This is a genomic window from Acidovorax sp. Root70 (assembly GCF_001428225.1).
GTDB lineage: Bacteria > Pseudomonadota > Gammaproteobacteria > Burkholderiales > Burkholderiaceae_C > Acidovorax.
Genome location: NZ_LMHQ01000030.1, coordinates 226020 through 283182, shown reverse-complemented (window position 1 = coordinate 283182; position 57163 = coordinate 226020). Strand labels below are relative to the sequence as shown.

General features: G+C 64.8%; 49 protein-coding genes (2 of these 49 only partly in view). 30 read left to right on the top strand and 19 right to left on the bottom strand.

Annotated features, from left to right (window positions below; genetic code table 11):
* From ASD94_RS19685 to ASD94_RS19655, 7 genes are all read left to right on the top strand, one after another.
* A protein-coding gene (locus tag ASD94_RS19685) for a DNA-deoxyinosine glycosylase (RefSeq protein ID WP_235510713.1) crosses the window boundary here: on the top strand, positions 1–187 show its final stretch. 443 nt of this gene lie to the left of the window's left edge; the window shows 187 of its 630 coding nt (coding positions 444–630); the start codon falls outside the window, past its left edge; it ends in the stop codon at positions 185–187.
* Positions 188–952 carry a hypothetical protein gene (locus ASD94_RS19680; RefSeq protein WP_056646571.1) on the top strand — a complete coding sequence of 255 codons (765 nt, stop codon included), beginning with the start codon at positions 188–190 and terminating at the stop codon, positions 950–952.
* 13 nt (positions 953–965) lie between these two features.
* Entirely contained in the window at positions 966–2759 is a 1794-nt protein-coding gene (locus ASD94_RS19675) for a GspE/PulE family protein (protein ID WP_056646569.1), read from the top strand.
* Between the two features lie 198 nt (positions 2760–2957).
* Positions 2958–3446 carry a tripartite tricarboxylate transporter TctB family protein gene (locus ASD94_RS19670; RefSeq protein WP_056646567.1) on the top strand — a complete coding sequence of 163 codons (489 nt, stop codon included), beginning with the start codon at positions 2958–2960 and terminating at the stop codon, positions 3444–3446.
* A 15-nt stretch (positions 3447–3461) separates the two neighbouring features.
* Complete coding sequence (locus ASD94_RS19665) at positions 3462–4973, top strand: tripartite tricarboxylate transporter permease (RefSeq protein ID WP_056646566.1); 1512 nt, start codon at positions 3462–3464, stop codon at positions 4971–4973.
* Between the two features lie 118 nt (positions 4974–5091).
* Positions 5092–6390 carry a DUF3422 family protein gene (locus tag ASD94_RS19660; protein WP_056646564.1) on the top strand — a complete coding sequence of 433 codons (1299 nt, stop codon included), beginning with the start codon at positions 5092–5094 and terminating at the stop codon, positions 6388–6390.
* Between the two features lie 190 nt (positions 6391–6580).
* A complete protein-coding gene (locus tag ASD94_RS19655; protein WP_056646561.1) occupies positions 6581–7480 on the top strand; it encodes a DMT family transporter in 900 nt (299 codons plus the stop codon).
* A 102-nt stretch (positions 7481–7582) separates the two neighbouring features.
* Here ASD94_RS19655 and ASD94_RS19650 read toward each other — a convergent pair whose 3' ends face one another.
* Together ASD94_RS19650 and ASD94_RS19645 are read right to left on the bottom strand one after the other, a co-directional pair.
* A complete protein-coding gene (locus tag ASD94_RS19650; RefSeq protein ID WP_056646560.1) occupies positions 7583–8620 on the bottom strand; it encodes a M48 family metalloprotease in 1038 nt (345 codons plus the stop codon).
* 12 nt (positions 8621–8632) lie between these two features.
* Positions 8633–9208, bottom strand: coding sequence for an SH3 domain-containing protein (locus ASD94_RS19645; protein ID WP_235510712.1), 576 nt, complete (start codon positions 9206–9208; stop codon positions 8633–8635).
* A 114-nt stretch (positions 9209–9322) separates the two neighbouring features.
* Between ASD94_RS19645 and ASD94_RS19640 the strand changes: the two genes are divergently transcribed.
* From ASD94_RS19640 to ASD94_RS19630, 3 genes are all read left to right on the top strand, one after another.
* Complete coding sequence (locus tag ASD94_RS19640) at positions 9323–10153, top strand: SDR family oxidoreductase (RefSeq protein WP_056646556.1); 831 nt, start codon at positions 9323–9325, stop codon at positions 10151–10153.
* Positions 10154–10305: 152 nt separating this feature from the next.
* On the top strand, positions 10306–11421 hold the full coding sequence (locus ASD94_RS19635; protein ID WP_056646554.1) for a TRAP transporter substrate-binding protein: 1116 nt from the start codon (positions 10306–10308) through the stop codon (positions 11419–11421).
* On the top strand, positions 11418–14087 hold the full coding sequence (locus ASD94_RS19630) for an EAL domain-containing protein (protein ID WP_056646552.1): 2670 nt from the start codon (positions 11418–11420) through the stop codon (positions 14085–14087). Before ASD94_RS19635 ends, ASD94_RS19630 begins: the two co-directional genes overlap by 4 nt.
* Positions 14088–14182: 95 nt before the next feature.
* On the opposite strand, the gene ASD94_RS19625 is transcribed toward ASD94_RS19630, so the two are convergent.
* Positions 14183–15082, bottom strand: coding sequence for a DMT family transporter (locus tag ASD94_RS19625; protein ID WP_056646550.1), 900 nt, complete (start codon positions 15080–15082; stop codon positions 14183–14185).
* Positions 15083–15243: 161 nt separating this feature from the next.
* Between ASD94_RS19625 and ASD94_RS19620 the strand changes: the two genes are divergently transcribed.
* A complete protein-coding gene (locus ASD94_RS19620; protein WP_056646548.1) occupies positions 15244–16227 on the top strand; it encodes a quinone oxidoreductase in 984 nt (327 codons plus the stop codon).
* On the top strand, positions 16224–17057 hold the full coding sequence (locus ASD94_RS19615; protein WP_056646546.1) for a DUF4743 domain-containing protein: 834 nt from the start codon (positions 16224–16226) through the stop codon (positions 17055–17057). Before ASD94_RS19620 ends, ASD94_RS19615 begins: the two co-directional genes overlap by 4 nt.
* Positions 17058–17148: 91 nt before the next feature.
* On the opposite strand, the gene ASD94_RS19610 is transcribed toward ASD94_RS19615, so the two are convergent.
* Entirely contained in the window at positions 17149–18069 is a 921-nt protein-coding gene (locus tag ASD94_RS19610; protein ID WP_056646544.1) for a LysR family transcriptional regulator, read from the bottom strand.
* A gap of 130 nt (positions 18070–18199) precedes the next feature.
* On the opposite strand from ASD94_RS19610, the gene ASD94_RS19605 reads away from it, so the two are divergent.
* On the top strand, positions 18200–19180 hold the full coding sequence (locus tag ASD94_RS19605; protein WP_056646543.1) for a bile acid:sodium symporter family protein: 981 nt from the start codon (positions 18200–18202) through the stop codon (positions 19178–19180).
* A 69-nt stretch (positions 19181–19249) separates the two neighbouring features.
* Here the strand turns inward: ASD94_RS19605 and ASD94_RS19600 are convergent, their stop codons facing one another.
* From ASD94_RS19600 to ASD94_RS19585, 4 genes are all read right to left on the bottom strand, one after another.
* Entirely contained in the window at positions 19250–20905 is a 1656-nt protein-coding gene (locus ASD94_RS19600) for a Na/Pi cotransporter family protein (RefSeq protein ID WP_056646541.1), read from the bottom strand.
* Between the two features lie 232 nt (positions 20906–21137).
* On the bottom strand, positions 21138–21650 hold the full coding sequence (lspA, locus tag ASD94_RS19595) for a signal peptidase II (protein ID WP_056646539.1): 513 nt from the start codon (positions 21648–21650) through the stop codon (positions 21138–21140).
* Positions 21650–24535, bottom strand: coding sequence for an isoleucine--tRNA ligase (gene ileS / locus ASD94_RS19590; RefSeq protein WP_056646537.1), 2886 nt, complete (start codon positions 24533–24535; stop codon positions 21650–21652). The genes lspA and ileS overlap by 1 nt, the downstream gene beginning before the upstream one ends.
* A gap of 110 nt (positions 24536–24645) precedes the next feature.
* Entirely contained in the window at positions 24646–25689 is a 1044-nt protein-coding gene (locus ASD94_RS19585; RefSeq protein WP_056646534.1) for a bifunctional riboflavin kinase/FAD synthetase, read from the bottom strand.
* A 168-nt stretch (positions 25690–25857) separates the two neighbouring features.
* Here ASD94_RS19585 and ASD94_RS19580 point away from each other — a divergent pair, with 168 nt between their 5' ends.
* A complete protein-coding gene (locus tag ASD94_RS19580; RefSeq protein WP_056646532.1) occupies positions 25858–26415 on the top strand; it encodes an HNH endonuclease in 558 nt (185 codons plus the stop codon).
* Positions 26416–26468: 53 nt separating this feature from the next.
* Here the strand turns inward: ASD94_RS19580 and ASD94_RS19575 are convergent, their stop codons facing one another.
* Together ASD94_RS19575 and ASD94_RS19570 are read right to left on the bottom strand one after the other, a co-directional pair.
* Positions 26469–27779 (bottom strand): tetratricopeptide repeat protein, encoded by a 1311-nt coding sequence (locus tag ASD94_RS19575; RefSeq protein WP_056646530.1) that lies wholly within the window; start codon positions 27777–27779, stop codon positions 26469–26471.
* Positions 27780–27915: 136 nt separating this feature from the next.
* Complete coding sequence (locus tag ASD94_RS19570; RefSeq protein ID WP_056646528.1) at positions 27916–29808, bottom strand: ATP-binding protein; 1893 nt, start codon at positions 29806–29808, stop codon at positions 27916–27918.
* A gap of 238 nt (positions 29809–30046) precedes the next feature.
* Here ASD94_RS19570 and ASD94_RS19565 point away from each other — a divergent pair, with 238 nt between their 5' ends.
* The 3 genes from ASD94_RS19565 to ASD94_RS24330 all read left to right on the top strand — a co-directional run bounded on the left by ASD94_RS19565 (position 30047) and on the right by ASD94_RS24330 (position 33956).
* On the top strand, positions 30047–30730 hold the full coding sequence (locus ASD94_RS19565; protein WP_056646526.1) for a response regulator transcription factor: 684 nt from the start codon (positions 30047–30049) through the stop codon (positions 30728–30730).
* 321 nt (positions 30731–31051) lie between these two features.
* Positions 31052–33316 (top strand): IPTL-CTERM sorting domain-containing protein, encoded by a 2265-nt coding sequence (locus ASD94_RS19560; protein WP_235510711.1) that lies wholly within the window; start codon positions 31052–31054, stop codon positions 33314–33316.
* Positions 33317–33395: 79 nt separating this feature from the next.
* A complete protein-coding gene (locus tag ASD94_RS24330) occupies positions 33396–33956 on the top strand; it encodes a DUF3617 family protein (RefSeq protein WP_056646522.1) in 561 nt (186 codons plus the stop codon).
* A 56-nt stretch (positions 33957–34012) separates the two neighbouring features.
* On the opposite strand, the gene ASD94_RS19550 is transcribed toward ASD94_RS24330, so the two are convergent.
* From ASD94_RS19550 to ASD94_RS19535, 4 genes are all read right to left on the bottom strand, one after another.
* Positions 34013–35410 (bottom strand): alpha/beta fold hydrolase, encoded by a 1398-nt coding sequence (locus ASD94_RS19550; protein ID WP_056646519.1) that lies wholly within the window; start codon positions 35408–35410, stop codon positions 34013–34015.
* A gap of 86 nt (positions 35411–35496) precedes the next feature.
* Positions 35497–36612: an acyl-CoA dehydrogenase family protein gene (locus ASD94_RS19545; protein WP_056646517.1), complete on the bottom strand. Its 1116-nt coding sequence runs from the start codon at positions 36610–36612 to the stop codon at positions 35497–35499.
* A 24-nt stretch (positions 36613–36636) separates the two neighbouring features.
* A complete protein-coding gene (locus ASD94_RS19540) occupies positions 36637–37818 on the bottom strand; it encodes an acyl-CoA dehydrogenase family protein (RefSeq protein ID WP_056646515.1) in 1182 nt (393 codons plus the stop codon).
* Between the two features lie 47 nt (positions 37819–37865).
* Positions 37866–38567 carry a YceH family protein gene (locus ASD94_RS19535; protein WP_056646513.1) on the bottom strand — a complete coding sequence of 234 codons (702 nt, stop codon included), beginning with the start codon at positions 38565–38567 and terminating at the stop codon, positions 37866–37868.
* Positions 38568–38588: 21 nt separating this feature from the next.
* Here ASD94_RS19535 and purN point away from each other — a divergent pair, with 21 nt between their 5' ends.
* On the top strand, positions 38589–39170 hold the full coding sequence (gene purN, locus ASD94_RS19530; RefSeq protein ID WP_056646511.1) for a phosphoribosylglycinamide formyltransferase: 582 nt from the start codon (positions 38589–38591) through the stop codon (positions 39168–39170).
* 260 nt (positions 39171–39430) lie between these two features.
* On the opposite strand, the gene xopAW is transcribed toward purN, so the two are convergent.
* Positions 39431–40438 carry a XopAW family type III secretion system calcium-binding effector gene (gene xopAW / locus ASD94_RS19525; protein ID WP_056646509.1) on the bottom strand — a complete coding sequence of 336 codons (1008 nt, stop codon included), beginning with the start codon at positions 40436–40438 and terminating at the stop codon, positions 39431–39433.
* A gap of 240 nt (positions 40439–40678) precedes the next feature.
* Here xopAW and ASD94_RS19520 point away from each other — a divergent pair, with 240 nt between their 5' ends.
* Together ASD94_RS19520 and ASD94_RS19515 are read left to right on the top strand one after the other, a co-directional pair.
* A complete protein-coding gene (locus tag ASD94_RS19520) occupies positions 40679–41407 on the top strand; it encodes a response regulator (protein WP_056646507.1) in 729 nt (242 codons plus the stop codon).
* The gene (locus tag ASD94_RS19515; RefSeq protein ID WP_056646505.1) at positions 41407–42510 is read left to right on the top strand and encodes an ATP-binding protein; all 1104 of its coding nucleotides are present in this window, start codon (positions 41407–41409) and stop codon (positions 42508–42510) included. Before ASD94_RS19520 ends, ASD94_RS19515 begins: the two co-directional genes overlap by 1 nt.
* 19 nt (positions 42511–42529) lie before the next feature.
* Here the strand turns inward: ASD94_RS19515 and ASD94_RS19510 are convergent, their stop codons facing one another.
* Positions 42530–42784 (bottom strand): DUF1653 domain-containing protein, encoded by a 255-nt coding sequence (locus ASD94_RS19510; protein ID WP_056646503.1) that lies wholly within the window; start codon positions 42782–42784, stop codon positions 42530–42532.
* 67 nt (positions 42785–42851) lie between these two features.
* On the opposite strand from ASD94_RS19510, the gene ASD94_RS19505 reads away from it, so the two are divergent.
* The 3 genes from ASD94_RS19505 to ASD94_RS19495 all read left to right on the top strand — a co-directional run bounded on the left by ASD94_RS19505 (position 42852) and on the right by ASD94_RS19495 (position 47475).
* Positions 42852–44705, top strand: a complete 1854-nt coding sequence (locus ASD94_RS19505) for a M48 family metalloprotease (protein ID WP_056646501.1) — start codon at positions 42852–42854, stop codon at positions 44703–44705.
* Between the two features lie 140 nt (positions 44706–44845).
* A complete protein-coding gene (locus ASD94_RS19500) occupies positions 44846–46120 on the top strand; it encodes an RsmB/NOP family class I SAM-dependent RNA methyltransferase (protein WP_056646499.1) in 1275 nt (424 codons plus the stop codon).
* Positions 46121–46260: 140 nt separating this feature from the next.
* The gene (locus ASD94_RS19495) at positions 46261–47475 is read left to right on the top strand and encodes a fatty acid desaturase (RefSeq protein WP_056646498.1); all 1215 of its coding nucleotides are present in this window, start codon (positions 46261–46263) and stop codon (positions 47473–47475) included.
* Positions 47476–47735: 260 nt separating this feature from the next.
* Here ASD94_RS19495 and rpmG read toward each other — a convergent pair whose 3' ends face one another.
* The 3 genes from rpmG to trxB all read right to left on the bottom strand — a co-directional run bounded on the left by rpmG (position 47736) and on the right by trxB (position 49291).
* A complete protein-coding gene (rpmG, locus tag ASD94_RS19490) occupies positions 47736–47906 on the bottom strand; it encodes a 50S ribosomal protein L33 (RefSeq protein WP_008904999.1) in 171 nt (56 codons plus the stop codon).
* 11 nt (positions 47907–47917) lie between these two features.
* Positions 47918–48151 carry a 50S ribosomal protein L28 gene (gene rpmB / locus ASD94_RS19485; protein WP_010463481.1) on the bottom strand — a complete coding sequence of 78 codons (234 nt, stop codon included), beginning with the start codon at positions 48149–48151 and terminating at the stop codon, positions 47918–47920.
* 186 nt (positions 48152–48337) lie between these two features.
* Positions 48338–49291, bottom strand: coding sequence for a thioredoxin-disulfide reductase (gene trxB, locus ASD94_RS19480; protein ID WP_056646496.1), 954 nt, complete (start codon positions 49289–49291; stop codon positions 48338–48340).
* Positions 49292–49477: 186 nt separating this feature from the next.
* Between trxB and ASD94_RS19475 the strand changes: the two genes are divergently transcribed.
* The 7 genes from ASD94_RS19475 to ASD94_RS19445 form a co-directional block, all read left to right on the top strand.
* Complete coding sequence (locus ASD94_RS19475) at positions 49478–50155, top strand: Crp/Fnr family transcriptional regulator (RefSeq protein ID WP_056646494.1); 678 nt, start codon at positions 49478–49480, stop codon at positions 50153–50155.
* 73 nt (positions 50156–50228) lie between these two features.
* On the top strand, positions 50229–52565 hold the full coding sequence (locus tag ASD94_RS19470) for a DNA translocase FtsK (RefSeq protein WP_056646492.1): 2337 nt from the start codon (positions 50229–50231) through the stop codon (positions 52563–52565).
* A 43-nt stretch (positions 52566–52608) separates the two neighbouring features.
* Positions 52609–53241: an outer membrane lipoprotein chaperone LolA gene (lolA, locus tag ASD94_RS19465; protein ID WP_056646490.1), complete on the top strand. Its 633-nt coding sequence runs from the start codon at positions 52609–52611 to the stop codon at positions 53239–53241.
* Between the two features lie 95 nt (positions 53242–53336).
* Positions 53337–54701 (top strand): replication-associated recombination protein A, encoded by a 1365-nt coding sequence (locus ASD94_RS19460; protein ID WP_056646488.1) that lies wholly within the window; start codon positions 53337–53339, stop codon positions 54699–54701.
* A gap of 356 nt (positions 54702–55057) precedes the next feature.
* On the top strand, positions 55058–55987 hold the full coding sequence (locus ASD94_RS19455; RefSeq protein ID WP_056646486.1) for a branched-chain amino acid ABC transporter permease: 930 nt from the start codon (positions 55058–55060) through the stop codon (positions 55985–55987).
* 13 nt (positions 55988–56000) lie between these two features.
* Positions 56001–57077, top strand: coding sequence for an ABC transporter ATP-binding protein (locus ASD94_RS19450; protein WP_056646484.1), 1077 nt, complete (start codon positions 56001–56003; stop codon positions 57075–57077).
* Between the two features lie 20 nt (positions 57078–57097).
* Positions 57098–57163, top strand: the beginning of a protein-coding gene (locus ASD94_RS19445; RefSeq protein WP_056646482.1) for an ABC transporter ATP-binding protein. It continues 729 nt past the right edge of the window; 66 of the gene's 795 nt are visible here — the first part of the coding sequence; the start codon lies at positions 57098–57100; its stop codon lies beyond the right edge, outside the window.

Sequence of the window (57163 nt, the reverse complement as noted above, 5' to 3'; positions counted from 1 at the left end):
GGCGGCGCTTGCCGCGCTGGGTGCCGCCGGGCAGCCGACGCTCTTGCCGCATGATGTGGGGAAGTCAGGCGCACGGCCCATCGAGGCTGTGCGGCTGCCATCGACCAGCCCGGCCAATGCCTCCTGGAGTTTTGAACGTAAATTGACTGCCTGGGCCGATGTGATGGCCCGGCACGGATTGCTGTGAATGGCCCGTAAAAAAGAAACCTTGCAAGAACTGCCCGAAGTCAGCGTGTCTGACGACGGCGAAGTGCGCCACCTGCACCTGGGTACACCCTGGATCCAGGGCTCCATGCGCATCGACGAGCCCTTTGCCCTGGAGCTGGAATACGTGCAGCGCATGATGGCCTGGCTGCTGTTCGCTGACCTGGCGCAGGTGTCCAAGGGCCATGCCATGCAGCTGGGCCTGGGGGCTGGTGCCATCACCAAGTTCTGCCACAAAAAGCTGCGCATCTGCACCACCGCCATTGAGTTGAACCCGCAGGTGCTGGCTGTGTGCCGCCAGTGGTTCAAGCTGCCGCCCGACGGCCCCAAACTGCGCGTGGTGCTGGCCGATGCGGCCAAGGAGATCCAGAACCCCATGTGGCTGGGCACGGTGGATGCGCTGGCCGTAGACCTGTACGACCACGAGGCTGCGGCCCCCGTGCTCGACAGTCCCGACTTTTATGCCGACTGCCGCGCGCTGCTCACGGAGACGGGCTGTATGACCGTGAACCTGTTTGGCCGCGCGTCGAGCTTTGACCGCAGCCTGCAGAGCATGGCGCAGGCGTTTGGCGACGATGCGCTGTGGGCGTTCAAGCCCACACGCGAAGGCAATACGGTGGTGCTGGCGCAGCGCACCCCCACGCGGCCCAAGCGCGCGGAGCTGGCCGAAAAGGCGGAGGCTATCCAGGCGCGCTGGGACCTGCCCACTTCCAAATGGCTGCGGGTGTTCAAGCCCGTGAAGCCCTGAAAGGAATCTTGCAATGAATGCTTCTGCCCTGACGCCTGACCGGCTGAAATCGGCTTCGCACGTCGGTCCGGTGGACTGGCGCCGCATGGTCCAGTGGCTCAGCGATGACAAGGTGATCTCGCGCGAGGAAGCGCAGCGCACCGTGGCCCGTTGTTCGCAGGCCGAGAGCTCCCAGCACGCCCTGGTGCGCCTGGCCAGTGTGGCCATGGAGCGTGCCAGCGACGGCAAGCCACTCGACATCGAGGCGCTGTCCGAGTATCTGGCGCAGCGGGCGGGCCTGGCCTACATGCGCATCGACCCGCTCAAGGTCGATGTGGGCCGCGTGGCCGACTCCATGAGCGCCACCTACGCGGAGCGCCACAAGGTGCTGCCTGTGCAGGTGACCAGCAAGGAGGTGGTGGTGGCCACCGCCGAGCCCTTCATCGACGACTGGGTGGCCGAGGTGGAACGGCAGTCCCGCCGCTCGGTGCGCAGGGTGGTGGCGAACCCGCAGGACATCCACCGCTTCACGGCCGAATTTTTTGCGCTCGCCAAGTCGGTGCGTGCGGCGCAGAAGGCCGGCGGCAGTTCGGGCGGCAACAGCTTTGAACAGCTGGTGGAGCTGGGCAAGAGCAACAAGCAGCTCGACGCCAACGACCAGGGCGTGGTCAAGGTGGTGGACTGGCTCTGGCAGTACGCGTTTGACCAGCGTGCCAGTGACATCCACCTGGAGCCGCGCCGCGACCAGGGTGTGATCCGTTTTCGCATCGATGGTGTGCTGCACCCGGTGTACCAGATGCCCATGGGCGTGCACAACGCGATGGTGGCGCGCATCAAACTGCTGGGCCGCATCGACGTGGTCGAAAAGCGCCGCCCGCAGGACGGTCGTATCAAGACCCGCAACCAGCGGGGTGAAGAGGTGGAAATGCGCCTGTCCACCTTGCCCACTGCGTTTGGCGAAAAGATGGTCATGCGCATCTTTGACCCCGACAACGCGGTCAAGGACCTGGACGCCCTGGGCTTTGCGCAGCACGATGCACAGCGCTGGGAGGCGCTGGTGCAGCGCCCGCACGGCATCATCCTGGTAACCGGGCCCACGGGCTCGGGCAAGACGACCACGCTGTATTCCACCCTGAAGCGCGTGGCGACCGAAGAGGTCAACGTGAGCACGGTGGAAGACCCGATCGAAATGATCGAGCCCAGCTTCAACCAGACCCAGGTACAGCCGCAGCTCGACTTCAACTTTGCCGAAGGCCTGCGCGCCCTGATGCGGCAGGACCCCGACATCATCATGGTGGGCGAAATCCGCGACCTGGAGACCGCCGAGATGGCCATCCAGGCCGCGCTGACGGGCCACCTGGTGTTCTCGACCCTGCACACCAACGATGCACCCAGCGCCATCACCCGCATGATGGAGCTGGGCGTGCCCTCGTACCTCCTCAACGCGACCTTGCTGGGCGTGCTCGCCCAGCGGCTGGTGCGCACGCTGTGCAAGCAGTGCAAGCAAAAGGACGAGACTGCGAGCCGCGATGCCCTGGCCGAGGTGGTCAAGCCCTGGAAGATCAATGGCAGTTATCACCCCTACAAGCCGGTCGGTTGCGTGGATTGCCGGATGGGCGGCTTTCGAGGCCGCATGGGGCTGTATGAACTGCTCACCGTCAGCGAGGCGCTGAAGGACAAGATCACACAGGCGCCTTCCATTGATGTGCTGCGCCGCCAGGCCGTGCAAGATGGCATGCGCCCCCTGCGCCTCGCAGGCGCGCTGCGAGTGGCCGAAGGTCTGACGACGATGGACGAGGTGATAGCGGCGACACCGCCGCTGGAGTGAGCGCAGCAGCGGGCGGGGTTGCGCTGGGAGCAACCTGCTTTTTTCATCCCTTTTTTGTTTCTGAGACGGTCTTCTGGGTGGCGTGCACCGCAGCCAGGCGGGGCGGGGCGTTACCGGATGTAGGTGGAATCCACATCGCGCTGCCCCCGCCTAGCCAGCACAATCGCGCAGTCGAGAATTCCGTCAAGGAGACAATTCGTGAAAATCAAGAGTAACAAAGACTTTGCGTCCGGGCTCATGTTCATGGGCGTCGGTATCGCATTTGCGTGGGGTGCCACCACCTACAACGTAGGGTCGGGTGCGCGCATGGGGCCCGGCTACTTCCCGCTGTTGCTGGGGATCTTGCTCGCCGTCATCGGCAGTGTGATCACCTTCAAGGCAATGACCGTGGAAACGGCCGATGGCGACAAGATCGGCAAATGGGCCTGGAAGCCCCTGTTCTTCATCCTCGCCGCCAACTTCGCCTTCGGCATTCTGCTGGGCGGCCTGCCAAGCCTGGGTATCCCGGCGATGGGGCTCATCGTGGGCATCTACGCACTGACCTTCATCTCCAGCCTGGCTGGCAATGAGTTCAATGCCAAGGCTGTATTCGTACTGGCCACCGTACTTGCCGCCGGCAGCTACGTGGCCTTCGTGTGGGCGCTCAAGCTGCAGTTCCCTGTGTGGCCGAGTTTCATCGCAGGTTAAGCAGGAGCACCGACCATGGATTTGATTAACAACTTGTCGTTGGGTTTTGGTGTTGCTTTCACCTTCCAGAACCTGATTTACTGCTTTGTGGGCTGCTTGCTCGGCACGCTGATTGGCGTGCTGCCCGGCATCGGCCCGGTGGCGACCATCGCCATGCTGCTGCCCGCCACGTACGCGCTGCCCCCTGTGGCTGCGCTGATCATGCTGGCCGGTATCTATTACGGTGCCCAGTACGGTGGCTCGACCACCGCCATTCTGGTGAACCTGCCGGGCGAGTCCTCGTCGGTGGTGACCGTGATTGACGGCTACCAGATGGCGCGCAAGGGGCGAGCGGGGCCTGCGCTGGCGGCTGCCGGCCTGGGGTCGTTCTTCGCCGGCTGCGTGGGTACGCTGATCCTGGCGGCCTTTGCACCTCCGTTGACCGAAGTGGCCTTCAAGTTCGGCCCTGCTGAATACTTCTCTCTGATGGTGCTGGGCCTGATCGGTGCCGTGGTGCTGGCCTCGGGTTCGCTGCTCAAGGCGGTGGCCATGATCGTGCTGGGTCTGCTGATGGGCTTGGTGGGTACGGACGTGAACTCGGGTGTGGCCCGTTTCAGCTTCGACATCCCCGAACTGACCGACGGCATTGGCTTCGTGACCATCGCCATGGGTGTGTTCGGCTACGGTGAAATCATTGCCAACCTGTCGCGCCCTGACGAAGACCGCGAGGTGTTCACTGCCAAGGTGCAGGGGCTGTTCCCCACCAAGGAAGACTTCAAGCGCATGATCCCTGCGGTGCTGCGCGGCACGGCCCTGGGTTCTGCCCTCGGCATCCTGCCCGGTGGCGGTGCACTGCTGGCAGCGTTCGCGGCCTACACGGTCGAGAAGAAGACCAAGCTGCAGCCTGGCGAAGTGCCTTTCGGCCAGGGCAACATCCGTGGCGTGGCGTCGCCTGAGTCGGCCAACAATGCCGGTTCGCAGACTTCGTTCATCCCGCTGCTGACGCTGGGCATTCCCCCCAACGCCGTGATGGCGCTGATGGTGGGTGCCATGACCATCCACAACATCCAGCCTGGTCCCCAGGTGATGACCAGCAACCCCGAACTGTTCTGGGGCCTGATCGCCTCGATGTGGATCGGCAATGCGATGCTGGTGATCCTGAACCTGCCGCTGATCGGCATCTGGATCAAGCTGCTCACCGTGCCTTACCGCTGGCTGTATCCGTCCATCGTGCTGTTCTGCGCGGTGGGTGTGTATTCCACCAACAACAACACCTTCGACATCTGGATGGTGGGCGCGTTCGGCCTGATTGGCTACATCTTCCACAAGCTGGGTACCGAACCTGCGCCTCTGCTTCTGGGCTTCATCCTGGGGCCGATGATGGAAGAAAACCTGCGCCGTGCGCTGCTGCTGTCGCGTGGCGACTGGAGCGTGTTCGTCACGCGTCCGCTGTCGGCAGGCCTGCTGGCGGCTGCAGCCCTGTTGCTCGTCATCGTGCTGTTGCCCGCCGTGAAGAGCAAGCGCGAAGAGGCGTTCGTGGAAGACTGATCGGCTCCGGCTGTTTTTCCACCCTGACCAACGGCACCTTCGGGTGCCGTTGTTTTTTGGGCAGTGGCGTCCACATGGCACTGCCGTCGCCAGTACACAATCGCGGGCAGAGGTCCGCATGTCCACACCCTTTCTCCCCACGCAGCACCCCCACCGGGTGATGCTGCACAACGAAATCCACGCCCGCCCTCCGGAGGCGATGAACGCCCCGCTGGCCATCGCCCACATCGTGATGTTGGCCGATGCCGCCGGGCGCGAGGCCAGCCGGGCCCATGTGACCGCACTGCTGCGTGACCACCACATGGCGCTGCCCGATGCACAGACCACCCACTTGCGGATGGACTTGGGCGCTTTTCGCCTGCGCTGGGAGCTACACACCGAGTTCGTCACCTGGACCTTCATGGTCCCGACGCCCGTGGAGGCGTTTGGCGAGCGCGAACCCGCGAGCGCCGTGGATTTTGTGCCCCACGACTGGCTGGCGACTTTGCCCGGCCAGTGCCTTTGCAGCCTGAACCTGTGGGTGTTGCCCACGCACACCTTCGGCTCGGGCTCTCTGGTCAAGCATGTGCTGCACGAAGACACGCTGGTGGCGTCCACCGTGGCGGATGGGCATGGCGAGGTGTACACCGACTTTGCGATCCATGCGGACGGTTTCTCGCGCATGGTGTTGCTGGCGGGGGGCATGACGCCGAGGCGCCTGGGGCGCTTGGTACAGCGGCTGCTGGAGATCGAGACCTACCGCATGGCGGCTTTGCTGGGACTGCCCGCCGCTCGCGAGGCCGCCAGCGTACTGGCCTTTGCCGAGCGAGAACTGGCGGCACTGGCAGAGGCCATTCGCACGGCCAACCGCGACGACGAACCTGCCTTGCTCGACCGGCTGACGCGCCTGGCGGGGCAGGTGGAAAGCCAATACGCAGCCACGCATTCGCGCTTTTCGGCCAGCAGCGCCTACTTTGAACTGCTGGACCGGCGCATTCAGGACGTTGCCGAATCGCGCCTGGCGGGCATGCAGACCATCCGGGAGTTCATGGACCGGCGCCTGACCCCCGCGCGCAGCACCTGCGAATGGGCCACCCGGCGGCAGGATGCGCTGTCGCAGCGCGTGTCGCGCATGAGCAACCTGTTGCGCACCCGGGTGGAGATCGAGCAGCAGCAAAGCAGCCAGGCGTTGCTGACGACCATGAACCACCGGCAGGACCTGCAGCTGCAAATGCAGTCCACGGTGGAGGGGCTGTCCGTGGCGGCCATCACCTATTACATCGTCGGGCTCGTCAGCTACCTGGCAAAGGGCGCGCAAAAGCTGGGGTGGCCGTTGTCCGCTGAGACCACGGCAGCCCTGGCGATTCCGGTGGTTGCGGCCGGGGTCTGGTGGTCGTTGCGACGTCTGCACCAGCGGGTGTTCCACAAACACCACTGAGGTTGTGCGTCTGGTGATTCGGCAGGCAGCACAGGAGCGGCTTCAGCCCGGCTGCCATCGCTGATGAAGGGGGCGCCCGCGCAGAGGTTCGATGGCCTGCGACGGCCCTGTCGTGCCACACTTGGTTCGAGCCTTCCGGCGGTACCGGGTGGGCAGACACTACCGCGGGCGCCTCGCGCCCCTCTCTAGCGTGACCACTGAAAAAAAGAGCATTGCCTCCGGCCTTGTGCTGGCATTCCTGGGCTCCATCGCATTCAGCGGCAAGGCCATCATCGTCAAGCTGGCCTACCGCCATGGGGTGGACGCGGTCACGCTCATCATGTACCGCATGCTGTTTGCGCTGCCCATCTTTGCCGTGATGGCATGGTGGGCCAGCCGGGGCAAGCCACCGCTCACACGCAAGGACTGGCTGGGCGTGCTGGGCCTGGGCGTCACCGGGTACTACCTGGCGAGTTTTCTGGACTTTGCCGGGCTGGCCTACATCAGCGCCAGCCTGGAGCGCCTCATCCTGTACCTCAACCCCACGCTCGTCGTGCTGCTGGGCTGGCTGCTGTATGGGCGGGGCATCCGCTGGGCACAGGCCGCAGGCATGCTGGTGAGCTACGGCGGGGTGGTGCTGGTGTTCGGGCACGAGGCCAACCTGCAGGGCGCCAACGCCGCCTGGGGTACGTTGCTGGTGTTTCTGAGCGCAGTCAGCTATGCCATTTACCTAGTCTACAGCGGCGAGATGGTGCAGCGCCTCGGTTCGCTGCGGTTGGTGGGGCTGGCGACCACAGTGGCGTGCCTGTGCTGCCTGCTGCAGTTTGTGGTGCTGCGCCCGTTGAGTGCTGCGGTGGTGGCCCCGGAGGTGGTCTGGTTGTCGGTGCTCAATGCGACCCTTTGCACGGCAGCGCCCGTGCTGATGGTGATGATGGCCATTGAGCGCATTGGCGCGGGCATGGCCGCACAGACGGGCATGGTGGGCCCGTTGTCCACCATCCTCATGGGCGTGTGGATTTTGGGCGAACCCTTCACGGTATGGGTGGCAGCGGGTACGGTGCTGGTGATGGCAGGCATTTTCATCTTCACCCGCATGGCGCGCAGGGCCTGAGCGTCGTCGCCCTCACCCGATAGCGGCCCATGCCAGGCCACGAGCCTCCATGCACCCAGTGGCCGTGTGCGCCAGCAGACGGGGGCAGACGCCTGGCGTGTTCTACGAGGTCTTTTTCCGGGGTGCTGCCTTGCGGGCCGGCGCCTCTGGCGGTGCTGCGGGAGACGGAGCCGCCGCCGCTGCAGGGGCAGCCTTGGGACTCATGCGCTGGGCGACTGTCACGGGGGCCGTCCCGGTGAAGCCATCGAGGTTTTTGCCCATGGCCAGTTCCAGCTGCTCCAGGCGTGCCTGTGCAGGGGGGTGCGTGGCCAGTGCCAGCGTGAAGGCCGGGTTGTCGGGCGTGGCGGTGCGCAGGTGCTGCAGCACCGACACCAGTCCGTAGGGGTCAAACCCCGCGCGGGTGGCCAGGGCCACGCCCGTGCGGTCGGCATCGTACTCATCGGTCTGGTCCAGGCCACGCGCATACAGGTTGCGTCCCAGTGCCAGGAACTGCGAGGCCACCACGTTGCCCACGGCGCTGGTCTTGATCTGCGAGGCCACCAACTGCGTGAGCATGCCCGACTGCGCCGTCTTGCGAATGGCCAGCAGGTGGTGCTTGGCGGTGACATGGGTGATTTCGTGGGCCAGGATGCCCGCCAGCTCGGCCTCGTCGGCGCAGCGGTCGATCAGACCCTTGGTCACGAACACATAACCACCCGGCGCCGCAAAGGCGTTGTAGCCCGGGTCGTCCAGCACCACAAAAGTCCATGGCAGGTTGGGGCGTGGTGACTGCAGGCTGATCCAACGCCCAAGCTGGTTCACGTACCGCTGCAGCGCCATGTCCGGGTGCAGCGGCTTGCTGCCCAGCAGCACGGCCGAGAGTTGGCGGCCTATCTCGATCTCGCGGGGCTCGTCGATGCTCTCGACCGAGCGGGTGAGCATGCTGATGAGGTCATCCCCCTGGCCTGCGGGAGCGCCCCCGCCGGTGATGGCGCCCAGCAGACCACCGCCCGTGCTGCTGGTGGTGCTGCCACCCCCCAAGGCGTTGAGCAGGTTCATGACCCCCTGACTCTGCCCCTGGCTGGGCAGCAGGGTCAGGGCCAGAGCGGTGCAGGCTGTTGCAAGCAGCCGGATGCGGGGGGTGGAATGGGGCAGGCGCATGGCGACTCTCGCTCAGTTGGGGCTGAAATTGGGATCAGAGGGGTTGTTGGACGAGCCTGTTGCCCCCGATCCGCCACTGGAGGAGGGGCGGGGCGGCTCGGCCAGCGGGGCCACGTTGCGTGGCTGCAGAGCTGCATTGCTGGCGAACTGGCGGGCCTGGTCGGCATTGACGCGCAGGCCCTCAGCCTGGCTCACGGCTGCGGGGTTGGGTTGGGCCTTGGCGATGTCTTCGGCGCCAAGACCCCGGATACCCACGGTAGAGGTGGCCGTGGTGGTGGAGCCGCTGTTGCCACCAAACAGGCTGCCCAGGCCGCGCATGCCGCTGGTGGCCGCATTGCCCGTGGCGGGCGCGGAGCCCGACTGGGGCCCGAGGTCGAACATGTGAACCCAGCCAGTGGCGCCTTGCGCAGTGCTGACCTTGGTCCAGGGGCCCTTGCGCTCGCTTGTGCGCGTGACCACGGCATTGGCCTCCAAGGGCGCCACGCTGGCGCCGCTTTCTGCGGGGGTGTCGCGCAGCTGGGTGGCGCGTTTGATCACGGCCGCTTCCTGCGCCTGTGCGGTGGTGGCAAACAGTGGCAGTAGGGCCATCGCGGCCGATGCCAGCCAAGGGGCCAGGGCTCTGCAGTGCAGCCGGATCATTTTGTATCTCTCCACTTATGATTTGTTGTGGCTGCAGCTCGCAGCGTGAAACCGGAGATTGTTATGGATTTGGGTATTGCAGGCAAATGGGCGCTGGTGTGCGGCGCGAGCAAGGGGCTGGGTTATGGCTGCGCGCAGGCGCTCGTGCGAGAGGGTGTCAATGTGGTCATCAACGCCCGCAACGCAGAGGCGCTGCATCAGGCTGCTACTCGTTTGATAGCTGACGGTGCAAGCAACACCGGCACTAGGGGCCAAAATGGCGTCCAGCCGCAGGTGCTGGCAGTGGCGGCCGACATCACCACCCCAGAGGGACGCGCAGCGGTGTTCTCGGTGGCGGGCGGCCCGGGGCGGGACTTTGACATCGTGGTCACCAACGCAGGCGGCCCTCCCACCGGCGACTTCCGCGACTGGAACCGCGATGCATGGATCAAGGCCGTGGACGCCAACATGCTGACTCCCATCGAGTTGATCCAGGCCACTGTGGATGGCATGGCTGCCCGTGGGTTTGGCCGCATCGTCAACATCACGTCGAGCGCCGTGAAGGCACCCATCGATATCCTGGGCCTGTCCAACGGCGCGCGCAGCGGTCTCACGGGGTTTGTGGCGGGCGTATCGCGCAGCAAGATTGCGGCGCGCGGGGTGACCATCAATAACCTGCTGCCCGGCAAGTTCGACACCGACCGCCTGGCCGCCACCGTGACTGCGGCGGCCACCAAGGTGGGCAAGAGTGTTGAGGACTTGCGTGCTGCCCAGCAGGCGCAGATTCCGGCGGGACGCTATGGCACGGCCGAAGAATTTGGCGCCATCTGCGCCTTCCTGTGCAGCCTGCAGGCAGGCTACATGACCGGCCAGAACGTGCTGGCCGACGGCGGTGCCTACCCTGGCACGTTCTGACGCCGGCCGGGCTGGGCGCGGCGCTGTGCGCTGCGCGGGCGCCGAGCCCCCGCAGGCCAGGGATGCACCCGTGGTGTTTTGCCGACAGCTTTACCGGCGCGCTGAATAATTGGTGGAATACTGCGGGCCAGCGCCCGCTACTGTCCGCCGCCATGTACCCTGCCCACACCCCCTTTCTGCTGCGCCTGAAACGCCACGCTGCACTGTTGTGCCTGGCGCTGGGGGCATGGGGTGCCGCGCAGGCTGCCGATCCGGTCAACACGCCCGGCGCGGGTGCCACTGCGGCGGTTCCTTACCGCTTGCGCATCGTGGGGGGGCTGGCGGGCATCAGCCAGTACAACCGGCAGGAAGAGCCCTTCTGGACCAAGGAGCTGGCGCGCCTGAGTGCAGGGCGCTTCCAGGCCGAGATCGTGCCCTTTGACCGGGCGGGCGTGCCCGGTGCCGAAATGCTGCGGCTGTTGCAACTGGGCGTGGTGCCTTTTGGCACGACCCTCATGAGTTCGTTCACCGCGCAATACCCCGAATACACCGCGCCCGACCTGGCCGGGCTGAACCCCGATATCGCCACCCTCAAGACCACGCTGGCTGCGTTTCGTCCCTATCTCGAAAAAGCGCTGCGCGAACAACACGGCGTCGAGGCGCTGGCCATCTACGTGTACCCCGCGCAAGTGGTTTTCTGCAAGAAGCCGCTGCGTGCATTGGCCGAACTGACCGGCCGGCGCGTGCGTGTGTCGTCGGCCACCCAGGCCGATTTTGTGGGGGCCCTGGGCGGGGTGCCGGTGCTGACCAGCTTTGCGCAGATCGTGCCGAGCTTGACGGCGGGCAATACCGAATGTGCGATCACCGGCACCATGTCGGGCAACATGCTTGGCCTGCCCGCGCTCACCACCCACGTGCACACCCTGCCGGTCACCTGGGGGCTCGCCGTGTTCGGTGCCAACCAGGCCGCCTGGGCTGCGCTGCCGGCCGATCTGCGTACGCTGCTCAAGCGCGAGCTGCCCCGCCTGGAGGCCGCCATCTGGGCCGAATCCGAACGCGAAACCGCGGACGGCCTGGCTTGCAACCGGGGCGCGCCCAGCTGCAGCGCCGGCACCAAGGGCAGCATGGTCGTGGTGTCCGCATCCTCCCAGGATGAGCGCAGCCGCCAGGAGATCCTTCAATCCACCGTGTTGCCGCGCTGGGTGCAGCGCTGCGGCGCCCGGTGCGCACAGGTCTGGAACCAGACCATCGGGCCGGCGCGTGGTCTGCAGGCAGCGCCTGCGAAATGACCGAGTCCGCTGCACCCTCGCGCATCAAGGCCTATGTCTGGGCGGGCGCCGCAGTGTTTGTGGCGGCTGTGGTGGTGGTGGCTGCCACCCTGGCATGGAACGCCCGCCAGGCCGCGCTGGCCGACAGCGAGGCGCAGGCCACGCGCTTCGTCGCTGGAGCAGAAGCCGCCCTCAACCGGTCGCTGCTGGCGGTGGATGTGCTGCTGGCCAGCATGGATGAGCTGCTGGGCCTGTCCCATGCCATGACCTCTTGGGTGGACCCCGAAACAGCCAGCCAGCGGCTGCGTGGGTCGGCCCGGCAGAACCTCATGGTGCGCTACGTGGCGGTGCTCGACGGCACAGGCAAGACCTTGGCATCGTCCGACCCGGCCGGCGGGGGCCTGCTGGTGCAGTTGCCCGCGGGTTTTCTAGAGGCCGTGCTGGAGCAACCGGTGTCCACGCTGATGGTCAGCGCGCCGGTGGTGAGCTTTGCCAGCTCCGAGCGGGTGCTGTACTTTGCGCGCCACCTGCGCATGGCCGACAGCTCGCGCGTGGTGGTGGTGGCCGAGCTGCCGGTGTCCGTGCTCAGCTCGGTGCTGGTGCAGGGCGTGGACATCAATGGCCTGCAGGTGACGCTGGAGCGAGCCAACGGGCTGCTGCTGCTCAGCGTGCCCAACCGCGAAGACGTGACCGCGCCCCTCCTCGCGCCGCCCATTGGTGACCTGGCGAACCAGGGCATGGCCTGGGAGGCACCCGCACGCCTGACGGGCGAACCTTCGCTCGTGGTGTTCCGGCCCATCCTGTACCAGGACCTGCGCATCGCGGCCAGCATTCCGCTGAGCGCGGCGCTGGCCAACTGGCGCGACCAGCGCGACGCCATTGCGCTGACCACCTTGCTGTTCATTGCCATGATCTTGGCCGCGGGGGTGCTGGCACTGCGGTATGTGGACCGGATGTCGCAGGCCCGCCTGGCGATTGCACAGTCCAAGGCCACGCTGGACCAGGCGCTGGAGTCCATGGTCAGCGGCTTCTTGCTGCTCGACAACCAGCAGCGCGTGGTGCAGTGGAACCTCCAGCTGGAGACCATTCTCCCGTGGCTGCGGGGCGTGATGAAGCCGCTGGTGCCGTTCAGGACGGTGCTGGAGGCCACGGTGGAGCACCATGTGCCCGGCCTGCAGGGCGACGAGCGCAAACGCTGGGTGAACCAGCGCCTGCAGCGGCAAAAGCACCAGCCCGAGCCACGCGAGCAGTCCTACGCCAACGGCAGCACCATCCAGATCACCGAACGCGCCACGCCCGATGGCGGGCTGGTCATCAGCTACCACGACGTGACCGCGCTGCGCAAGGCCAGCACCGAGATCGAGAGCCTGGCCTTCTACGACCCGCTGACCAACCTGCCCAACCGCCGCCTGCTGATGGACCGCATGCAGCAGGCCATCGCTGCCAGCGTGCGCAGCGGGCAGTACGGGGCCCTGCTGTTCCTGGACCTGGACCACTTCAAGACCCTGAACGACACGCGCGGCCACGAAGTGGGCGACATGCTGCTGCGCCAGGTGGCCCAGCGCCTGAAGACCTGCGTGCGGCGCGAGGACACGGTGGCGCGGCTGGGGGGCGACGAATTCGTGGTCATGCTCAGCGACCTGTCGGTCCATCGCGACGAGGCTGCGGCCCAGGCGCGGCGGGTGGGCGAGAAGATCCTGCGCAAGCTCAACGTGCCCTACACCCTGGGCGGCAACGCACACCACAGCACGCCCAGCATCGGCGCCACGCTGATGGGCGGCTCGCTGCAATCGTCGGTGGACCTGCTCAAGGAGGCCGACATTGCGATGTACCAGGTCAAGTCGCAGGGGCGCAACGCGCTGTGTTTTTTTGACCCGCAGATGCAGATCGTCATCAGCATGCGGGCGCAGCTGGAGAGCGACCTGCAGATGGCGCTCACGGCGCGGCAGTTCGTGCTGCACTACCAGCCCCAGTTCCACCTGGACGGCCGTGTGGTGGGCGCTGAGGCCCTGATCCGCTGGCAGCACCCCGAGCGCGGGCTGGTCGCGCCCGGCGAATTCATTGGCGTGGCCGAAGAGAGCGAACTCATCGTGCCCATGGGGCACTGGGTGCTGCGCACGGCCTGCGAGCAGCTGGCTGCCTGGCAGGGGGACGAGCGCTACCGGCACCTGCAGGTGTCCGTCAACGTGAGTGCGCGGCAGTTTCGCCAGCGCGACTTCGTGGCCCGCGTGGTGGAGGTGCTGCGCGAGACCGGGGCGCGGCCCCATTTGCTCAAGCTCGAACTGACCGAGTCGCTGGTGCTGGACAATGTGGACGACACCATCGCCAAGATCGGCCTGCTCAAGACCAAGGGGGTGCGCTTCTCGGTAGACGACTTCGGCACCGGCTATTCATCGCTGGCCTACCTCACACGGCTGCCGCTGGACCAGCTCAAGATCGACCAGTCCTTTGTGCACAACCTGGGCGTGCGGCACACGGACGATGTGATCGTGCAGACCATCCTGGGCATGGCTCGCAACCTGGAGCTGGATGTGATTGCCGAAGGGGTGGAAACCGAGGCGCAAAAGGATTTCCTGGCCCGGCACGGCTGCGTGTACTTCCAGGGCTATCTGCTGGGGCGGCCCACCCCGGTGGCTGCGTTGGAGGCGCTGATGGAGTCCGCCGCCGCTGCACCCGTGCAGGGTTGAGCCAAGTAGCCAAGTACCCAGTTTGCTATATTTTATATAGCAATTAAGATAGGGAATACCGGCGCTACTGTCGGTTTTGTCGAAAATTGGCGCCGTCAGCGCCGCGACGACACCACGATGCCGCCCACGATCAATGCAAACGCGACACCGTGGAACGCCTGGGGTGTTTCACCCAGAAAAGCCGCCGACAGCAGCCCCGCGAACAGCGGCGTGAGGTTCACGAAAAAGCTGGCCAAGGCCGGCCCCGCGCGTTGCACCCCCACACCCCAGAACCGGTAGGCCAGCACTGCCGGCCCCACGGCGATGAACGCCAGCGCGGCGACCAGCGGCCAGCCCCATGCGATGTGCGTGCGCCCGCTGGCCCATTCGGCCCCCGCAAAGCTGCCCGACCAAGCCAGCCCAAACACCATCTGCGCCATCAAGAACGCAGCCCAGTCGCCCCGGATGCTGGTGGGCTCGGTGGTGCGCGACAGCAGCCAGCTGTAGAACGCCCACGAGATGGTGGCCAGCAGCATGAACAGGTCGCCCGGCACCAGGCGGAACGTCAGCAGCTGCGACCACTCGCCCCGGCTGAGCACCAGCAGCACTCCGCACATCGACAGCAGTGCGCCCAGCACCTGGCGGCGGGTCACGGCGGCCCCGAAAAACAGCGCCCCCACGGCCAGCATCCATACCGGCATGCTCGACCCCACCAGCGTCACGTTGATGGGTGTGGACGTCTGCAGCGCCATGTACTGCAGCGCGTTGTAGGCCCCGATGCCCAGCAGGCCCAGCAGCGCGTAGCGGCGCCAGTGCGGCCACAGCGGGCTGTCGGCGCGGAGCACGCCATGGGCCAGGGGCAGCAGGATGGCAAAGGCCAGCACCCAGCGGATGAAGTTCAGGGTGATGGGGGGAATCAGTTCATGGACCAGCCGCCCCACCACCGCGTTGCCAGCCCACAGCAAGGGCGGAATCACCAGCAGCACGGCCGTGCCGGGTGTGATTTTTTGAGTCATGGGGCTGCACTGTAACGGTGCGGGCGGGGCCCTGCTGCGCTCGGGGCAGAAGGCCCCTGCACGCACCGGTGCTGCACAGGCCGTCGGCAACCGCGCGCAATTCGTGGCAGGATGGCCGCCGTTGTGATTTCCCCCGCCCCTTTTTTTGGAGACTGTCAGTCATGAGCCTTGCCGTCCAGATCCGCCAGCACGGTGGTCCCGAAGAACTCCACATCGTTGACGTCACCGTGGGCGAGCCCGGCCCCGGCGAGGTCCGCATCCGCCACCACGCCATTGGCCTCAATTTCATCGACGTGTACCACCGCACGGGCCTGTACCCGCTGAACATGCCCGCCACCATCGGCATGGAAGGTGCCGGCGTGATCGAGGCCGTGGGCGAAGGCGTCACGCACCTGAAGGTGGGCGACCGCGCTGCTTACGCCAGCAACCCGCCCGGCGCCTACTGCGAAGTGCGTGTGATGCCCGCCAAATGCGTGTGCAAACTGCCCGATGCCATCAGCTTCGAGACCGGGGCCGCCATGATGCTCAAGGGCCTCACGGCGCAATACCTGCTCAAGAAAACCCGGCCCGTGGAAGGCCTGCAGCCCGGTGATCATGTGCTGTTCCATGCAGCCGCAGGTGGTGTGGGCCTCATCGCCAGTCAGTGGGCCAAGGCGCTCGGCCTGCAGCTCATCGGCACGGCGGGCTCGGATGCCAAGTGCCAACTGGCCCTGGCCAACGGTGCGGCGCACGCGATCAACTACAGCACCGAGGACTTCGCCGCGCGTGTGAAGGAGATCACCGGTGGCAAGGGTGTGAAGGTGGTGTACGACTCGGTGGGCAAGGACACCTGGGACAAGTCGCTCGAATGCCTGCGCCCCTTCGGTCTCATGGCCAGCTTTGGCAACGCCTCGGGCCCGGTGGCACCGTTTGCGCCGGGCAGCCTGGGTGCCAAGGGGTCGCTCTACGTCACGCGCCAGACCCTGTTCACCCACATCGCCACGCGCGAGGCCACGCAGGCCATGGCCGATGACCTGTTTGCCGTGGTCGCCAGCGGGCAGGTCAAGATCCACATCGACCAGCGTTATCCGCTGGCCGACGTGCAGCAGGCGCACCGCGACCTGGAAGCACGCAAGACCACCGGCTGCACCATCCTCACGCTGTGAGCGCGGCCCCCCAGACACCCACCTTCGACCAGTGGCTGGCGGGTGCGCGCCGTGCGGCGCAGCAGCCCCCGGCTCAGCCCCGCCAGCCGCTGGTGGTGGCAGGGCAGGTGGTGGGGTCGGTGGCACCAGGGTTTTTGAGTCAGATCAGCCTGAAGCGCTTGTTTGATAAGCGCTATCAGCTATCAGAAACAGAGCAATCTGAGGGCTCTGCGTGGCATTTGCAGGCACCGCCCGCCGACGCCACGGATGCCCTCAACACCCTGGCCGCCGCGCTGCGCGATGTGGGCCTGTGTGGCCCCTGGCGCGACGAGCAGCTGGCGGTGACCAACCCAGCGGGCGAGGTCATCGGCACGGTGGAGCGCGGTGCCGTGCGCGTGCTGGGCGTGGCCACCCGGGCCGTGCACCTGGTGGGCGTGGCGCCTGACGGGCGCATGTGGGTGCAAAAGCGCTCCATGACCAAACCCAACAACCCCGGGCTGTGGGACACGCTGATGGGCGGCATGGTGTCGGCCGCCGACTCGCTGCCGCAGGCCCTGGCCCGCGAAACCTGGGAAGAGGCCGGTTTGCGGGTCGATGCATTGGCCGACGTGGCGCACGGTGGGCGGGTGCTGTTCAGCCGCCCCAGCCGCGAGGGCGGCGGCGCGGGCTTCATGGTCGAGCGCATCGACTGGTTCCGCGCCCAGGTGCCCCACGGCGTGGAGCCCGACAACCAGGACGGCGAGGTCGAGCGCTTTGACCTGTTGTCTCTGGACGTGGTGCGCGAACGCGTGGCCCACGGGCTGTTCACGCTGGAGGCCGGGCTGGTGATTGCGGGGTTTCTGGGGGCCTAGCCGGGGCGGCAGCCACTCATCCTGGTATGAGGTGATTTGCTATCTATTCGATAGCTGAGAAGGCATTTTCAATCGGCGCTTGCGGCCGCTTTCAATCCAATTTCTTGTCCAGCGTCCGCGCGCCCCGCTGTACCGCCACCGCTTTCACCAGGTCCCAGGCCGCCTGCGCCACGGGCGAGAGTGCACGGTGGCGACGGTGCACCAGCATGATCTCGCGGTCCACGCGCGGCACCAGGGGGCGCACCGCCAGCCGTGCCAGGCCTTCGGGCGGCAGGGCCAGGGTGGGGATGACCGAGATACCCAGGCCCGCGTCCAGCATGCGGAAGATGGTGGTGGGGTGGCCCACCTCCTGGGCCACCGCGCAGGCCACCCCGTGCTCGGCCAGGGCGCGGTCGATCAGGCGGCGGCTGCCGGAGTCGTGGTCCAGCAGCACCAGCGCTTCGCCCTGCAGGTCGGTCCAGCGCACCTGGCGTTTGCCCGCCAGCCGGTGGCCGGGTGGGCAGGCCAGGCAGAAGGGTTCGGTCAGGATGGTCTCGCAATGCAGCGCCTCGCGCTCGCTGGGGTCGATGACCACGCCGAAATCCACTTCGCCCGACAGCACGCTGGCCAGCACCGCGCTCTGGATGCGGTCCAGCAGCACCAGCTCCAGCCCGGGCAGGGTGCGCTGGCATTCGGCGATGCAGTCGGGCATGAGGTTGGCCGACAGCGTGGGGCTGCTGGCCACGCGCACGCGTCCGCGCCGCTGGGTGGCCAGCTCCCGCACGTCCAGCAGTGTGTTCTCCAGCTCCTCCAGCACGCGTGGCAGGCGGGCCGACAGGCGCTGGCCGGCATCGGTCAGCGTCACCTCGCGCGTGGTGCGGTTGAGCAGCTTCAGGCCCAGCTGGGCTTCCAGTTCGGTGATGCAGCGGCTCACGGCCGGTTGGGTCAGGCCCACCGCATCGCCCGTGCGGCTGAAGTTGCGGGTGGAAGCCACCGACTGAAACACATGCAGCTGGCGCAGGGTGATATTCATGAGCTCGAATCATAAATCCATCAGAGAAATCCATTTCTCTTTGGAATCGGGCTAAAGTCCAATGCGTGTCTTTGGGGTTTGTGTGCCCCACGTTTCTGCATTTTTTTGCGCTGCCGCTGCGCTGTCACCCATGGCCCGTTCCCGTTTTCTCCCCGACAACTTCACCCTGGCCTTGCTGGGCACCGTCACCCTTGCCAGCGTGTTGCCCGCCTCGGGCGTGGCGGCCCAGGCGCTGGAGGGCGTCACCGTGGCGGCTGTGGCGCTGCTGTTCTTCCTGCACGGGGCCAAGCTCTCGCGGGATGCCATCGTGGCGGGGCTCTCGCACTGGCGGCTGCACCTGGTGGTGGTGGGTACCACGTTTGTGCTGTTCCCGCTGCTGGGCTGGGCGTTGCGGCCAGTGTTGCTGCCGCTGGTCACACCCGGCCTTTACACCGGCATCCTGTACCTGTGCGTGCTGCCCGCCACGGTGCAGTCGGCCATTGCGTTCACGGCCATGGCGCGCGGCAACATGCCAGCGGCCATCTGCAGTGCGTCGGCATCGACCCTGCTGGGCATCGTGATCACGCCGTTGCTGGTGGGGCTGCTGCTGCCCGAGGCGCAGCAGCAGGCGGGCGCTGCGCAACATGACACGCTGGCCAACATCGGCCGCATCACCTTGCAGTTGCTGGTGCCCTTTGTGGCAGGCCACCTGCTGCGTCCGTGGATTGGCGGTTTTGTGCAGCGCCGGGCGGCAGCGCTCAAGCTGGTGGACCAGGGCTCCATCCTGCTGGTGGTGTTCACCGCCTTCAGCGCTGCGGTGGTCGAGGGGCTGTGGCGGCAGTTGCCAGCGTCTGCGCTGCTGGGCCTGGTGGTCGTGTGTGCCGTGCTGCTGACCTTGGCGCTGGTGACCACCACCTGGGTCGCGCGGCGCATGGGGTTCTCCAAGGAGGACGAAATCACCCTGGTGTTCTGTGGCTCCAAGAAGAGCCTGGCCAGCGGCGTGCCCATGGCCAAGGTGCTGTTTGCATCGCACGCAGTGGGCGCCATCGTGCTGCCCATCATGGTGTTCCACCAAATGCAGCTGATGGTGTGCGCGGTGCTGGCGCAGCGCTATGCGCGGCGCGGTGCGTAGGCGACTAGGATGCTATCTTTTGTATAGCTGCAGGCGCATGAAGAACATGCGCCTGCGGCCCAAAAGGCTTCAACTCTGCTCGTTGAGCGTGCGCAGGCGGCTGGGCGCCAGGGCACCGGCCGATTCCAGGATGGGGTAGGCCACCGAGCACAGCAGCGAGTTGATGCGTTTGAGTTCGCTGATCAGGTCGATGTGCAGCGAGCTGGTCTCAATGCTCTGCACCGTGTTGTCCGACAGGCGTGCCAGGTGGGTGGCCGAATAGGCGTGTTCCAGATCCCGGAACCGGGCTTTTTCTTCCAGCAACTTTTGCGCGTCGCGCACGCTGCCGTTCAAGAACACACTCATCGCCAGCCGCAGGTTGTCGATCAGGCGGGCGTGCAGCTCGTTGATCTCTTCCATGCCCGCCTCAGAGAACTGGCGGCCCTTCTTGATCTTCTTGTCCTCGATGTCGATCAGCACGCGCTCGATGATGTCGCCGATCTGCTCCATGTTGATGGTGAAGCTGATGATGTCGGCCCAGCGGCGGCCCTCGCGTTCGTCCAGCGCCTCGCGCGAGATCTTGGTCATGTAGTACTTGATGGCCGAGTACAGGCCGTCCACCTCGTCGTCGAGTTTGCGTAGGTCTTCGGCGAGCTTGAGGTCATCGGTCCGGATCACCTTGTGCAGGCCCAGCAGCATCGATTCGACCACGTCGGCCTGGTGCAGGGCTTCGCGTGCGGCGCACGAGATGGCGAGGGACGGCGTGGCCAGGGCGGAGGGGTCCAGATGCTGGGGCCGGGTGCCGGCAGCCGCCTGCGTCTTTTCGGCGGGCAGCAGCCGCTGCACCGTACGCGCCACCGTGCCTGTCAGGCCAATGCAGACAATGCCCACCACCACGTTGAAGGCCAGGTGAAACAGCACCACCAGGGCGGCGGTCTCGGGCACGTAGGGCCGCACGTGCTGCAGCCACAGGCCGGTGAGGGGCGTCATGATGAGCACGCCAATGATCTTGAAGAACAGGTTGCCCAGGGGCACCTGGCGCGTCTGCACGTTGGACTTCATGGTGGTCAACACGGCGAGCACACCGCTGCCCAGGTTGGCGCCCAGCACCAGCCCCAGCGCCACATCGGCCGGAATACCGCCCGAGCCCGCCAGCGCCGCCGTGAGCAGCACGGTGGCAAGGCTGGAATACGCCACGATGGCCAGAATGGCGCCGGTAAAGATCTCCAGCAGCAAGTCGCTGGTGAGCGCGCCCAGCAGCGTGCGCACGGTGGGCGACTGGGTGAGCACCGTGGTCGATTCGGTGATGAGGCGCAGCGCCAGCAGCATCAGCCCCAGGCCGATCAACACGCGGCCTACGCGGCCCACGGCGGTGTCCTTGCGCGAGATGAACAGCACCACGCCCACAAAGATGAACAGCGGCGACAGCCACGACAGGTCCATGGAGAACACCACGGCCATCACGCTGGTGCCCACGTCGGCGCCCAGCATCACGGCCAGCGCCGCAGGCAGGCCCACCAGGCCCTGTCCCACAAAGGACGACACGATGAGCGCGGTGGCCGTGCTGGACTGCACCACCGCCGTCACGCCAATGCCAGAGAGCACAGCGGTGAAGCGGCTGCTGACGCTGTGTGCAATCAGCTGGCGCAGGTTGGCGCCGAACACGCGCAGGATGCCGGTGCGCACCAGGTGGGTGCCCCAGATCAGCAGCGCCACGGCTGCCAGGAGATTGAGGAGATGCTTCATGAAAACCGTTGTTTCTTCTTCTTGTGATGGGCGTAAACCCTGCGATGACCAGACCCAGGGGCCAATGCAAGAAGCGCGCGCACCGGGCTGTCATAAAACTGACACATAAGCATACTCCTGATTCCATAGCGCCGGAGCAGATGCCCATGTCGGCGCTGGGTGCGTTGTGGCGCTCCAAACGGCACGGCCCGCGTGTAGCGGGCCGTTGGGATAGGAGAAGGGCTGGGCGGCCTCAGCGCTCGCGCCGCACCCTCAGCAGCTCATCCAGGATCAGGCAGGCAGCGCCGACAGTAATGGCTGAGTCCGCCAGGTTGAACGACGGGAAGTACCAGCCCGCGTAGTGGAACTGCAAAAAGTCCACCACGTAACCATGCATGAGCCGGTCCACCACGTTGCCCACCGCTCCGCCGAGGATGCTGGACAGCGCAAAGCTGAACAGCTTCTGGCCCGGGTGCGCACGCAGCTGCCACACGATGAAGATCGTGGCTGCCACGCCAATGCCGGTGAACAGCCAGCGCTGCCAGCCGCCAGCGTCCGACAGGAACGAGAACGCTGCGCCGGTGTTGTGGGCGCGCACGATGTTGAAGAAGCCGGTGATGAACGTGGCGTCGCCCAGCTGGTAGTGGTTGAGGATCAGCGTCTTGGTGATCTGGTCGGCCACCAGCAGAAACACCGCCCATGCCAGCCAAGGCCACATGCCCGCACCGGTGCGCCCGGTCTGGCCGGTTTGCGTAGAGCGCGCCATCACGCGTGCGCCCGGCTTTCGCCGTCGCCATAAAGGTTGCTGGTACAACGACCGCAGATGGTGGGGTGCGCGGCATCGCTGCCCACGTCGGCCCGGTAGTGCCAGCAACGCTCGCATTTGGCGTCCGAGCTGGGTTGGACGCTGATCTGAAGGGTGCTTCCAGCGACCAGTTCGATGGCGGAGAGGATGAAGACGAACTTCAGGTCCTCACCCAGACTGGCCAGCAGCGCATGGTCCTCGGGCGCAGCGGTGAGGGTCACGGTCGCCTGCAGCGACGAGCCCACCTGGCCGGCGGCACGCAGGGCCTCGATCTCCTTGTTCACTGCATCGCGGATCTCGCGGATGCGCGACCACTTGGCCAGCAGGCCTTCGTCGGCACCGGCGCCCACGCCCGCGACGTTGCCGTAGGTCTCCAGGAAGATCGAGTCGGAGCTGCCGAACACTTTCCAGGCTTCTTCGGCCGTGAACGACAGGAACGGCGCCATCCAGCGCAGCATGGCGTGCGTGATGTTGTAGAGCGCCGTCTGCGCGCTGCGACGCGCCAGGCTCCTGGGCGCCGTGGTGTACAGGCGGTCCTTGAGCACGTCCAGGTAGAAGCCGCCCAGGTCTTCCGAGCAGTACAGCTGCAGTTTGGCGACCACGGGGTGGAACTCGTACACCTTGTAGTGCGCGAGCACCTCGGCCTGGAACTCGGACGCGCGCGTGAGCGCGTAGCGGTCGATCTCCAGCATCTGGTCAAACGGCACCGCGTCCTTGGCCGGATCAAAGTCACTCACGTTGGCCAGCAGGAACCGCAGCGTGTTGCGAATGCGGCGGTAGGCGTCCACCACGCGGGCCAGGATCTTCTCGTCGCCCGCGATGTCGCCCGAGTAGTCGCTCGCGGCCACCCACAGGCGGATGATCTCGGCGCCCAGCTTCTTGTTGATCTCTTGTGGGTCGATGCCGTTGCCCAGCGACTTGCTCATCTTGCGGCCCTGGCTGTCCACGGTGAAGCCGTGGGTCAGCAGGCCGCGATAGGGCGCACGGCCTTCCAGGGCCGATGCCAGCAGCAGCGAGCTGTGGAACCACCCGCGGTGCTGGTCATGGCCTTCCAGGTACAGATCGGCCTCGGGGCCGGTGTCGTGGTGCACGCTGGGGTGCGTGCCGCGCAGCACGTGGCTGAAGGTCGAGCCAGAGTCGAACCACACTTCCAGGATGTCGGTGCTCTTGGTGTAGTGCGGTGCGTCGGCAGCACCCAGGATTTCTTCGGTGGTCACGCGGCTCCAGGCCTCGATGCCGCCCTTTTCGACGATGTCGGCGGCCTGGTCCATGATTTCCATGGTGCGCGGGTGCAGCTCGCCCGAATCCTTGTGCAGGAAGAACGGGATGGGCACGCCCCAGCTGCGCTGGCGCGAGATGCACCAGTCCGGCCGCCCGGCGATCATGTCGTGCAGGCGGGCCTTGCCGTTCTCGGGGTAGAAGCTGGTGTGCTCGATCGCATCGAGGGCGATCTGGCGCAGCGTCTTGGCGGGCTTCATGCCGGGCAGGGTGAACACGCCTTCGCCTTCGTCCATGCGCACGAACCACTGGGCCGCCGCGCGGTAGATCACGGGCGTCTTGTGGCGCCAGCAGTGGGGGTAGCTGTGCGTGATGTCCTTGGTGGTCATCAGGCGGCCCGCGTTGCGCAGGGCTTCGATGATGACGGGCACAGCCTTCCAGATGTGCTGGCCGCCGAACAGCGGAAAGTCGGCCGCGTAGGTGCCGTTGCCCTGCACGGGGTTCAGGATCTTGTCGAGCGCCATGCCATGCGCGCGGCAGGAGTTGAAGTCTTCCAGGCCGTAGGCGGGCGACGAGTGCACGATACCTGTGCCGTCGTCGGCCGTGGCGTAGTCGGCCAGGTACACGGGCGACAGGCGGCGGTAGCCAAAGCTGCCGTCTTCGCTGGCCACATCGTACAGCGGGTGCTCAAATTCCAGGCCGCCCAGGTTCTTGCCCAGGGTGGTAGCCAGCACGCTGCCGGTGAGGCCGTAGCGCTCCAGGCACGAGGCCACCAGCGGCTCGGCCACGAGCAGGATACGTTCGCCCGCGTCCACCAGTGCGTAGGTGATCTCGGGGTTCAGGTTCAGGGCCTGGTTGGCGGGGATGGTCCAGGCGGTAGTGGTCCAGATGACGACGAACGCGTCCTTGGTCAGCGACGGCAAGCCAAACGCGGAGGCCAGCTTGGCCGGGTCGTGCGACTTGAAGGCCACGTCCAGTGTGGTGCTCTTCTTGTCCTGGTATTCGATCTCGAACTCGGCGAGCGAACTGCCGCAGTCAAAGCACCAGTACACGGGCTTGAGGCCACGGTATACAAAGCCGCGCTCCATCACGCGCTTGAAGGCGCGGATCTCGCCCGCCTCGTTGGCGGGGTTCATGGTCTTGTAAGGGTTGTCCCATTCGCCCAGCACGCCCAGGCGCTTGAAGTCCACCATCTGCTGCGCGATCTGTTCGGTGGCAAACGCGCGGCTCTTAGCCTGCATGTCGTCGCGGCTCAGGTTGCGGCCGTGTTTCTTTTCGATGGCGTTTTCGATCGGCAGGCCGTGGCAGTCCCAGCCCGGCACGTACAGCGCATCAAAGCCTTCGAGCTGGCGCGCCTTGGTGATCATGTCCTTGAGGATCTTGTTGACCGCGTGGCCCATGTGGATCTGGCCGTTGGCATAGGGCGGGCCGTCGTGCAGGATGAACTTGGGCGCGCCCCGGCGGGCATCGCGCAAGCGCTTGTAGATCCCTTGGTCTTCCCATTCCTTGACCCAGCCGGGTTCGCGCTTGGGCAGGTCGCCGCGCATCGGAAAGGGGGTGTCGGGCAGGTTCAGCGTGCTGCGGTAATCCGGAGCGGAGGGAGCGGTGGTACTGGCGTTGTCGGACATGAGGGAGCCTTAAAACGGGGCATTCCGGGGCAGGCCCGGAGCAAAACGGGAAAGAGCGTGGCGTGGAGAGATGTCGTGCCTGCCGGGCAGGCGCTGCGCAGGCAGCTCCCTCAAATTCGGTCGCGCGTGGTCTGGCGCCGGGTCTCGGTATGGTTGGGTGCCGTCGCAAAGTAGGCGCGGGCATCCGCACAGTCCTTGGCAATGCCCGCCGTCAGGGCATCCAGACCGTCGTACTTCAGCTCGTCGTGCAGTTTGTGCAGCAGTTCCACCCGCACGATTTTACCGTACGCTCCTTCGGCGCCCAGTCCGGCCGGCCACTGCAGGCAATGGGTTTCCAGCAGCACGCGGCCACCGTTGACGTCCTGGGGGTCCAGCGAGGGGCGCACGCCCAGGTTGGCCACGCCTGGCAGGGGCTCGGCCGCAAGGCCATGCACCAGCACGGCGAAGATGCCGCTGGCGGCGGGCTTCCAGTGGGCAAATCGCAGGTTCAGCGTGCGAAAGCCGTCCCCGGCTCCCTCGGCGGTGGCGCCCAGCTCGCGTCCCAGCTTTCGGCCGTGTACCACATGGCCGCTGATGGTGTAGGGCCGTCCCAGCAGCCGCGCGGCAGATTCCATGTCGCCAGCGCTCAGGGCCTGGCGCACGGCGGAGCTGGAGACACGCAGGCCATGCACCTCGTAGCTGTTCATGCGCGCCACGTCAAAGCCTTGGGCTTGCCCCGACGCATCGAGCATGGCGTAGTCGCCTGCGCGCTGGCGCCCGAAGCGGAAATCATCGCCCACCAGCACGTAGCGCGCGCCCAGGCCGCGTACCAGCACCTCGTCGATGAATGCCTCGGGTGACTGGGCCGCCAGTCGCGCATCAAACGGCAGCACCACGGTCTGCTGCACCCCGCAGCGCTCCAGCTCGGTGAGCTTGTCCCGCAGGGTGCCGATACGGGCCGGGGCCAGTTCGGGCTTGTGGTGAGCGCCAGCAAAGTAGTCGCGCGGGTGGGGCTCGAAAGTGAGCACACAACTGTCCACCCTCCGGTGTGCTGCCTCGCTGTTCAAAAGGGCCAGCATCGCCTGGTGGCCACGGTGCACGCCGTCGAAGTTACCGATGGTCAGCGCACAGGCATCGGCGATGCCAGGGTGGTGGAATCCGCGAAAGATCTTCATCGGTTTGTTATCTTTTTGATAGCAGCATGCGCATGTCCATCAAGCGCAGGACGCCAATTTGTCATGAAAACGGAGTATATTGTGACCCACGGCTGGCCCCGCGCAGGGCTGCCCGCGAGACATCTGCGTTCCGAATCCTTGTGTACTTTGTGTTCCAGGAGGCGTGTTTTGAAGGTCTTGAAGCTGTCAGCCCAGGGGCTGCCCCAATCGTGGATTTCACTCGAACAGGCGGTGATTCACTATGCCGCTGGTGAGGTGCGCTGGGAGTCCGGCGCCCAGATCGCCAGGTTCCGGGGTGGGCACAACGCCATCACGGGTGAGCAATCGGTGATCGCCATCAACAGCATCATTGGCACCAAGGGCGTACCCAGCATCAACCCGTTCGACCTCAAGCCCAGCCTGACCAACGGCAAGCTTTTTGCGCGCGACCGCAATGTGTGCGCTTATTGCGGTGGGCATTTTCACGAAGAGGACCTGACACGCGAGCACATCGTGCCTTTTGCCCGCAACGGCCAGGACCACTGGATGAACGTGGTCACCGCCTGCCGCCCTTGCAACCACCGCAAAGGGCCCCGCACGCCCGAGCAGGCGCACATGCCGCTGCTCTACACGCCCTACGTGCCCAGCCTGTGGGAAGACTTCATTTTGCGTAACCGGCGCATCCTGGCGGACCAAATGGACTTCTTGATGGCCCACGTGCCGAAGTCGTCACGCTTGTTGGCGTAACGCTTGGGTCCACACCGCCCGCGTGCACAGTGCGGCGGGACCTTGCCAAGCGGTCAAGCTGCCTTGTAGGCAGTCACCACGAACCCGGGGACGGGGGTGTGGTTTTCTTCGCGCAGCACGGTTTCCTCGATCTCGACGGTGGCAAACCCAGCAGATTCGCACACCGCTTCCACGTGGCTGCGTTTGTGCGCATAACGGCCGACAGGTTGCAAAACCATGTCGGGGCCTTGTTCGGGGGCCGCCTCGAACGAGAAGACCATCATGCCGCCCGGTGCTAGCACGCGGTGCGCGTTAGGGATGGCTTGCGTCACTTCGCCAGCGTAGATGAACACGTCCAGCGCAGCAATCACCTGATAGAGCGCGGCGGGCGTCTCGCGCAGTGCGTCATGCAGGTTGACGGTATGGAAACGGTCGTAAACGTTGTGCCGTGCAGCCTGCTCGATCATCTTCATCGCGGGGTCAACCCCCACCAGCGCCCCATCCAGCCGGCCGAGGCAAACCCCGAGCAGGCCCGTGCCGCATCCCAGGTCGAGCACGTTGATTTTCTTGTCGGGGTGGCGCGCCAAGATCTTGTCGCCCACCTGCTTGGGCAACTGGTATTTGAGACCGCGCACCATGTGCAGGTCGTAGAACTCTGCCATGTTGTCGAAAATCGCGCGCGTCAGCTCGGCCGGTTGCTGGCCGGGCGTCTCACCATGGGCCAACCGGGCGTAATACTGGTACACGGCGTCGTCTGGCGCCAAACCCAGCAAAGCCGCGACGCTGTCGCGTGCTCCAGTGGGGTTGCCTGCGGCAATGCAGGCCTGCACATGGCCCACCAATGACTGCGCATCTGCAGGATGCTCCTGCACCAGGGCATTCCACATCGAGATGGACGCTTCGTGCTGGCCCTGGTCGCTCAGATCACGTGCCAACAGGCGCCGCAGCGCCACATCACCAGGGACCAGGTCGAGTCCACGGCGCAGGTGGCGGATTGCCATGTCGAGATGCCCGGCGCGGTGCGCGATGTCGATGACGCCCGCGAGCACCTGCAGGTTCTGGGGTTCAAGCGTAGCGACTTTCTCCGCGGTTTCAATCGCCTCCTGGAACTGGTTTTGGCGCGCCAGCAGCAAGGCCAATTCCAGCAGTCCAGGGCCCCAGTCCGGCGCCAGAGACACCGACTTGCGAAGCGCTTCAAAAGCACCTTTGACATTGCCCGACTTTTCCGCCAGCAGTCCGCCAAGCATGAAAACGCGGGGGTCTTGTGGCCATTGGGCGTTGGCCTTGTTGAGCGTCAGCGCGGCATTCTTGAGATCGCCTTGTGCAATCTGCTCGCGGGCCTGGGTCAGGTGCTGAAGGTTGGGATCGGTCGCTGTGGCGCTCATGGATACTGAAACTTTGAAAAGGGACCGCCGGGCGGTCTGCCGGACACAAGAGGACCGACGTCAACAGAAATTGCGGAGCACAATTATCCAGGATTCCGCTGGCGCAGTTTTCTGGCGACGTAGCGCTGGTGGCGCCTCATCTCCCGCTCGGGCTGATGCGCTGCGAGGCCAGCGTCAATGTGAAGCAGGCGCCTAAGCCCTCGCTGGACTGGACGGTGATGTCGCCCCCGTGCAAGCGTGCAATCCGGCGCGCAACCCATAGTCCAAGGCCAAATCCCTTACTTTGGTCCGTGCGGTCGCCTCGCTCAAACTGTTCAAAAATGCGGTTCATCACGTCCAGCGACATTCCAGAGCCTTCGTCCGCCACGGAGATTTCAAGCAGTCCCGTTGCCCCCTTTTGTGCCGCAATGAAGATTTCCCCGGCGGTTGCATATTTCACGGCGTTATCCACCAGGTTGGACAGGGCAATGTGCACCAGGGTGGCGTCGCAGACCCATTCCGTTGGCGCAGAGTCGGTAAAAAGCTGCAAGCGGTGGCGGGGCGACCAGCGCACCAGTTGAGCGGCGTGGTGAAGCAAGTCGATGACTTTCACCGGAGAGGCCTGCAGCGCGAGGCCGCTGTGGTCGAGTCGCTCATTTATCAGGCAGCTGTCGACCAATGCGGTCAGGCGCCTGCTGGCCCTACGTATTTGCACGGCCCGATCGACCTGGGGCTGCAGCTCGGCGGAAGGAAAGCTCTGCTGCTCTGCCGCAGCGCTATCGATCACCGTCAATGGGGTTCGGAACTCATGGCTGATCATGTGGAAGAACTGCCGTTGTTCATCTCGCAAGGCGCGCTCGCTTTCAAGCGATGTTGCAAGCGCGACTTGGGCCGCAGATAGCTCCGTAGTCCGCTGCAGGATGCGTTCCTCCAGCGATTGCTCGGACAGCGCCAGCCGCTCTATGGCCTGGTCCTTCGCGCGCTGGGCTCTGCGATAACGGGTCACCATCCCGACGAACACCGCGCTGGCCAGCAGAGCGGTGAATGCGATGGCCTCAAGTTGCCAGATCCATGTCGCATCGATATTCCATTGAATCTGACCCGTCATGAGAATGGCGATGGGCACGCCGCACAGGCAATGCAGGCCGTATGCCAGGAGTAAAAGCACATGCGGACCGATGCGGTCTCGGCGCTGCAATGCCAGACAGCACAGTGATATTCCTACGATGTCGCTGGCAAGTAGAGAAATCAGATTGACCCACGCCACGTCGGGGTAAAAGCCCAGAGGTCCGCTGAAAGCGCCCAGCACATTCACTCCGATGAGGAGGGTCAGGAATCTGCCGGTCCACTGGTAGGGCGTATGGCGTGTCAGCTGCTCTTTGATTTGCCATGCCAGCGCCGCGGGTAGCAAAAAAGCCCCCATGCTGACAGCGTTGCTGTCCCAGAAGCTAAAGTCCGGTGGGGTCCAGAGACTTGAGTAGCCCCGCACGTTGAACACGTGAATGGCGCTGGCAGTCACCAGGACCGCGAGCGAGAAGAGCGCACGCGTCCGGAAAATGATGGTGGCAGCCCAGATGCCCACTAAAAGAGCGGACATGGCGCCGAAATAAAGCCCCATGAGCAGTTCCGCGGATGCTAGGGTGGTTGCAAGAGTGTGGGTATCGAGAATGTCCGCTTGGAACTGCGTCGCGCTGGTTGTATGAATCCGGATGAGAGCTTCCCGGCCGGGTGTCAAACGAAACAGATGTTGCCTAACGCCCGGTTTGCGATCCGTGGGCACCAGATCCCCGCTCTCCTGCAGATGCCACGCACCATCGCTGCCCTTCTGGTACAGGGTCACAAAGTCAAGATAGGTCGGCTGTGCCAGCAGCCAGAGATCTCCAGGTTCATGTTCAGGGGGGAGCGCTGGCACCTTGAAGCGCAGCCATACGGTGTGACGCAGATACCCAGCGCTCAAAGGCGCTTGGAGGTTGGCTTTCGCTCCTTCTGCTGGAGTGGTGCTGATCGCCTCAGGTCCCAGATTGCCGCTGGGATCATCCAGTCTGTCCATGGGGACATCCCAACCCAGCTGCCAACTGGTTGGCGTTTGTAGCGCTTGTGCTGGTGTGCATGCCAAACCCCATAGCAGAACGCAGAGCCAAAGTGCGGTCAAGGGGATGTGAGTTGTCCTGGACGGCTTTCGGCGCATCTTTTCTGTGAGTGCTTGAGAGTTCTTGTGCATGGCTGGCGGCGTGATGCGCTGACACAATGTTACGCAACCCACTTCCTGATCTGCTCTCATTTTTCTCATGTCTGCCGAACCGATCATTGCTGTTGTCGAAGACGACGAGGACATTCGCAGCAATGTGTGCCGATTCCTCGCGCGCTCTGGCTTTCAGTCTTGGGGCGCCGAATCCGCAGAGGACTTCTACGTTCGTCTGCTGCAGTCGCGTGTGGATCTGGTTGTGATCGACATTGGGCTGCCAGGTGAAGATGGCCTGAGCTTGCTCACCCGTTTGGCATCTCAGGGCGTCCCCACGGTACTCATGACGGCCCGTGCTGATCTCGATAGTCGGATCAGAGGTCTCGATGCCGGTGCATTGCAGTATTTCGTGAAGCCTGTGGACATGCAGGAACTCGTGGCTGGCATCCGTTCCCAGTTGCGCAGCAAGCGCTTGCAAGGGGGGATCGACGTGTCGGTTGCTGCGCCCTGGCAACTGGATGCAGCGAACGCTGCCTTGCGCGCGCCCAATCAATTGCTGGTACCTCTTACGACCCGTGAGCTTGAACTTCTGTCTTGCCTTTTCAAGACAAAGGGCGTGGTTGTCAGCAAGCAGGTTTTGATGCAGGCCGTGGGTGGAAGAGGGTTGGAGGACGACTTCCACCGCATCGAGTCGGCGCTCAACCGGTTGCGCCGCAAGACTCTGGAAATCACCAGCATGCCCTTGCCGGTGCGTGCAGTGTTCGGCAAGGGGCTCGTCTTCGTGACATAGCCCTGCGCAGGGGCTCCTACGGCTGCACTGGCGCAGCATCGCCCACCCATTCAACCAGTTACCCATTTTCTTTCGATGGCTTGAAGGCCAACGAGGGGAGAGGCTTGCCTGTGCGCCAGCCGTTCGAAGTCAGTTTGGCTTTTTTTGTGTGAGTCAACCCGCGGCCGTCCGCGGGAATTTGCGGTTTACCAAGAGGGGGAAGTGTTGAAAATGATCGATAACTGGATGGCATTGCGGACCATGGGTTGCCGCTGCTTGAGTGGAGTCTTCGCGCTCTTTGTTGCTGCGCTGTGTTTGGCATCCACCGCTCGGGCGGGGGTGGTGAACGGTGATTTCGAAAGTGGAGATTTCACGGGCTGGACGGTGACCAACTACCGCAACAACGGTATTGCCACATTCCCGCCCACCCAGAAAAGCCATCTGAATTTGCAGCCTCCCATCACGGCTCCAGTGACGCAGGTGGTGAGCACGGCATCCGGCACGCCCGCGAGTGCGCCGGACGCACCAGGACAAGCCATCACCATCCCTTTCCAAGGCTCGTACAGCGCACGGATCAACGCGCGTGGCAACAACAACCGTGCGAGCGGCATCCAGCAGTCCGCCCAGATGGTGCTAGCCGATGTGGACCCCGTGGATGGCAAAGTGCACTTGCGCATGGCTGTCGCTCCGGTGATCCAGGACGGCGGCCACAGCCCTGAGCAGCAAGCCTATTTCTACGTCGAAGTGCGTAATGCCACCAAGGGCACGCGCCTGTTTTACACATTCAACTTTGCGGCGCAGCCAGGCGTGCCATGGCAGACCCTGGGGGGCTACCAGTACACCGGCTGGCAGGCGATTGACGTGGCCCCAGGGAACGGACTTTTGGATGTGGGTGATACCGTCGAAGTCGAGGTCATTGCTGCAGGCTGCAGCCAAGGCGGTCACTCGGGGGAGGTCTACGTAGATTCGATCGGCCCCTTCTTTGCCGGCCTGCTCGTCTCGGCCACTGGGCCCACTACCGTCCAGCCAAGTGACAACGTGGCCTACACCTACACCTACAGCAACAACAGCGGGGTGATGGTTTTCAACAGCAAAGTCAGTGCGCAAAGCCCGCAAGTGCGAAACGCTGCCAACACTGCCACCATCGATGCGGTGTTTCAGTCGGTGACAGCGCCTGCTGGCGCGACTTGTACGACACCGGCGGTGGGGTCTGCGGGCACAGTGACCTGCGACTTTGGCTCATTGGTCGATCACCAGAGCGGAACTTTTGAGATCGTATGGGGTGTGCCAGCCGGTGCGAGCACCAGCAGTCCGACCAACTCGCTCAACCATGGCACTTACTCCATGTCAGCCACGGGGGCCAGTACGGTGCTGGGCCCGTTGGTGCAGGCCCGAGTTGTCAGTGGCGCAACGTTGACAGACTTGACGGTCAGTGTGAGCGATGGTGTATCGGCCACCGCTGCGGGCAGCGCCTCCACTTACACCGTCGTGGTGAGCAACAACGGTCCGGCTCCTGTGATTGGAGCGGCATTGACGCAGCCGACTGTGTCGGGCCTCACAGTGGGCAACTGGACTTGCAGCGGCACGGCGGGCGGATCGTGTCAGGGTGGAGCGCCCTCGGCGGGTACTCTGCCTGGTGGGGGTGTACTTCTGGACATTCCGGTAGGCGGAAGTGTCACGCTCACGTTCGGTGCGACCGTGACTGGCCCGACTTCGGCATCCTCGGTCTTCAACATTGCGACCCCTGCGGGCGTCACCGATAACAACACTGCCAACAACACTGCTGGCGACACCAACTCGGTAGCCGCCACGCTGCACAACCTGAGCCTGACCAAGTCGGGTGTGGGAAGTGGCACGGTGGTCAGTGTGCCTGCTGGCATGAACTGCGGTGCCACCTGCACGCTGCCAGTGGCAGACGGCGGCCAGGCCATACTCACGGCCACGGCGGCATCGGGAAGCATTTTCACCGGCTGGTCGGGCGCATGTACGGGCACCACCAACCCATGTAGCGTGCCCGCCATGACTGCGGACGCCGCAGTAGTCGCCAGTTTTGCTCTGTCCGCTACCGTCACCATGACGTCTGGAACCGGAGGAACTGTGGCTCCCGCCAGCTCGCGCACGGTGCCAGTAGGCGGAACTGTGACCTACACGCTCACCCCCAATGCAGGCAATATCCCCAGCGCCAGTGGCTCCTGCAACGGCGTGCTGGCCGGCAACACCTACACCGTCAACCCGGTGACCGCCGATTGCAATGTGGCTTTCAGCTTTGCACCGCTGACCGTGACGGCAACTACGGGAACGAATGGCGCTGTCACGCCCTTGGGAGTGACCAATGTCGCAGCCCCCGGTAACACCGTGGTCTACACAGTGACGCCCGACCCTGGTTTTGTGGCGCGTATCGCAACCGGTGGCGGAGCGTGCGGGGGCACCCTGGTTGGCAATACCTATACGACGAACCCGGTTAACGCGTCTTGTACGGTGGGTGTGACTTTTGTGGCGATAGCCGTTCCTGCATCCATTCCAACTCTGTCCGAATGGGGACTATTGATACTGTCAGCATTGATGGCTGCGTTCTTCATCTACTTCCATCGCCGACAGGCGCGCTGAGCCTGTCAGGAGGCGTGAAGTTTGGGGCGGGAGTGTTCCGTCGGGCGCAGTCAGCCCCCTTTTTTACTGGAGATGTTCGATGAGACAGATTGCGCATGTCGCACGCTGGTCCTGCCTTGCTGGCCTGGGCGTTTGGATGGGGGTTGCCGCTAACCAATCTGCAAATGCGCAGCAGATGCCAGCGCGAAAGCCGGGGCTCTGGGAGGTCACGGTTCGTAGTACCGGCAACTCGGTAGCGAATGAGCAGAAGGTCTTGCAATGCACTGACCGCCCAGCGGAGCCGATCATGTTGCTTGCGATCGTGCCCGGTCAGGAGCATTGTCACAGCGTGAGGGTGAAGAAAAATGCACTTGGCAGTGAGGTGCGCACCGTTTGCTATGTGCACGACAACCGCGTGGACGCTACGGTACAACTGTCAGGCGACCTTCAAACCGCCTACGGTGGCGTGTTTGAGGTCACTTATTCCAAACCTGTGCGTTTCGTTCCAGGGCGCACCGAGTTCGAGGGCCGGTGGTTGGGCGAATGTGGCGCTGCGCAGCGGCCAGGAGACATGGTGCTACCCAATGGCGCGACGGTGAACGTTGTGGAAGACCGCAAGCGTGCGGAAAGCCACGATCACGCAGGGCACTCGCACAGATGAGCTTGCGTCCGCGACGCATCGCAGTGCCCTGACGCAGGCGCAGGGATATCGGCCAACTACTGGCTGATTTCCAGCATCACCACGTGGCCTTGCGCAGCAGGCCAGGTCTGCCCCACCACCCGTTCGCCATCGAATTCGGCGACGATGCTGCGCACGCCACCTGCAGGCTTGACCTTGGCCGATGCCACACCTGCACCGAGGGGCACGCCCGCAGGGGCTGCCCCGTCCAGCAGCATCTTGTCGCGTGCCGGGTCCAGGTAGCCGCGGGGGCGGGTCAGGGTGACGATGGAGTCGGCCGTCTTGTCGGCGTCGGCGATGCGCTCGGGGCGCAGGTGGATGAGGTCGCTGCTGCGCGGGAAGCCGCTGCGGTAGATGTGGGTGGTGGCGTAGCCCGGGGCGGCGATCACGAACTCGATGGGTGAGCCGGTGGGGACGGCCAGTGGCCCCCATTGGCCATCTGCGCCCACCGTTTTGCGCATCAGGGCGTTGCCCGTGCGGGCGCCGGTCGCTGGGTCGGTGGCGTACACCTCCAGCTGTGCGCCCGCCAGCGGCAGGTTGTTGCTGAAGTTGCCGGTCTTGGGGTCTGTGGAGTCCACGCCCAGGCCCGTGACCTTGCCGTTCAGCACCACAGATTTTTCGGCAGCGATCTCGGTGCGTGCGGGAGCCTTGCCGGTGATGAAGCGGTAGGTGGCTTCAAACGCTGCGGGTGAGTACGACGTCTCGCGGTGGTCGATGCGCGGGATCACCACGTTGGTGGCACCCTTGAGTTCGGGGCCTGCAGCGGTCACGTTGGTGGCAGTGCCTTTCTGGCCGATCCACAGTCCGTCGGGTTGGGCGAACTTGTCGTTATTGTCAGAGCGGATGGTCATCCATTTCACCGGGCCGCTGACCTCGTCGCCCGCTGCGTTCTTGGGGGCGTTCAGTGCTTTGAGGAAGGGGCCAGTGCCCGAGAACTCATTGCCCTCACGGAACCCCGGAATCGCCCACACGCCGTGATTGGGTGTGCCGCCCAGGATGGCGTGGCTCACCGTCTTATCGCCGCCGCCGCCGTTGTAGATGTAGTTGCGGATGGCGTTGCCGCCGCGCGAGTTGCCTACCAATACGACTTGGCTTGCGCCCGTGGCCTTGAGCACCTTGTCCACTTCGGCCTTCAGGTAGGCCATGTGCTCTGCGGCCGATGTGCGGCCTGCCTGGAGTTTCGCATCCTCGTCGCGCGACAGCGGGTAGGGCACGTCGATGGCGTGCAGGCGCTCGCGGGGCCAGCCGTTCGATTCGAACCGCCAGACGGTGGTTTGCCACAGCGCAGCGGTGTCGCCGTTGCCATGCACAAAGACGATGGGCGGTGCCTCGGCCAGGCTGGGGCTCCGGGTGGCGCAGCCAGCCAGGGCCAGGGTGGCTGCCGCAGCAGCTGCCAGCAATAGGGACCGGCGTGGCAACAGGAATGCGTGATTCATGGGGGTCTCCGAAAAGAAAAAATGCCCGTGGATTGGGGAATCCACGAGCATCGTTTGCGGGTGTTACGCGCCTGCGTCAGTTCACATCAGGCAAACACGCCTGCGGTGTCTTGCATGCGGGCAGACACTTCACCCAGGTGGTGCAGCGTGTCGCCAAAGGTCACTTCCAGCTGAGTGAGCTTCTTGAAGTAGTGGCTCACGATGTATTCGTCCGTCACGCCGATGCCACCATGCAGTTGCACGGCCTGCTGGCCCACAAAGCGCATCGACTGGCCCAGCTGCACCTTCGCGCGGGCCATGGCAGCGCGGCGTTCTTCCGCGGGGGCGCCGAGCTTGAGGCTGGCGTAGTAGCTCATCGAGCGGGCCAGCTCCAGCTGCATCTTCATGTCGGCCACGCGGTGGCGCAGTGCCTGGAAGCTGGCGATGAACACGCCGAACTGCTTGCGCTGGTTCATGTATTCGACCGTGATGGCCACAGTCTTGTCCATCACGCCCACGGCTTCGGCGCAAGCGGCGGCAATGCCGGTGTCCACGGCCAGTTCCAGCGCGGCCAGGCCGTCGGTGGTGATGAGCGTGGCGGGGGCGTTGGCCAGTTGCACCTCGGCGGCGCGGCTGCCGTCTTGCGTGACATAACCCTGCGTGGTCACGCCGCTGGCAGTGCGCTCGACCAGGAAGAGGGCGATCTTTCCATCCAGTTGTGCGGGCACGATGAAGGCGTCCGCCTTGTCACCAGCAGCCACTACGCTTTTGATAGCTGTTACCGTAAATCCTGATTGCGCTTTAGCCGCTTTAGCATCGCAAACGTCCAGGCGGTAGCGCGCCTTGCGCTCCTGTTGGGCCAGCACCACCAGGGCTTCACCGCTGGCCACGCGGGGCAGCCATGCCGATTGCACGTCAGCCGGGGCGTAGTGCGACAGCACGCTGCTGGCGATGAAGGCCTGGGCGATGGGCTCCAGCACGATGCCGCGGCCCAGTTCTTCGGCCACCACCATGGCATCGATGGCGCTCTGGCCCATGCCGTCGTGCGCTTCGGGCACAGTCAGGGCGGTCAGGCCCAGCTCGGCCAGTTCGCCCCAGGCGGCGCGGTCAAAACCGCCTGCGGCCACGGCAGCGCGGCGGCGCTCAAACGTGTAGCCCTTGTCCACCCACTTGCGCACGGCGTCGCGCAGTTGTTCCTGGTCGTCAGAAAAATCGAAATCCATGTTCTTGTCTCCTGGAACTTGGGTTCAGCCGAGAACGGTCTGAGCCACGATGTTGCGTTGGACCTCGTTCGAACCGCCATAGATGGTGGTCTTGCGCAGGTTGAAGTAGGTGGATGCCAGCGGCGCGTTGGCGGTGACGCCGCCGGGGAAATTGCCCTGCCAGCCGGCTTCCATGGCCTCTTCGATGAAGGGCATGGCGAAGGGTCCGGCGGCCAGCATCATCAGCTCGGCATAACGTTGCTGGATCTCGCTGCCCTTGATCTTGAGCAGGCCCGCGATGTCGAGCGAGTTCTTGCCCGACTTCTCGGCCGACAGCACGCGCAGCACCAGCATTTCCAGGGCGACGATGTCTACTTCGAGCAGGGCGATCTGGTCGCGGAATCGCAGGTCGTCCCACACGCCTTCAGTCTTGGCGACGCGCTTGAGGCGTTCCAGTTCGCGCTTGCTGCGGTTCACGTCGGCGATGTTGGTGCGCTCGTGGCTCAGCAGGTGCTTGGCGTAGGTCCAGCCCTTGTTCTCTTCGCCAATCAAGTTCTCGGCGGGTACTTCGACGTTGTCGAAGAACACTTCGTTCACTTCGCATTCGCCGTCCAGCAGCTTGATGGGGCGCACGGTGACGCCCTTGGACTTCATGTCCAGCAGCAAGAAGGAGATGCCGGTCTGCGGCTTGCCTTCGGTGCTGGTGCGCACCAGGTTGAACATCCAGTCGCCGTGCTGGCCGAGGGTCGTCCAGGTCTTCTGGCCGTTGACGATGTACTTGTCGCCCACGCGCTCGGCGCGGGTCTTGACGCTGGCCAAGTCCGAGCCCGAGCCTGGCTCGCTGTAGCCCTGGCTCCACCACACTTCGCCGCTGGCGATGCCGGGCAAAAAGCGCTTTTGCTGCTCGGCGTTGCCAAACGCCATGATCACCGGGGCCACCATCACGGGGCCGAAGGGGATGATGCGGGGCGCACCGGCGAGGGCGCACTCTTCTTCAAACAGGTGCTTTTGCACGGCCGTCCAGCCGGGGCCACCAAACTCTTTGGGCCAGCCAAAGCCGAGCCAGCCTTTTTTGCCCAGAATCTTGGCCCAGCCCTGCATGTCTGCGCGGGTCAGGCGCAGGGCGTTGTGGACCTTGTGAGAGATTTCTTTCGGCAGATTGGCGTGAACCCATGCGCGAACTTCTTCGCGGAAGGCCTGCTCTTCGGGGGTGAATGCGAGATCCATGCGGTGCGTCTCCTAGTGATAGTGCATTTGTAGCACGGTCGTTCGTTTTATTCCTGTCCGGGTGGCGACATTGGACTGAAGTCGGGGGAAATGCCCAGCTCGGCGCACAGCCGCAGCACGGTATTGCGCAAGCTCGCCACTTCAGCCTCCAGGGCGTCCACGCGGGCCTGCAGTGCGGGTGAGGGGCTGGAGCCCGCACTGCCCGCGGGCGCGTGGCTGGCGGTGGTGTCCACCGGTCCGCACATCAGGTGGGCCCAGCGCTGCTCGCGGGCGCCGGGTGCGCGGGGCAGCTGCACGACCAGCGGGCCTCCCTTCTCGGCGCTGCGCTCCTGCAGCTCGTCCAGAAAGGCTTCCACCGACGAGATATCGGCAAAGCGGTACCAGCGCTCGGCGTTGATGCGCAGCTCGCCCGCCGTCTGCGGGCCGCGCAGCATCAAGAGGCCCAGCAGCACGGCCGATTGCTCGGGCACACCCACGCCGCGCTGAAAGTTGTGCTCCCAGCGCGTGGTGCGGTTGCCGCTGCTCTCAAACGCCAGCGTCAGCAGCTTGAGCGAATCCAGCGCCTCCTGCGCCTCGGCGTCGCTGAGGTTCATCACCGGGTCGCGGCTGGTTTTCTGGTTGCAGCCAGTGACCAGGCCGTTGAGCGACATGGGGTAGCTGTCGGGCACGGTGCGCGCCTTTTCCATCAGGGTGGCAAGCACGCGTGCTTCGTTGGGTGTGAGGGGGCGTGTGGTGGGGTCGAAGGGCACTGGGATAATCCGTGGCAATTTATGAAGAACATCGTCATTCTGATCTCTGGCGGCGGCTCCAACATGGCCACCATCGTCCGCACGTCGCAGCAGGAGCACTGGGAGCAGCGCTACGGCGCCCGTGTGGCGGCCGTCATCAGCAACAAGCCGGATGCCGCCGGGCTGGTGTTTGCACGGGAGCACGGTATCGCCGCCGAGGCCCTGGACCACAAGGCTTTTGCCAGCCGCGAGGCGTTTGATGCCGAACTGGCCGCCACCATCGACCGCCACCAGCCCGCGCTGGTGGTGCTGGCCGGGTTCATGCGCATCCTGACGCCGGGGTTTGTGGCGCATTACGCCGGGCGACTGATCAATATCCACCCCTCGCTGCTGCCCGCGTTCACCGGGCTGCACACGCACCAGCGCGCCATCGATGCAGGCTGCAAGTTTGCGGGCGTGACAGTGCACCAGGTGACGGCCGAGCTGGACGTGGGGCCCATCCTGGACCAGGCCGTGGTGCCAGTGCTGCCGGGTGACACGGCCGAGACGCTGGCGGCCCGGGTGCTGACGCAGGAGCATGTGATCTACCCCCGCGCTGTGCGGGCGCTGGTGCAGGCGCTGTAGCGGGTGAGGGCGGGGCGAGGGCGGGGCAAGGGGCCAGATCGCCACAAGCTCTGCGCGCCATCAGCAGGATAATTTGCTATTGAATGTATAGCTATTCAGGCATATTGCACTAGCACAATCGGCCGATTGAACTCATATTCTGGCCCGGAGCATCACCCGCAGGCTCGCGGAAGCAGTTTCTGGCACGCGCAGCTCGTCAACTGACGGGCGAATCGCACTGCTCGGCCAGAAACCTGGCACTGACTACGGGGATAGCCGGGTCAGGCCACAGCGCTCAGGCTGCTGGTGTTCGACGCCGTGCGCCAGTCGCTGGCGGCGCGCTCGTACTGCTGCCGTGCAAAGTCAGCCAGCCGGGCCAGGTCGTTGCGACCGGCGGATTCGGTGCTATTGCTGCTGGTGGTGGGCTCGACCTGGCTGGTCAACTGATCGATGAATGCCTTGGACTCGCTGGCACTGATGCTGGCATCGCCGTCGGTGTCGATGGCGTTGAACAGCGCGGTGATCGCGTCCTGCTCCTCCGTGCTGGTTCCTCCTGCCAGGCGTTCCGCGGCGGAGACCACTCCGTCCTCGTTGGTGTCCAGCGGGTCGTAGCTGGTCGCCGAGCTGCTGCCGGTCGCCGCACCCGCCCCGCCAGGGCCGCCCGGCCCACCCGGAGGTGGTGGCATGCCCCCCATGGCCTGCATGCCGCCCGCGTCGCCGCCCGTACCCGAAGGTCGGCCCGCATCGAACTCGGCCTGCGTCAGGCTGCCGTCTCCGTTGGTATCCAGCTGGCTGAACACGTCATCGCTGCTCACGCCGGTCTGGCTGGCGGTGCCGCCGGACATGGCCTCCAGCAAAGCCTGGAGCTCGGTCTTGCTCACGGCGCTGTCGCCATCGCTGTCCACCTTGCCAAACAGGTCGTCGCCCGCCTTGCCAGTGGCGCTGGTGGCAGCGCTGGCGCCTTCGCCACTGCGCGACTGGGCGAACGCCATGGTCGAGGGGGGCGGTGGTAGCACGCTTTGCAGGGTCTTGCCCAGCTCGTCGGCATTGAGGTTGCCGTCGCCATTGGCATCGAATTGCTTCACCAGGTCGGCTGCGCTGGTCTGGCTGCTGACGCCGGTCCTCTTCGCCACGTCGTCCAGCAGGCCCTGCAATTCGGTGTCGCTCACGCCGCCGCTGCCGTCGGCATCGATCTTGGACAGCAGCCGCTCCGGCGAAGGCCCCGGGCGCGATGCCCGCTGCACACTCGCACTGGACCAGGCACTGCTGACGCTACTGATGGTCGTCATCGTCGTTCCTTTCGTTCCAAGGGTGGGCCGGTGCCGGGCCCTCCACTGCGGAAGCCCTCAGCCATGGCCGGATCCCATTCTTGGGTGCGCGTGTCTCCGGGGTTTGTCTGCTTTGTACCAAGGTCGATACAAAGGGTGGATACAAGGCCTGAACAGGGGGGCAAACGCCCGCCAGATTGCCCCGAGCAGGGCGCGCAGGCTCCCTAAACTTGGTGCGTTCCTTTGCGCCTGTGCCCGCCCATGCAACACATTCTGGTGGTGGACGACGATGTCGAAATCACCACACTGCTCACCGACTACCTGACCCGCTTTGGCTATGCCGCCCACGCGGCCTGTGACGCCCAGACGATGCGCGCCCAGATGGCCGCACAGCCCATCGGCCTGGTAGTGCTGGATGTGATGCTGCCCGGCACCGATGGCATCACGCTGGCGCGGGAGCTGCGCGAGCGGTCACGGGTGCCCATCATCATGCTCACCGCGCGCGCCAACCCGTACGACTGCGTGCTGGGGCTGGAGATGGGCGCGGACGATTACATGGGCAAACCCTTCGAGCCGCGTGAGCTGGTGGCCCGCATCCAGACGGTGCTGCGCCGCACGCGCGGTGCCGAGGCGCCTGTGCGCCCGGGGCCTGATGAAGTGGTGCGGTTTGATGGCTGGACGCTGCACAGCCTGGAGCGGCACCTGGTGTCGCCCGGTGGCATGGTGGTGCCCCTGTCGAACGCCGAGTTCCGCCTGCTGTGCACCTTTTTGCGCATGCCGCGCCGCGTTTTCAGCCGCGACCAGCTCATGGAGCAGGCCCGGGGCCGGGCCATGGATGCGTTCGAGCGCAGCATCGACCTGCTGGTGTCGCGGCTGCGCAGCAAGCTGGCGGACGACCCGCGGTCGCCCTCCATGATCCGCACCGTGCGCGGTGCCGGGTATCTGTTCAACGTGCAGTCGCTGCAAGGGCAGGTCGGGCAGCCCCACTGATGTCCTCGTCCTTACCCCTGCGCGCTGCGGTTCAGCGCTGCGTGCCCGACACCCTGTTTGGCCGGCTGGCGCTGTTACTTATCGCCGCCGTCATCGTGAGCCATGTGCTGGCGCTGACGCTGATGTTCGAGCTGCGCCCCGCCCACCCAGGGCACGCGCCCGGTCTGCCGCCGCATGCGGTGGCCGCCGACGGGCGACCGCTGCCGCCGCCGGGGCCTGCGCCGGGCTTGTGGAACGCGCCCCCCTCGATGCAGCTGGGCCTGCTGCTGGACATCAGCGTGCGCCTGGCTGCGCTGGTGGCTGCGGCGTGGTGGGCTGCCCGCTGGCTGTCGCGCCCCATGCGCCGCCTGGCCACGGCCGCGCAAGAGCTGGGGCGCGACATCCACCGCACGCCATTGCCCGAGGATGGCACGCTGGAATGCCGCGATGCCAGCCGTGTGTTCAACCAGATGCAGGCGCGTATCCGCCAGCAGCTGGCCGAGCGCGACCGGTTTGTGGCGGCTGTGTCGCACGATCTGCGCACGCCCCTGACCCGGCTGCGCCTGCGCACCGAAAGCCTGGGCGATGCCCCTGCGCAGCAGCTGTTTCGGCGCGACATCGCCGAGATGGACGCCATGATTGCCTCCACGCTGGATTACCTGCGCGGCGTGGCGGGCGCGGAGGCCTGGGTGCATCTGGATGTGCAGGCCCTGGTGGACAGCATGGCGGACGACCAGGTGGCCATGGGCCACTCCGTCACAGTGGCTGGGCAGGCTGCCCCCTTGCGGGTGCAGGCCGTGTCACTGCGGCGTTGTCTGGACAACCTGGTGGGCAATGCCGTGCGCTATGGCGGCAGCGCCGAGGTCACGCTGCACGATGCGGCGGACGCCCTGACCATCGAGGTGCGCGACCATGGCCCTGGACTGCCGCCCGAGGAGCTGGACCGAGTCATGAAGCCGTTCTACCGCGTGGAGGCCTCGCGCAATCGCCAGAGCGGCGGGGTGGGGCTGGGGCTCACCATCGCCAGCGACATCGTGCGGCGTCACGGTGGGCAACTGGCGCTGCGCAATGCAGAGGGGGGAGGGCTGGTGGTGGCTGCTGTGTTCCCCCGCACAGCCCTTTGATCTTTGATGCCAGCGGGGTTCACGCGCCGGGAGCTTCGCCGTCCCATTTTTCAAACCGAGGGCGCATCACGCCATCGATGAGCACCTGCTCCTCAAACATGGCAGCTGGCCGCACCCACAGGCCGCGCTGGCCGTACAGCGCGCGGTACAGCGTCATGGGCTCCAGCGTCTCGCTGTGGCGCACGGTGTCGATCACTTCATAAAGCATGCCCTTGTAGTGGCGGTACAAGCCGGGTGGCGTGCGGATGAACTCGGGCAGGTCGTCGTCGGTCATGGTGCTGTGGTGGCGTGAGTGGTTAGGATGGCGGCTGAAAAAAATCCAACCAGAGGGAGGGACGCCCGTGGACCAGGCAGATTTTGTGCACATGGTGCGCATGAGCGAGCATGCCAGCGCCGACAACAGCCGTGCATACCGCCGCAGTGTGGCTGCTTTTGCGGCGCTGGGCTACGCCTGGGTGCTGGGGTGCATGGCACTGGCCGTGGGTATTTTGCTGTGGGTGGTGCCTCAGTTGCTGCAGGGGCGCTTTCGGTTTGCAATGCTCTGGGCCTTGCTGGGTGCCGGAGGTCTGCTGTGGGTGAGCCTGCGTGCGCTGTGGGTGCGGTTTGACGAGCCTGAGGGCGTTGAAATCACCGCACTGGACGCGCCTGACCTGTTTGAAGCCCTGGCGCGCATCCGCCGCAAGATCAAGGGCCCGCCCATCCACAAAGTCACATTGACCGACGAGTTCAATGCCAGCATCCAGCAGTTGCCGCGTTACGGCCTGTTGGGCGGCGCGGTCAATCACCTGAGCATTGGCCTGCCTCTGCTGATGGCGCTGGACCGGCCGCGGTTCCTGGCGGTGCTGGCACACGAGTACGGCCACCTGCGGGGCGATCACGGCCGCTTTGCGGCCTGGATCTACCGCACGCGCCTGTCGTGGATGCGCCTGAACCACGGCCTGGCTGATGACGAGGGCCCGGTGGCTGCCGCCACGCAGTTGTTCATGCGCTGGTACTTCCCGCGGTTTTCGGCCAAGACCTTTGCACTTGCCCGACAGGATGAGTACGAGGCCGACCGCATTGCCGGCAAGCTGTTGGGCCGGGATGTGACGGCCGCAGCCCTGGCCGAGATCGAGATCCGTGGCGCGTGGCTGCAGGCGGAGTTCTGGGGCAACCACTGGTGTGCTGCCGCGGGCAATCCGTTGCCAGTGGGCCCCTACCGCGGCATGCGCCGCGCCCTGGCCAAGGCACCCGACGCCGCCTTTGCCAACGACGCCTTGCGCCAGGCACTCAAGCGCCTGAGCAATCTGGACGACACCCACCCCGGCCTGCGTGACCGCATCGAGGCACTCGACGCTACGCCCACGTTGCCGGACTGGTCGCGCGGCAACGCGCTGGCCCTGCTGGGCCCGGATGCCAAACGCTGGGTGGCGCATTTCGACAAGCAATGGTGCCGCGACAACGCCAGCGAATGGAAGCAGCACCACGCCTGGCTCGGGCGCGTCCGCGCACGCGCCGAGGCATTGGGTGCATCCACGGCCCAGAGCAGTGCCGCCGACCTGGTGGAGCTGGCCCGCCTCAAGCGCCATCTGGACCCGCATGCGGATGTCCGCGCCCTGTACGAGCTGGCACTGCAGCGCAGCCCTGAATACCCCGCCGCGCTGCGCGGGCTGGTGCCCTGCCTGCCGGAGGGGGATAGGGAGGGCAAGCTGCAGCTGCTGCACCGCCTGTGGGAGACGGGCAGCAGCGACCGCTACTGGGCCGCGCGCACGGCGTTGGCCGAGCTGGAGACCCCGCGCCTGGGGCTCGACCATGATGCGGCCGCGTTCAAGCAGTGGCGCAAGCGGCTGGAGCGCGCGCAGGAGTCTGAGGAACGTGCCTGGGAAGAGCTGTCGGGCACCTCGTTCTTCAGCCAGATCGTGCGACATGACCTCAGCTCGTTCGAGCTGGCCGAGCTGCAGTCCGAACTGGCACGTTGTGCACCGCTGGCCCGCTGTTGGCTGGTACGCAAGAACCTGCGCGAATACCCCCAGCGCAGGGCCTACCTGGTGTTTGTCGAGCTGCCGGGCATGGACGATGAAAGCCGCTACCACCTGTGCCGCGCCCTGGAGCGCAACCTGAGCCTGCCTGGCCCCGCGCTGGTGCTGTGGGCGGGTGAGTCGCCGACCCTGCAGCAGATCGAGCGCTCGGCGTTCGAGCCGATCTACTCACGCTGACGCAGAGCGGCAGGTCCTCTGAGCGACTTCGTCGCATCCCCGTGCTGGCGTGCCTGGGGGTGGCTGCGCTTCCGGTGCAATGGACCGCCGCCGAAATGGCGCGGAGCTGGCCGCGCGACGGGGAATGGGACAATCGGGGGATGCATCCCAAAGTTCTTCTCGATGCCTGTGCCGAACTGGTCAGGCTCACCCTCACGTTTGAACACCCTGCCGACGCGGTGGTGTCACGTTTCTTCCGCGACAACCGGGGCCTGGGGCCGCGCGAGCGCGCCACGCTGGCGGAAACGGTCTATACCGTGTTGCGCAAAAAACTGCTGTTTGACCACATGGCCCCCTCGGGCTCGGGGCCCAAGGAGCGCCGCCTGGCGATCCTGGGTTTCTACGGCCCGCGCGATTTCCTCAAGAGTGCGTTGACCGACCAGGAAAAGAACTGGCTGGACCAGTGTGATGCCGTCACGGTCGATGACCTCATGGAGCGTCACCGTCACAACCTGCCTGAGTGGATGGTCAAGCCCCTGAAGGACCAGCTGGGCGATGGTTTCTGGCCGCTGGTGGAAAGCCTGGCGCAGAGCGCACCGCTGGATTTGCGGGTCAACGCGCTCAAGGACAAGCGTGCCGATGTGCAAAAAGAACTGGCCAAGGCCGGCATCAAGGCCCATCCCACACCGTATTCGCCCTGGGGCCTGCGCATTGACGACAAGCCCGCGCTGACCAAGCTCGACGCCTTCACGCGTGGCGCCATCGAGGTGCAGGACGAAGGCTCGCAACTGCTGGCCCTCCTGCTGGATGCCAAGCGCGGCGAGATGGTGGTGGACTTCTGCGCCGGCGCAGGGGGCAAGACGCTGGCCATTGGCGCGAGCATGCGCAGCACGGGGCGTCTGTATGCGTTCGATGTGTCAGCACATCGCCTGGACGCGCTGAAACCCCGCCTGGCCCGCAGCGGTCTGTCGAACGTGCACCCCGCCGCCATCGCCCACGAACGCGACGACCGCGTCAAGCGCCTCGCGGGCAAGATCGACCGTGTGCTGGTCGATGCGCCTTGCTCGGGCCTGGGCACCTTGCGGCGCAACCCGGACCTCAAATGGCGCCAGTCGCCCAAGGCCATCGAAGAGCTGGTGGCCAAGCAGACGGCCATCCTGGACAGTGCAGCGCGCCTGCTCAAGCCGGGCGGTCGTCTGGTGTATGCCACCTGCAGCATCCTGCCGCAGGAAAACGAGGCCATTGCGGAAGCCTTCAGCGCATCGCACCCCGACTTTGAACTCCTGGATGCCGGTGAACTGCTGGAGCAGCTCAAGGTCGAAGGCGCCAAGGGCTTGTGCAGCGGTGGCGCATCGGGCAGTGGTTATTTGCGCCTATGGCCCCATCTGCATCAAACCGATGGGTTCTTTGCCGCCATCTGGGCCAAGAAGGACTGAAATGCTGGAGGTAAGGCTCTAAAGCCTTCAAACCAGCGTCAATACGGTGGATTTCCCTGATCCATTCCGAGGCAGGCCCTCTAAAATTGGTGACCTGTTTCATTGGTGAGCGGGTTCTCTGTAGTAAGGTTTTTGTGAATATGCTGTTACCCGACTGGGCTGTACTGAACGCCGCCATCGACTGGCTGGGATATGGGTTGTGGAACCTGGCCTGGTGGCAGATCCTGCTGTATACCCTTGCCACTACCCACATCACCATTGCGGCGGTCACGATCTTCCTGCACCGTGCGCAAGCGCACCGCGCACTGGATCTGCACGCCATCCCCTCGCATTTCTTCCGCTTCTGGCTGTGGATTGGTACCGGCATGGTCACCAAGGAGTGGGTGGCCATTCACCGCAAGCACCACGCCAAGTGCGAAACCGTGGACGACCCCCACAGCCCCCAGACCCGTGGGCTGGACACCGTGATGTGGCGCGGCGCCGAGCTGTACCGCGCCGAGTCCAGGAACATGGAGACGATCAAGAAGTTCGGCCACGGCACGCCCGATGACTGGATGGAGCGCAACGTGTACACCCGCTACGGCTGGCAGGGCGTGGGCCTCATGCTCATCCTGGACCTGGCTCTGTTCGGCGCCCTGGGCGCTGCGGTGTGGGCGGTACAGATGCTCTGGATTCCGTTCTGGGCAGCGGGCGTGGTCAATGGCGTGGGTCACTACTGGGGCTATCGCAATTTCGAGGCGCAGGACGCCAGCACCAATTTGTCGCCCTGGGGCATCATCATCGGCGGCGAAGAGCTGCACAACAACCACCACACGTACCCCACGTCGGCCAAGTTCTCGGTCAAGCCGTATGAGTTCGATGTTGGCTGGGTGTACATCAGCCTCATGAAGAGAGTCGGCTGGGCCACGGTGAAGAAGGTGCCGCCCAAGCTGCAACTGGGCGATGTGAAGCCCGTGGCCGATGAAAAGACGCTGGAGGCCCTGATTGCCAACCGCTATGAAGTGATGGCGGGCTACGCACGCGGCGTGCGCAAGGCTTGCAAGGACGAGATTGCTGCGCTGCAGGCCCGCCAGGCTGATGTGTCGGTGCTCAAGGCCGCCAAGCGCTGGCTGCACCGCGATGCCGAGAAAGTGCCTGCAGGGGCCTTGCCCCACTTGGCGCAGGCCCGCGCCGCGCATCCGACGCTCGACAAGATGGTGACCATGCGCGAAGAGCTGCGTCAGCTGTGGTTGAACACATCCCAGTCCCGCGAACAACTCACGGCCGACTTGCAAGCTTGGTGCCGCCGCGCTGAAGAGAGTGGTGTGGCAGCCCTTCGGGAGTTCTCCATCCGCCTGCGTGCTGCACGGGCGTGAGGTGACATCCTGATTGCGCCTTCGGTCGGGCCGCTGGCTTGGCGCACTTAGGGCGCATCTACCAAAAAACCGCTGTAGGGCCTTGGGCCTGCAGCGGTTTTTTGTTGGCTGTCAGGGGTAAGCGGGGAGTAGGTGGTTGCGGTGCGGGTGGGGCTGTTGCGGCGGAGTTGTGCGCCAGGCAGTACGCAATGGTCCGCCCATGAAAAAAGCCGCCGGGCTGGACGCCGGGCGGCTTTTTGGAAGACCAGAAAGAGGCTGAATTACTTCAGCTTCATTTCCTTGTATTCCACATGCTTGCGAGCCTTGGGATCAAATTTCATGATCAGCATCTTCTCGGGCATGGTCTTCTTGTTCTTGGTCGTGGTGTAGAAGTGGCCGGTACCCGCAGTGGATTCCAGCTTGATCTTGTCGCGTCCGCCTTTGCTTGCCATGGTGCTACTCCTTAAGCCTGGCCACGGGCACGCAGGTCTGCGAGCACCGAGTCGATACCGTTCTTGTCGATCAAACGCAGGGCAGCGCTCGAAACACGCAGGCGAACCCAACGGTTTTCGGTCTCGACCCAGAAACGGCGGTATTGCAGGTTCGGCAGGAACCGGCGCTTGGTTTTGTTGTTGGCGTGGGAAACATTGTTCCCAGTCATGGGCTTCTTGCCCGTTACGTCGCAGACGCGTGCCATGAGGACACTCCGATACTGTATTAACGGCCGTTCGCTGGGCCCTGGGCTGTTGATGCGCCCAGGTTGGCTTGCGGCCTCACCTCGCCAGAAAGGGTGGCGGTAACCCGATTTGCCTGTTTCGGAGGTCCGCAAAAACGGGCCGAATTCAGCAAAGCCGCAGATTATAACCTGCAGCTTATTTTTTCATCAAGCTTCCTGTTCGAGGAAGCGCTGCGCATCCAGCGCGGCCATGCAGCCGGTGCCTGCACTGGTGATGGCTTGGCGGTACACGTGGTCCTGCACGTCGCCGGCGGCAAACACGCCGGGCACGCTGGTCTGGGTGGCAAAACCCTTGAGCCCGCCCTGGGTGATGATGTAGCCGTTTTCCATCTCCAATTGGCCCTGGAAGATCTCGGTGTTGGGCGCATGGCCGATGGCGATGAAGCAACCTTGCAGCTTGATGTCTTCCGTGCTGCCGTTTTGCGTGCTCTTGATGCGGATGCCCGTCACGCCGGTGTTGTCGCCCAGCACCTCGTCCAGGGTGTGGAACAGCTTGAGCTCGATCTTGCCGGCGGCCACTTTCTCGTGGAGCTTGTCCACCAGGATCGGCTCGGCCTTAAACTTGTCGCGGCGGTGCACCAGGGTGACCTTGCGGGCGATGTTCGACAGGTACAGCGCTTCCTCCACCGCAGTATTGCCGCCACCGACCACGCAGACATCCTGCTCGCGGTAGAAGAAGCCGTCGCAGGTGGCGCAGCCGGACACGCCCTTGCCCATGAAGGCCTCTTCCGAAGGCAGACCCAGGTATTTGGCCGATGCGCCCGTGGCCAGGATCAGCGCGTCGCAGGTGTAGGTGCCGCTGTCGCCGGTGAGCGTGAAGGGGCGTTTGCTGAAATCGACCTTGTTGATGTGGTCGAAGATGATCTGGGTCTTGAAGCGCTCGGCGTGCTCCAGAAAGCGCTGCATCAGCTCCGGCCCCTGTACGCCGTGCACGTCGGCGGGCCAGTTGTCCACCTCGGTCGTGGTCATCAGCTGGCCGCCCTGGGCCATGCCGGTGATGAGCACCGGGTTCAGGTTGGCGCGGGCGGCATACACCGCTGCGGTGTAGCCAGCGGGGCCGGAGCCCAGGATCAGAACTTTCGCGTGTTGGGTGGTGGACATGGTAAAAGCCTGTGTTTTGCGCCCGCTACATGGGGCGCTGTTGGGAAAGCTGGGGGTTGAGCCGCCGAGTATCAACCGGCATCCGCTCGCGAGAGTGGCCCCGTTTTCAATCACCGCGATTGTAAGAACCCATTGATAACCCGTTGCGATGCCGGTTGGGTCGTACCCCTGAAAGGAGATGTTTGCATGTCCACGATGTTGTCCAATCTTGACCTGCTGCGCCGGGTGCCCTTGTTCTCGCTGCTGACCGTGGCGCAGGCCGAGGTGATCAGCGGCGCGGTGATCAAGCGCCGCTTCAAGCGGGGCGAAGCGCTGGTGGAGCAGGGGCAGAAATCGAACGCCTTGTTCATCCTGCTCACCGGTCGCGCCCGGGTCATGACCGCAGACAGCCGGGGGCGCGAGGTGATTCTGGCCACCCTGGCCCAGGGTGACTACCTGGGCGAGATGAGCATCATCGACAACGAACCCCACTCTGCCACGGTGCGTGCCGAGGTGCAGACCGACGTGCTGATGCTGGGCCGCGCCGAGTTTGCGCGCTGCCTGACTGAGAACGCCTCCATGTCGCTGGTGGTGATGCGCGGGCTGGTCAAGCGCCTGCGCCATGCTGATCGCAAGATTGAGTCACTGGCGTTACTGGATGTGTACGGCCGTGTAGCCCATGCGCTGCTGGATTTTGCGGTGGCCGATGCGCAAGGGCAGCTGCTCATCAAGGACAAAATCTCCCGCCAGGACCTGGCCAAGATGGTCGGAGCATCCCGCGAGATGGTCAGCCGGGTGATGAAAGACCTGGAGGAGCGCGGCTTCATCGAGGCGCTGCCCAGTGGCGCTACCTTGCTCAAGGACCGCCTGAACGCGCTGGGCTGAAAGCGGGGTGGTGGACCCTGCGCTGGGCGCCCTGCCCAGCGCAATGCATGCGGTAAGCTCACCCCGCACGCTTATGACCTATTCCCTCAATACCCTGAATGCATCGGCTGCGGCCAAGTCGCCGCCGCGCACGGGCGCTGCCCGTTTTGGCCACGAAATCGCCCTGGTGGTGGGCTTGCTGGCCCTGGTTTTCTGGCTGCTGGCGCTGGTCAGCTATTCAGCCCAGGATGCGGCCTGGTCTACCTCCGGCGCCCGCGATGCGCGCTCTGTGGCCAACTGGGCGGGGCGCTTTGGCGCCTGGCTCGCTGATGGCAGTTACTTTGCGCTGGGTTTTTCGGTCTGGTGGTGCGTGGCGGCCGGTGTGCGCGCCTGGCTGTCGTCGCTGGCGCGCTGGATGCGCGGGGGCGAAGGGGTGGCCGGTGCCGCCAGCCCCCTGGTGCGCCGGGCCACGTTCTGGGGCGGGCTGGTGGTGCTGATGTGTTCCAGCGCGGCGCTCGAATGGTCGCGTTTGTACCGCTTTGAGTCGTTCCTGCCCGGGCATGCCGGTGGCGTGCTGGGACACCTGATGGGGCCTGCCAGTGTGAAGTGGCTGGGGTTCACGGGCTCGGGCTTGCTGGCGATCGTGCTGGCAGTGGCCGGGGCGGCGCTGGTGTTCCGCTTCTCATGGGGCCATGTGGCTGAGGTTCTCGGAGGGCGCATTGATGCGCTGGTGCAAGCCCGCCTGGCAAAACGCGAGGTGGCCAAGGACGTCGCCGTGGGCCGCAAGGCCGCCCGCGAGCGCGAGGTGGTGGTGCTCGAGGAGCGCACCGAAAGCGAAGTGCACCACCCAGAGCCCGTGCAGATCATCGAACCGATCCTGGTGGACGTGCCGCAAAGCGCCCGTGTGGTGAAGGAGCGCCAGAAGCCCTTGTTCACCGAGATGCCCGACAGCAAGCTGCCGCTGGTGGACCTGCTCGACGGCCCGCTGCAGCGCCAGGAAACCGTGGCGCCCGAGACGCTGGAGATGACCAGCCGCCTCATTGAGAAAAAACTCAAGGACTTTGGCGTGGAAGTGCGCGTGGTTGCGGCCATGCCCGGCCCGGTGATCACGCGCTACGAGATCGAGCCCGCCACAGGCGTGAAGGGCTCGCAGATCGTGGGTCTGGCCAAGGATTTGGCGCGCTCGCTCAGCCTGGTGTCGATCCGTGTGGTGGAGACCATTCCGGGCAAGAACTACATGGCGCTGGAGCTGCCCAATGCCAAGCGCCAGTCCATCCGCCTTTCCGAGATCCTCGGCTCGCAGGTCTACCACGAGGCCAAGAGCATGCTCACCATGGGCCTGGGAAAGGACATCGTGGGCAACCCGGTGGTGGCCGATCTGGCCAAGATGCCGCACGTGCTGGTGGCCGGTACCACGGGCTCGGGCAAGTCGGTGGGGATCAACGCGATGATCCTCTCGCTCCTGTACAAGGCCGAGGCGCGCGACGTGCGCCTGCTGATGATCGACCCCAAGATGCTGGAAATGTCGGTGTACGAAGGTATCCCGCACCTGCTGGCGCCCGTGGTCACCGACATGAAGCAGGCGGCCCACGGCCTGAATTGGTGCGTGGCCGAGATGGAGCGCCGCTACAAGCTGATGTCCAAGCTCGGGGTGCGCAACCTGGCGGGCTACAACACCAAAATCGACGAGGCCAAGGCGCGCGAGGAGTTCATCTACAACCCCTTCAGCCTCACGCCCGAGGAGCCCGAGCCGCTGCAGCGCCTGCCGCACATCGTGGTCATCATCGACGAACTGGCCGACCTGATGATGGTGGTGGGTAAGAAGATCGAAGAGCTGATTGCCCGTCTGGCGCAAAAGGCGCGCGCCGCAGGTATCCATCTGATTCTGGCTACCCAGCGACCTAGCGTGGACGTGATCACCGGCCTTATCAAGGCCAACATCCCCACCCGCATCGCGTTCTCGGTGGGCTCCAAGATCGACAGCCGCACCATTCTCGACCAGATGGGCGCCGAGGCCCTGCTGGGCATGGGCGACATGCTCTATATGGCCAGCGGCACGGGCCTGCCGATTCGCGTGCACGGTGCTTTTGTGTCGGACGAGGAAGTACACCGTGTCGTCAGTTACCTCAAGGAACAAGGGGAGCCGGACTACATAGAGGGCGTGCTCGAAGGCGGAACTGTGGATGGCGAGGGTGATCTGTCAGGGGAGGGCGGTGGTGGCGAAGGGGGCGAGAAAGACCCGATGTACGACCAAGCCGTCGAAGTGGTGCTCAAGGACCGCAAGGCGAGCATCTCGTACGTGCAGCGCAAGCTGCGCATTGGCTACAACCGCTCGGCGCGGCTGCTGGAAGACATGGAAAAAGCCGGACTCGTCAGTGGCCTGACCACCAGCGGCCAGCGCGAGGTGCTGGTACCCAACCGCAGCGAATGACCGGCCGGATCGCAAGGCCGGACCTACCCCACAGGAGTTTCTGTTGAAAAAGATCGCTACTGCAATTTTGATAGCTGCTGCGGCAAGCGTGGCTAGCGCTGACGGGCTGAAAAGCCTGGAATCCTTCATGAAAGGCACGCAGACGGGCAAGGCTGACTTCACGCAGACCGTGACCTCGCCGCCCAAGGACGGCCAAACTGCGCGCACCAAGACATCGACGGGCAGTTTTGAGTTCCAGCGCCCCGGGCGCTTCAAGTTCGCCTACAAAAAACCGTTTGAGCAGACCATCGTGGCCGACGGCCAGACCCTGTGGCTCTACGACGTGGACCTGAACCAGGTCACGCAGCGCTCGCAGTCGCAGGCTCTGGGCAGCACGCCTGCTGCACTGCTGGCTTCCGCCCCTGACCTGTCTGCGCTGAAGGCCGATTTCACGCTGGAGTCCGCGCCCGATGCGGACGGCCTGCAGTGGGTGCTGGCCAGTCCCAAGACCAAGGACGGTCAGCTCAAGAGCGTGCGCGTGGGCTTTGCAGGCGAGCAGCTGGCGGCCCTGGACATCCTGGACAGCTTTGGCCAGCGCTCGCTGATCCGCTTCAACGGCATGCAGGCCAATGCGGCGCTGCCCGCCAGTACCTTCCAGTTCAAGCCTCCGGCAGGGGCTGATGTGGTGAAGCAGTAATTTTGCTCCCAAAAGAATAGCTGCCAGCGCATGATTTTTATGCGCTAGAGGCCAATTTGGCTTGAAAACCAGCGTGATGTAGACAGGACACGACCATGGCAGCACGCAGTGCCTCCGCCCCTTCCCAGGCTCACCCGGCGCACCCATCCAGCCACCAGCCCTTGGCAGAGCGACTGCGGCCCCGCACGCTGGGTGAGGTGATCGGCCAGCAGCATGTGCTGGGCCCGGGCATGCCGCTGCGGCTGGCGTTTGAATCGGGCCGGCCGCACAGCTGCATCCTGTGGGGCCCGCCGGGCGTGGGCAAGACCACCATTGCGCGCCTGATGGCCGACGCATTCGATGCCCAGTTCATCAGCATCAGTGCCGTGCTGGGCGGGGTCAAGGACATCCGCGAGGCGGTGGAGCAGGCCCAGGCCGCGCGCGACGGCCTCATGCAGCAGCGCACCATCGTGTTTGTCGATGAAGTGCACCGCTTCAACAAGAGCCAGCAGGACGCCTTCTTGCCGCATGTCGAATCGGGCCTGTTCACCTTCATCGGCGCCACCACCGAGAACCCGTCCTTCGAGGTGAACTCCGCGCTGCTCTCGCGTGCTGCGGTGTATGTGCTGCAACCGCTGTCCGAGCAGGACTTGAAGCAAATAGTGGCGCTAGCGCAGAAGGAACATGCGCTTCCAGCTATCGAAGAGGTAGCAATTGATCGCCTGGTGGCCTACGCCGATGGCGACGCGCGCCGCCTGCTCAACACGCTCGAAACCCTGGCCATGGCGGCCGCGCAGGAAAAGCTCACCGAGATCACCGATGCCTGGCTGCTCAAGGTGCTGGGCGAGCGCATGCGCCGCTACGACAAAGGCGGTGAGCAGTTCTACGACACCATCAGCGCGCTGCACAAGTCGGTGCGGGGCTCCGACCCCGATGCGGCGCTGTACTGGCTGGTGCGCATGCTGGACGGCGGCGCTGACCCGCGCTACATGGCGCGCCGCCTGGTGCGCATGGCGGCCGAGGACATCGGCCTGGCCGACCCGCGCGCGCTGCGCCTGGCGCTGGATGCGAGCGAGGTGTACGAGCGGCTGGGCAGCCCCGAAGGCGAGCTGGCACTGGCCGAATGTGTGGTCTACCTGGCCGTCGCGCCCAAGTCCAACGCGGTTTACAAGGCCTACAACGCGGCCCGCGCCTGGGTCAAACAGGATGGCACGCGCCCGGTGCCCATGCACCTGCGCAATGCGCCCACCAAGTTGATGAAGGAGCTCGACTACGGCAAGGGCTACCGCTACGCCCATGACGAGGAGGGCGGCTTTGCGGCGGGCGAGAACTACCTGCCCGAAGGCATGCCTGAGCCCGGCTTCTACCAGCCCGTGGAGCGCGGCCTGGAGATTAAGATCGCTCTGAAGCTGCGTGAACTGCGCGACCGCAATGCCGCAGTTGCCGCGTCCAGCCCCCAGGGTTCGGATACGCCTTCCTGATCGGCGGAGGGGGCGGAGGGCCATGAGGCCGCACATGGCCTGCGGCGTCCCCAGCGCGTCGCACAACCCGCTTTATGCCAATTGCGCATGATCAAGGTAATAAGTTTGCACATCAATTATCCTGCGTGCATCAAAATTCCTTATGCAGTGCGTGGCGCGCTGATGCGGCTAAAACCCGAGGGAAAACCCCGCCCGGCTTGGATTGGGGCAGTTGTGACTACTCGCTACAATCCCGTCCACAAACCCGCACAGCTGCATTCCTGGCGGGTTTTTTGCTACATGGCAGTCGGGCCCACAAGGCTGTACCGATTTCGGTGCCAAAGCGGTGGGTACGTCACAAACGAAGGACTTCTCTTATGGACATTTTGCTGCAACAGATCATCAACGGTCTGGTACTCGGCAGCATGTACGCCTTGATAGCCTTGGGCTACACGATGGTGTACGGCATTATTCAGCTGATCAATTTCGCCCACGGCGAGGTGCTCATGATCGGCGCTCTCACCAGCTGGAGCTGTATTGGAATCATGCAGGCCGCCATGCCCGGCGCGCCGGGCTGGGTCATCTTGCTGCTGGCCACGCTCATAGCGTGCGTGGTGGCCGCCACGCTCAATTTCGTGATCGAAAAGGTGGCTTACAAGCCGCTGCGCACCAGCCCCCGCCTGGCGCCCCTGATCACCGCCATCGGCATGTCGATCCTGCTGCAGACGCTGGCGATGATCATCTGGAAGCCCAACTACAAACCGTATCCCACGCTGCTGCCCAGCACACCGTTCCAGGTGGGCGGCGCGTACATCACCCCCACACAGATCCTGATCCTGGGCGTGACGGCCGTGGCCCTGGCTTCGCTGGTCTATCTGGTCAACCACACCAACCTCGGCCGCGCCATGCGCGCCACGGCTGAGAACCCCCGCGTGGCGTCCCTGATGGGCGTGAAGCCCGACATGGTGATCTCGGCTACCTTCATCATCGGTGCCATCCTGGCGGCCATCGCCGGCATCATGTATGCCTCCAACTACGGCACGGCACAGCACACCATGGGCTTCCTGCCCGGTCTCAAGGCCTTCACGGCGGCGGTGTTTGGCGGTATCGGCAATCTGGCCGGCGCGGTGGTGGGCGGCATCCTGCTGGGCCTCATCGAAGCCATCGGCTCGGGCTACATCGGCACGCTCACGGGCGGTTTGCTGGGCAGCCACTACACCGACATCTTTGCGTTCATCGTGCTCATCATCATCCTGACGCTGCGCCCCTCGGGCCTGCTGGGTGAGCGTGTGGCCGATCGCGCCTGAGGAGCCTCACACCATGAAGAACACCAAAACCAACTGGATCATCGGCGCCGTGGCGCTGCTGGTGCTGCCGCTGATCCTGCAATCCTTCGGCAACGCCTGGGTGCGCATTGCCGACCTGGCCCTGCTGTATGTGCTGCTGGCCCTGGGCCTGAACATCGTGGTCGGCTACGCTGGCCTGCTGGACCTGGGCTACGTGGCGTTCTACGCCGTGGGTGCCTACCTGTTTGCCTTGATGGCCTCGCCGCACCTTGCGGACAACTTTGCGGCGTTTGCCGCCATGTTCCCCAACGGGTTGCACACCTCGCTGTGGATCGTGATACCGGTGGCGGCGTTGCTCGCGGCGTTCTTTGGCGCCATGCTGGGGGCGCCCACGCTCAAGCTGCGGGGTGACTACCTGGCCATCGTGACGCTGGGCTTTGGCGAAATCATCCGCATCTTCCTGAACAACCTGGACCACCCCGTCAACCTGACCAACGGCCCCAAGGGCTTGGGCCAGATCGACTCGGTCAAGATCTTTGGCCTGGACCTGGGCAAGCGGCTGGAGGTGTTCGGTTTCGACATCAACTCCGTCACGCTGTATTACTACCTGTTCATGGTTCTGGTGGTGATCTCCATCGTCATCTGCTACCGCCTGCAGGACTCGCGCATCGGCCGCGCCTGGATGGCCATCCGTGAAGACGAAATCGCTGCCAAGGCGATGGGCATCAACACCCGCAACATGAAGCTGCTCGCCTTCGGCATGGGCGCTTCGTTCGGTGGTGTGTCGGGTGCGATGTTCGGTGCGTTCCAGGGCTTTGTGTCGCCCGAGTCGTTCAGCCTGATGGAGTCGGTCATGATCGTCGCCATGGTGGTGCTGGGCGGCATCGGCCACATTCCTGGCGTGATCCTGGGTGCCGTGCTGCTGTCGGCCCTGCCCGAAGTGCTGCGCTATGTGGCAGGCCCGTTGCAGGCCATGACGGACGGCCGCCTGGACTCCGCCATCCTGCGCCAGCTGCTGATCGCGCTGGCCATGATCATCATCATGCTGATGCGTCCCCGTGGTCTGTGGCCAGCGCCCGACCATGGCAAGAGCCTCACGCAGAAGACCTGAACACCGCAGAAAGTTAGAACATGGCAGAGAACATTCAGAAATCGGCCAGCGACGTGGTGCTGCGGGTTGCCGGCATTTCCAAGCGC

What these genes read in the sequence shown, in the direction of transcription:
- ASD94_RS19680 (WP_056646571.1), top strand. Translation starts at nt 188, where the DNA reads ATGGCCCGTAAAAAAGAAACCTTGCAAGAACTGCCCGAAGTCAGCGTG.
- ASD94_RS19675 (WP_056646569.1), top strand. Translation starts at nt 966, where the DNA reads ATGAATGCTTCTGCCCTGACGCCTGACCGGCTGAAATCGGCTTCGCAC.
- ASD94_RS19665 (WP_056646566.1), top strand. Translation starts at nt 3,462, where the DNA reads ATGGATTTGATTAACAACTTGTCGTTGGGTTTTGGTGTTGCTTTCACC.
- ASD94_RS19660 (WP_056646564.1), top strand. Translation starts at nt 5,092, where the DNA reads ATGTCCACACCCTTTCTCCCCACGCAGCACCCCCACCGGGTGATGCTG.
- ASD94_RS19650 (WP_056646560.1), bottom strand. Translation starts at nt 8,620, where the DNA reads ATGCGCCTGCCCCATTCCACCCCCCGCATCCGGCTGCTTGCAACAGCC.
- ASD94_RS19645 (WP_235510712.1), bottom strand. Translation starts at nt 9,208, where the DNA reads ATGGCCCTACTGCCACTGTTTGCCACCACCGCACAGGCGCAGGAAGCG.
- ASD94_RS19640 (WP_056646556.1), top strand. Translation starts at nt 9,323, where the DNA reads ATGGATTTGGGTATTGCAGGCAAATGGGCGCTGGTGTGCGGCGCGAGC.
- ASD94_RS19635 (WP_056646554.1), top strand. Translation starts at nt 10,306, where the DNA reads ATGTACCCTGCCCACACCCCCTTTCTGCTGCGCCTGAAACGCCACGCT.
- ASD94_RS19630 (WP_056646552.1), top strand. Translation starts at nt 11,418, where the DNA reads ATGACCGAGTCCGCTGCACCCTCGCGCATCAAGGCCTATGTCTGGGCG.
- ASD94_RS19625 (WP_056646550.1), bottom strand. Translation starts at nt 15,082, where the DNA reads ATGACTCAAAAAATCACACCCGGCACGGCCGTGCTGCTGGTGATTCCG.
- ASD94_RS19620 (WP_056646548.1), top strand. Translation starts at nt 15,244, where the DNA reads ATGAGCCTTGCCGTCCAGATCCGCCAGCACGGTGGTCCCGAAGAACTC.
- ASD94_RS19610 (WP_056646544.1), bottom strand. Translation starts at nt 18,069, where the DNA reads ATGAATATCACCCTGCGCCAGCTGCATGTGTTTCAGTCGGTGGCTTCC.
- ASD94_RS19605 (WP_056646543.1), top strand. Translation starts at nt 18,200, where the DNA reads ATGGCCCGTTCCCGTTTTCTCCCCGACAACTTCACCCTGGCCTTGCTG.
- ASD94_RS19600 (WP_056646541.1), bottom strand. Translation starts at nt 20,905, where the DNA reads ATGAAGCATCTCCTCAATCTCCTGGCAGCCGTGGCGCTGCTGATCTGG.
- lspA (WP_056646539.1), bottom strand. Translation starts at nt 21,650, where the DNA reads ATGGCGCGCTCTACGCAAACCGGCCAGACCGGGCGCACCGGTGCGGGC.
- ileS (WP_056646537.1), bottom strand. Translation starts at nt 24,535, where the DNA reads ATGTCCGACAACGCCAGTACCACCGCTCCCTCCGCTCCGGATTACCGC.
- ASD94_RS19585 (WP_056646534.1), bottom strand. Translation starts at nt 25,689, where the DNA reads ATGAAGATCTTTCGCGGATTCCACCACCCTGGCATCGCCGATGCCTGT.
- ASD94_RS19575 (WP_056646530.1), bottom strand. Translation starts at nt 27,779, where the DNA reads ATGAGCGCCACAGCGACCGATCCCAACCTTCAGCACCTGACCCAGGCC.
- ASD94_RS19570 (WP_056646528.1), bottom strand. Translation starts at nt 29,808, where the DNA reads ATGGACAGACTGGATGATCCCAGCGGCAATCTGGGACCTGAGGCGATC.
- ASD94_RS19565 (WP_056646526.1), top strand. Translation starts at nt 30,047, where the DNA reads ATGTCTGCCGAACCGATCATTGCTGTTGTCGAAGACGACGAGGACATT.
- ASD94_RS24330 (WP_056646522.1), top strand. Translation starts at nt 33,396, where the DNA reads ATGAGACAGATTGCGCATGTCGCACGCTGGTCCTGCCTTGCTGGCCTG.
- ASD94_RS19550 (WP_056646519.1), bottom strand. Translation starts at nt 35,410, where the DNA reads ATGAATCACGCATTCCTGTTGCCACGCCGGTCCCTATTGCTGGCAGCT.
- ASD94_RS19545 (WP_056646517.1), bottom strand. Translation starts at nt 36,612, where the DNA reads ATGGATTTCGATTTTTCTGACGACCAGGAACAACTGCGCGACGCCGTG.
- ASD94_RS19540 (WP_056646515.1), bottom strand. Translation starts at nt 37,818, where the DNA reads ATGGATCTCGCATTCACCCCCGAAGAGCAGGCCTTCCGCGAAGAAGTT.
- purN (WP_056646511.1), top strand. Translation starts at nt 38,589, where the DNA reads ATGAAGAACATCGTCATTCTGATCTCTGGCGGCGGCTCCAACATGGCC.
- xopAW (WP_056646509.1), bottom strand. Translation starts at nt 40,438, where the DNA reads ATGACGACCATCAGTAGCGTCAGCAGTGCCTGGTCCAGTGCGAGTGTG.
- ASD94_RS19520 (WP_056646507.1), top strand. Translation starts at nt 40,679, where the DNA reads ATGCAACACATTCTGGTGGTGGACGACGATGTCGAAATCACCACACTG.
- ASD94_RS19515 (WP_056646505.1), top strand. Translation starts at nt 41,407, where the DNA reads ATGTCCTCGTCCTTACCCCTGCGCGCTGCGGTTCAGCGCTGCGTGCCC.
- ASD94_RS19510 (WP_056646503.1), bottom strand. Translation starts at nt 42,784, where the DNA reads ATGACCGACGACGACCTGCCCGAGTTCATCCGCACGCCACCCGGCTTG.
- ASD94_RS19500 (WP_056646499.1), top strand. Translation starts at nt 44,846, where the DNA reads ATGCATCCCAAAGTTCTTCTCGATGCCTGTGCCGAACTGGTCAGGCTC.
- ASD94_RS19495 (WP_056646498.1), top strand. Translation starts at nt 46,261, where the DNA reads ATGCTGTTACCCGACTGGGCTGTACTGAACGCCGCCATCGACTGGCTG.
- rpmG (WP_008904999.1), bottom strand. Translation starts at nt 47,906, where the DNA reads ATGGCAAGCAAAGGCGGACGCGACAAGATCAAGCTGGAATCCACTGCG.
- rpmB (WP_010463481.1), bottom strand. Translation starts at nt 48,151, where the DNA reads ATGGCACGCGTCTGCGACGTAACGGGCAAGAAGCCCATGACTGGGAAC.
- trxB (WP_056646496.1), bottom strand. Translation starts at nt 49,291, where the DNA reads ATGTCCACCACCCAACACGCGAAAGTTCTGATCCTGGGCTCCGGCCCC.
- ASD94_RS19475 (WP_056646494.1), top strand. Translation starts at nt 49,478, where the DNA reads ATGTCCACGATGTTGTCCAATCTTGACCTGCTGCGCCGGGTGCCCTTG.
- ASD94_RS19470 (WP_056646492.1), top strand. Translation starts at nt 50,229, where the DNA reads ATGACCTATTCCCTCAATACCCTGAATGCATCGGCTGCGGCCAAGTCG.
- ASD94_RS19460 (WP_056646488.1), top strand. Translation starts at nt 53,337, where the DNA reads ATGGCAGCACGCAGTGCCTCCGCCCCTTCCCAGGCTCACCCGGCGCAC.
- ASD94_RS19455 (WP_056646486.1), top strand. Translation starts at nt 55,058, where the DNA reads ATGGACATTTTGCTGCAACAGATCATCAACGGTCTGGTACTCGGCAGC.
- ASD94_RS19450 (WP_056646484.1), top strand. Translation starts at nt 56,001, where the DNA reads ATGAAGAACACCAAAACCAACTGGATCATCGGCGCCGTGGCGCTGCTG.